This is a genomic window from Hymenobacter sp. FMD4, assembly GCF_058932745.1.
In genome coordinates, this window is record NZ_JBZYWH010000016.1 from 57,672 (window position 1) to 113,498 (window position 55,827).

General features: G+C 59.9%; 53 protein-coding genes and 1 pseudogene (1 of these 54 cut by a window edge). 27 read left to right on the forward strand and 27 right to left on the reverse strand.

Annotation, left to right across the window (positions count from 1 at the left end):
* From AC5FXY_RS14865 to AC5FXY_RS14875, 3 genes are all read left to right on the forward strand, one after another.
* A protein-coding gene (locus AC5FXY_RS14865) for a 2-oxoglutarate dehydrogenase E1 component (RefSeq protein WP_493557484.1) crosses the window boundary here: on the forward strand, positions 1-1,523 show its 3' portion. Its footprint begins 1,330 nt before the window's first position; 1,523 of the gene's 2,853 nt are visible here — the last part of the coding sequence; the start codon falls outside the window, past its left edge; its stop codon occupies positions 1,521-1,523.
* A gap of 93 nt (positions 1,524-1,616) precedes the next feature.
* Positions 1,617-3,302 (forward strand): 2-oxoglutarate dehydrogenase complex dihydrolipoyllysine-residue succinyltransferase, encoded by a 1,686-nt coding sequence (gene odhB / locus AC5FXY_RS14870; protein ID WP_493557485.1) that lies wholly within the window; start codon positions 1,617-1,619, stop codon positions 3,300-3,302.
* A gap of 94 nt (positions 3,303-3,396) precedes the next feature.
* Positions 3,397-3,948, forward strand: a complete 552-nt coding sequence (locus AC5FXY_RS14875; protein ID WP_493557486.1) for a suppressor of fused domain protein — start codon at positions 3,397-3,399, stop codon at positions 3,946-3,948.
* A gap of 85 nt (positions 3,949-4,033) precedes the next feature.
* On the opposite strand, the gene AC5FXY_RS14880 is transcribed toward AC5FXY_RS14875, so the two are convergent.
* The 3 genes from AC5FXY_RS14880 to AC5FXY_RS14890 form a co-directional block, all read right to left on the reverse strand.
* Positions 4,034-4,405 (reverse strand): group III truncated hemoglobin, encoded by a 372-nt coding sequence (locus tag AC5FXY_RS14880; RefSeq protein WP_493557487.1) that lies wholly within the window; start codon positions 4,403-4,405, stop codon positions 4,034-4,036.
* Between the two features lie 175 nt (positions 4,406-4,580).
* On the reverse strand, positions 4,581-4,985 hold the full coding sequence (locus tag AC5FXY_RS14885) for a group III truncated hemoglobin (protein ID WP_493557488.1): 405 nt from the start codon (positions 4,983-4,985) through the stop codon (positions 4,581-4,583).
* Positions 4,986-5,024: 39 nt separating this feature from the next.
* A complete protein-coding gene (locus AC5FXY_RS14890; RefSeq protein WP_493557489.1) occupies positions 5,025-5,516 on the reverse strand; it encodes a hypothetical protein in 492 nt (163 codons plus the stop codon).
* Between the two features lie 296 nt (positions 5,517-5,812).
* Between AC5FXY_RS14890 and AC5FXY_RS14895 the strand changes: the two genes are divergently transcribed.
* The 3 genes and pseudogenes from AC5FXY_RS14895 to AC5FXY_RS14905 form a co-directional block, all read left to right on the forward strand.
* Positions 5,813-8,338: a heavy metal translocating P-type ATPase gene (locus tag AC5FXY_RS14895; RefSeq protein WP_493557490.1), complete on the forward strand. Its 2,526-nt coding sequence runs from the start codon at positions 5,813-5,815 to the stop codon at positions 8,336-8,338.
* Between the two features lie 12 nt (positions 8,339-8,350).
* The gene (gene ccoS / locus AC5FXY_RS14900; protein ID WP_493557491.1) at positions 8,351-8,518 is read left to right on the forward strand and encodes a cbb3-type cytochrome oxidase assembly protein CcoS; all 168 of its coding nucleotides are present in this window, start codon (positions 8,351-8,353) and stop codon (positions 8,516-8,518) included.
* 205 nt (positions 8,519-8,723) lie between these two features.
* Positions 8,724-9,149: pseudogene (locus AC5FXY_RS14905) on the forward strand (catalase); the annotation flags it as partial.
* A gap of 73 nt (positions 9,150-9,222) precedes the next feature.
* On the opposite strand, the gene AC5FXY_RS14910 reads toward AC5FXY_RS14905, so the two are convergent.
* Together AC5FXY_RS14910 and AC5FXY_RS14915 are read right to left on the reverse strand one after the other, a co-directional pair.
* Positions 9,223-9,828, reverse strand: a complete 606-nt coding sequence (locus AC5FXY_RS14910; RefSeq protein ID WP_493557492.1) for an REP-associated tyrosine transposase — start codon at positions 9,826-9,828, stop codon at positions 9,223-9,225.
* 123 nt (positions 9,829-9,951) lie between these two features.
* A complete protein-coding gene (locus AC5FXY_RS14915; protein WP_493557493.1) occupies positions 9,952-12,627 on the reverse strand; it encodes an alpha-L-rhamnosidase-related protein in 2,676 nt (891 codons plus the stop codon).
* A 228-nt stretch (positions 12,628-12,855) separates the two neighbouring features.
* Here AC5FXY_RS14915 and AC5FXY_RS14920 point away from each other — a divergent pair, with 228 nt between their 5' ends.
* From AC5FXY_RS14920 to AC5FXY_RS14955, 8 genes are all read left to right on the forward strand, one after another.
* Positions 12,856-13,350, forward strand: a complete 495-nt coding sequence (locus AC5FXY_RS14920; RefSeq protein ID WP_493557494.1) for a DUF4126 family protein — start codon at positions 12,856-12,858, stop codon at positions 13,348-13,350.
* Between the two features lie 209 nt (positions 13,351-13,559).
* A complete protein-coding gene (ccoN, locus tag AC5FXY_RS14925; protein ID WP_493557495.1) occupies positions 13,560-15,755 on the forward strand; it encodes a cytochrome-c oxidase, cbb3-type subunit I in 2,196 nt (731 codons plus the stop codon).
* Positions 15,756-15,890: 135 nt separating this feature from the next.
* Complete coding sequence (locus tag AC5FXY_RS14930) at positions 15,891-16,091, forward strand: hypothetical protein (protein ID WP_493557496.1); 201 nt, start codon at positions 15,891-15,893, stop codon at positions 16,089-16,091.
* A complete protein-coding gene (locus tag AC5FXY_RS14935) occupies positions 16,085-16,981 on the forward strand; it encodes a cbb3-type cytochrome c oxidase N-terminal domain-containing protein (RefSeq protein WP_493557497.1) in 897 nt (298 codons plus the stop codon). Before AC5FXY_RS14930 ends, AC5FXY_RS14935 begins: the two co-directional genes overlap by 7 nt.
* A gap of 383 nt (positions 16,982-17,364) precedes the next feature.
* On the forward strand, positions 17,365-18,780 hold the full coding sequence (ccoG, locus tag AC5FXY_RS14940) for a cytochrome c oxidase accessory protein CcoG (protein ID WP_493557498.1): 1,416 nt from the start codon (positions 17,365-17,367) through the stop codon (positions 18,778-18,780).
* 151 nt (positions 18,781-18,931) lie between these two features.
* Complete coding sequence (locus AC5FXY_RS14945; RefSeq protein WP_493557499.1) at positions 18,932-19,417, forward strand: FixH family protein; 486 nt, start codon at positions 18,932-18,934, stop codon at positions 19,415-19,417.
* Between the two features lie 100 nt (positions 19,418-19,517).
* On the forward strand, positions 19,518-20,273 hold the full coding sequence (locus tag AC5FXY_RS14950) for a sulfite exporter TauE/SafE family protein (RefSeq protein WP_493557500.1): 756 nt from the start codon (positions 19,518-19,520) through the stop codon (positions 20,271-20,273).
* 30 nt (positions 20,274-20,303) lie between these two features.
* Positions 20,304-21,194 (forward strand): universal stress protein, encoded by an 891-nt coding sequence (locus AC5FXY_RS14955; protein ID WP_493557501.1) that lies wholly within the window; start codon positions 20,304-20,306, stop codon positions 21,192-21,194.
* A 242-nt stretch (positions 21,195-21,436) separates the two neighbouring features.
* Here AC5FXY_RS14955 and AC5FXY_RS14960 read toward each other — a convergent pair whose 3' ends face one another.
* Positions 21,437-22,414: an EamA family transporter gene (locus tag AC5FXY_RS14960; protein WP_493557502.1), complete on the reverse strand. Its 978-nt coding sequence runs from the start codon at positions 22,412-22,414 to the stop codon at positions 21,437-21,439.
* A 229-nt stretch (positions 22,415-22,643) separates the two neighbouring features.
* Between AC5FXY_RS14960 and AC5FXY_RS14965 the strand changes: the two genes are divergently transcribed.
* The 3 genes from AC5FXY_RS14965 to lpdA all read left to right on the forward strand — a co-directional run bounded on the left by AC5FXY_RS14965 (position 22,644) and on the right by lpdA (position 27,027).
* Positions 22,644-23,432: an SDR family oxidoreductase gene (locus AC5FXY_RS14965; protein ID WP_493557503.1), complete on the forward strand. Its 789-nt coding sequence runs from the start codon at positions 22,644-22,646 to the stop codon at positions 23,430-23,432.
* Between the two features lie 200 nt (positions 23,433-23,632).
* Complete coding sequence (locus AC5FXY_RS14970; protein WP_493557504.1) at positions 23,633-25,315, forward strand: M1 family metallopeptidase; 1,683 nt, start codon at positions 23,633-23,635, stop codon at positions 25,313-25,315.
* A gap of 305 nt (positions 25,316-25,620) precedes the next feature.
* Positions 25,621-27,027: a dihydrolipoyl dehydrogenase gene (lpdA, locus tag AC5FXY_RS14975; RefSeq protein WP_493557505.1), complete on the forward strand. Its 1,407-nt coding sequence runs from the start codon at positions 25,621-25,623 to the stop codon at positions 27,025-27,027.
* A gap of 66 nt (positions 27,028-27,093) precedes the next feature.
* On the opposite strand, the gene AC5FXY_RS14980 is transcribed toward lpdA, so the two are convergent.
* Positions 27,094-27,753 carry a TlpA family protein disulfide reductase gene (locus AC5FXY_RS14980; protein ID WP_493557506.1) on the reverse strand — a complete coding sequence of 220 codons (660 nt, stop codon included), beginning with the start codon at positions 27,751-27,753 and terminating at the stop codon, positions 27,094-27,096.
* Positions 27,754-28,207: 454 nt separating this feature from the next.
* On the opposite strand from AC5FXY_RS14980, the gene AC5FXY_RS14985 reads away from it, so the two are divergent.
* A complete protein-coding gene (locus AC5FXY_RS14985; protein WP_493557507.1) occupies positions 28,208-28,639 on the forward strand; it encodes a hypothetical protein in 432 nt (143 codons plus the stop codon).
* A 291-nt stretch (positions 28,640-28,930) separates the two neighbouring features.
* Positions 28,931-30,067 carry a redoxin domain-containing protein gene (locus tag AC5FXY_RS14990; RefSeq protein WP_493557508.1) on the forward strand — a complete coding sequence of 379 codons (1,137 nt, stop codon included), beginning with the start codon at positions 28,931-28,933 and terminating at the stop codon, positions 30,065-30,067.
* Positions 30,068-30,388: 321 nt separating this feature from the next.
* Here AC5FXY_RS14990 and AC5FXY_RS14995 read toward each other — a convergent pair whose 3' ends face one another.
* Positions 30,389-30,859 carry a hypothetical protein gene (locus tag AC5FXY_RS14995; RefSeq protein WP_493557509.1) on the reverse strand — a complete coding sequence of 157 codons (471 nt, stop codon included), beginning with the start codon at positions 30,857-30,859 and terminating at the stop codon, positions 30,389-30,391.
* Between the two features lie 258 nt (positions 30,860-31,117).
* Between AC5FXY_RS14995 and AC5FXY_RS15000 the strand changes: the two genes are divergently transcribed.
* The 5 genes from AC5FXY_RS15000 to AC5FXY_RS15020 all read left to right on the forward strand — a co-directional run bounded on the left by AC5FXY_RS15000 (position 31,118) and on the right by AC5FXY_RS15020 (position 34,912).
* On the forward strand, positions 31,118-31,549 hold the full coding sequence (locus tag AC5FXY_RS15000) for a SpoIIAA family protein (RefSeq protein ID WP_493557510.1): 432 nt from the start codon (positions 31,118-31,120) through the stop codon (positions 31,547-31,549).
* Between the two features lie 267 nt (positions 31,550-31,816).
* Positions 31,817-32,176, forward strand: coding sequence for a hypothetical protein (locus tag AC5FXY_RS15005; protein WP_493557511.1), 360 nt, complete (start codon positions 31,817-31,819; stop codon positions 32,174-32,176).
* A 143-nt stretch (positions 32,177-32,319) separates the two neighbouring features.
* The gene (locus AC5FXY_RS15010) at positions 32,320-33,108 is read left to right on the forward strand and encodes a hypothetical protein (RefSeq protein WP_493557512.1); all 789 of its coding nucleotides are present in this window, start codon (positions 32,320-32,322) and stop codon (positions 33,106-33,108) included.
* A 347-nt stretch (positions 33,109-33,455) separates the two neighbouring features.
* Positions 33,456-33,617 carry a chryseobasin-related MNIO class RiPP peptide gene (locus AC5FXY_RS15015; protein WP_493557513.1) on the forward strand — a complete coding sequence of 54 codons (162 nt, stop codon included), beginning with the start codon at positions 33,456-33,458 and terminating at the stop codon, positions 33,615-33,617.
* A gap of 161 nt (positions 33,618-33,778) precedes the next feature.
* A complete protein-coding gene (locus AC5FXY_RS15020) occupies positions 33,779-34,912 on the forward strand; it encodes a multinuclear nonheme iron-dependent oxidase (RefSeq protein WP_493557514.1) in 1,134 nt (377 codons plus the stop codon).
* 39 nt (positions 34,913-34,951) lie between these two features.
* On the opposite strand, the gene AC5FXY_RS15025 is transcribed toward AC5FXY_RS15020, so the two are convergent.
* From AC5FXY_RS15025 to AC5FXY_RS15040, 4 genes are all read right to left on the reverse strand, one after another.
* Positions 34,952-35,287 carry a hypothetical protein gene (locus AC5FXY_RS15025; protein ID WP_493557515.1) on the reverse strand — a complete coding sequence of 112 codons (336 nt, stop codon included), beginning with the start codon at positions 35,285-35,287 and terminating at the stop codon, positions 34,952-34,954.
* 116 nt (positions 35,288-35,403) lie between these two features.
* Entirely contained in the window at positions 35,404-35,976 is a 573-nt protein-coding gene (locus AC5FXY_RS15030) for a dihydrofolate reductase family protein (protein WP_493557516.1), read from the reverse strand.
* A gap of 391 nt (positions 35,977-36,367) precedes the next feature.
* Positions 36,368-36,742 carry a DUF805 domain-containing protein gene (locus AC5FXY_RS15035; RefSeq protein WP_493557517.1) on the reverse strand — a complete coding sequence of 125 codons (375 nt, stop codon included), beginning with the start codon at positions 36,740-36,742 and terminating at the stop codon, positions 36,368-36,370.
* A gap of 616 nt (positions 36,743-37,358) precedes the next feature.
* Complete coding sequence (locus AC5FXY_RS15040; RefSeq protein WP_493557518.1) at positions 37,359-37,790, reverse strand: VOC family protein; 432 nt, start codon at positions 37,788-37,790, stop codon at positions 37,359-37,361.
* Between the two features lie 151 nt (positions 37,791-37,941).
* Between AC5FXY_RS15040 and AC5FXY_RS15045 the strand changes: the two genes are divergently transcribed.
* Entirely contained in the window at positions 37,942-39,075 is a 1,134-nt protein-coding gene (locus AC5FXY_RS15045; protein ID WP_493557519.1) for a putative sensor domain DACNV-containing protein, read from the forward strand.
* Positions 39,076-39,162: 87 nt separating this feature from the next.
* Here the strand turns inward: AC5FXY_RS15045 and AC5FXY_RS15050 are convergent, their stop codons facing one another.
* Together AC5FXY_RS15050 and rlmF are read right to left on the reverse strand one after the other, a co-directional pair.
* Positions 39,163-39,543 (reverse strand): DUF805 domain-containing protein, encoded by a 381-nt coding sequence (locus AC5FXY_RS15050; protein WP_493557520.1) that lies wholly within the window; start codon positions 39,541-39,543, stop codon positions 39,163-39,165.
* A gap of 869 nt (positions 39,544-40,412) precedes the next feature.
* Positions 40,413-41,387, reverse strand: a complete 975-nt coding sequence (gene rlmF / locus AC5FXY_RS15055; RefSeq protein ID WP_493557521.1) for a 23S rRNA (adenine(1618)-N(6))-methyltransferase RlmF — start codon at positions 41,385-41,387, stop codon at positions 40,413-40,415.
* A 180-nt stretch (positions 41,388-41,567) separates the two neighbouring features.
* On the opposite strand from rlmF, the gene AC5FXY_RS15060 reads away from it, so the two are divergent.
* Positions 41,568-42,233, forward strand: a complete 666-nt coding sequence (locus tag AC5FXY_RS15060; protein WP_493557522.1) for a porin family protein — start codon at positions 41,568-41,570, stop codon at positions 42,231-42,233.
* A gap of 283 nt (positions 42,234-42,516) precedes the next feature.
* Here AC5FXY_RS15060 and AC5FXY_RS15065 read toward each other — a convergent pair whose 3' ends face one another.
* The 13 genes from AC5FXY_RS15065 to AC5FXY_RS15125 form a co-directional block, all read right to left on the reverse strand.
* Entirely contained in the window at positions 42,517-43,971 is a 1,455-nt protein-coding gene (locus tag AC5FXY_RS15065) for an L-lactate permease (protein WP_493557523.1), read from the reverse strand.
* 169 nt (positions 43,972-44,140) lie between these two features.
* Positions 44,141-45,133, reverse strand: a complete 993-nt coding sequence (locus AC5FXY_RS15070; protein WP_493557524.1) for a 2-hydroxyacid dehydrogenase — start codon at positions 45,131-45,133, stop codon at positions 44,141-44,143.
* A 139-nt stretch (positions 45,134-45,272) separates the two neighbouring features.
* Complete coding sequence (locus tag AC5FXY_RS15075; RefSeq protein ID WP_493557525.1) at positions 45,273-48,044, reverse strand: cation-transporting P-type ATPase; 2,772 nt, start codon at positions 48,042-48,044, stop codon at positions 45,273-45,275.
* A gap of 265 nt (positions 48,045-48,309) precedes the next feature.
* Positions 48,310-48,876: a GNAT family N-acetyltransferase gene (locus AC5FXY_RS15080; protein WP_493557526.1), complete on the reverse strand. Its 567-nt coding sequence runs from the start codon at positions 48,874-48,876 to the stop codon at positions 48,310-48,312.
* Positions 48,877-48,893: 17 nt separating this feature from the next.
* A complete protein-coding gene (locus tag AC5FXY_RS15085) occupies positions 48,894-49,424 on the reverse strand; it encodes a hypothetical protein (protein WP_493557527.1) in 531 nt (176 codons plus the stop codon).
* A 207-nt stretch (positions 49,425-49,631) separates the two neighbouring features.
* A complete protein-coding gene (locus tag AC5FXY_RS15090) occupies positions 49,632-49,841 on the reverse strand; it encodes an alkylphosphonate utilization protein (protein ID WP_493557528.1) in 210 nt (69 codons plus the stop codon).
* Between the two features lie 42 nt (positions 49,842-49,883).
* A complete protein-coding gene (locus tag AC5FXY_RS15095) occupies positions 49,884-50,345 on the reverse strand; it encodes a cold-shock protein (RefSeq protein ID WP_493557529.1) in 462 nt (153 codons plus the stop codon).
* Positions 50,346-50,753: 408 nt separating this feature from the next.
* A complete protein-coding gene (locus AC5FXY_RS15100) occupies positions 50,754-51,350 on the reverse strand; it encodes a pseudouridine synthase (RefSeq protein WP_493557530.1) in 597 nt (198 codons plus the stop codon).
* A gap of 119 nt (positions 51,351-51,469) precedes the next feature.
* A complete protein-coding gene (locus AC5FXY_RS15105; protein ID WP_493557531.1) occupies positions 51,470-51,988 on the reverse strand; it encodes a DinB family protein in 519 nt (172 codons plus the stop codon).
* A gap of 109 nt (positions 51,989-52,097) precedes the next feature.
* Positions 52,098-52,625 (reverse strand): DinB family protein, encoded by a 528-nt coding sequence (locus tag AC5FXY_RS15110; protein WP_493557532.1) that lies wholly within the window; start codon positions 52,623-52,625, stop codon positions 52,098-52,100.
* Positions 52,626-52,707: 82 nt separating this feature from the next.
* The gene (locus tag AC5FXY_RS15115) at positions 52,708-53,658 is read right to left on the reverse strand and encodes a helix-turn-helix transcriptional regulator (RefSeq protein WP_493557533.1); all 951 of its coding nucleotides are present in this window, start codon (positions 53,656-53,658) and stop codon (positions 52,708-52,710) included.
* A gap of 129 nt (positions 53,659-53,787) precedes the next feature.
* Positions 53,788-54,465 carry a head GIN domain-containing protein gene (locus AC5FXY_RS15120; protein WP_493557534.1) on the reverse strand — a complete coding sequence of 226 codons (678 nt, stop codon included), beginning with the start codon at positions 54,463-54,465 and terminating at the stop codon, positions 53,788-53,790.
* 144 nt (positions 54,466-54,609) lie between these two features.
* On the reverse strand, positions 54,610-54,768 hold the full coding sequence (locus AC5FXY_RS15125) for a hypothetical protein (RefSeq protein ID WP_493557535.1): 159 nt from the start codon (positions 54,766-54,768) through the stop codon (positions 54,610-54,612).
* 210 nt (positions 54,769-54,978) lie between these two features.
* Between AC5FXY_RS15125 and AC5FXY_RS15130 the strand changes: the two genes are divergently transcribed.
* The gene (locus AC5FXY_RS15130; RefSeq protein ID WP_493557536.1) at positions 54,979-55,647 is read left to right on the forward strand and encodes a T-complex 10 C-terminal domain-containing protein; all 669 of its coding nucleotides are present in this window, start codon (positions 54,979-54,981) and stop codon (positions 55,645-55,647) included.
* The last annotated feature ends 180 nt before the right edge of the window (positions 55,648-55,827 follow it).

Here is a 55,827-nt window from a genome sequence, read left to right on the forward strand (position 1 = left end):
CCGATATCTTCATTGATATGGTGTGCTACCGCCGCCACGGCCACAACGAGTCGGACGAGCCGAAGTTCACGCAGCCCTCGCTCTATAATGTCATCTCGAAGCACAAGAACCCGCGCGAGGTGTACAACGAGTCGCTGGTGCAGCGCGGCGAGGTAGACGCCAAGCTGGCCGAGCAGATGGACCGGGAGTTCCGCGACCTGCTGCAGGCCCGCCTGGACATGGTGAAGCAGAAGCCATTGCCCTATAATTACCAGGCCCTCGAAAACGAGTGGCGCAGCCTGCGCCGCGCCAAGCCCGAAGACTTCGATCAGTCGCCGGAGACGGGTGTGAGCGAAGAAGTGGTGGCCAAAGTCGCCAAAGCGCTGACCACCTTGCCCGAAGGCTTCAAGCCGCTGAAGCAGATCGAGAACTTGCTGAAGGAGCGCCGCAAGATGTTCTACGAGTCGCGGATGCTGAACTGGGCCGCTGGCGAGCAGCTGGCCTACGGCTCGCTGATGCTCGAAAATCACATTGTGCGCGTGAGCGGCCAGGATGTGCAGCGCGGTACCTTCTCGCACCGCCACGCCGTGCTTCACGACTCGGTAACCTCGGCGCCTTACACGCCCCTGAACCACCTGGAAGGTGAACATGAGCAGCTGCGCATCTACAACTCGCTGCTGAGTGAGTACGGCGTGCTGGGCTTCGAATTCGGCTACGCCATGGCTAACCCCACGGCGCTGGTTATCTGGGAAGCTCAGTTCGGCGACTTCGCCAACGGCGCCCAAACGATGATCGACCAGTTCATCTCGTCGTCGGAAAGCAAGTGGCAGCGCATGAACGGCGTGGTGCTGCAGTTGCCCCACGGCTACGAAGGCCAGGGCCCCGAGCACTCCAACGCCCGTCCGGAGCGCTTCCTGCAGCTCTCGGCCGAGCTGAACATGGTGGTGGCCAACATCACGACGCCCGCCAACTTCTTCCACCTGCTGCGTCGTCAGCTGGTGTGGCAGTTCCGCAAGCCCTGCGTGGTGATGTCGCCGAAGTCCCTGCTGCGTCACCCGCTGTGCGTGTCGCCGGTAGAGGAGTTCACCTCCGGCTCCTTCCGCGAAGTGCTCGGCGATACCTACGTTGAGGCCAAGAAAGTGAAGCGCGTGCTGCTCTGCTCGGGCAAGGTGTACTTCGATTTGATCGAGGAGCAAACCAAGGGCGAGCATAAGGACGTGGCTATTATCCGTCTGGAGCAGCTGCACCCCTTCCCGCAGCAGCAATTGCAGGCCGAGCTGAAGAAGTATCCGAAAGCCGAGCTGATCTGGGTTCAGGAAGAGCCTGAGAACATGGGCTACTGGAACTACATGCTCCGCTTCATGCGCCGCGAACTGGCCGATGTAATTGCCCGCAAGCCTTCGGCTTCGCCCGCTACCGGCTACAACAAGGTGCACGTAAAGGAGCAAAAGCAAATCGTGGCCCGCGCCTTCGGCGTCGCTCAAAGCGAGGTGGAAGACCAAAACATCAAGACCACGGCTGCCACGGCTAAGCGCGTAGACTAAGGCTAGCCGCGCCCGGCCCTTGCCGGGTGGGCGCGGTATTCCGCCGAAGCCTCTTAATTTCCCCCCTCGAACCTTCCTCCAATCAGCTAGTACATGGCTCTGGAAATCAAAATACCCGCCGTTGGCGAATCCATCACGGAAGTGACCATCGCCAAGTGGCTTAAGAAAGACGGCGAAGCCGTGAAGCGCGACGAAATTCTGGCCGAGCTGGAATCGGACAAAGCCACCTTTGAACTGCCTGCCGAAGGCGACGGCACCCTGAAAATTCGTGTGGCCGAAGGCGAAACCATCGGCATCGGGACGGTAATCGCCGAAATCGGTGGCGATGGCGCGGCGGCTTCGGCCCCGGCCACTGCTCCGGCTGCTTCCACTACTACCTCGGCCCCGGCCGGCGACCCGGTAACGGCTGGCGAAGAAAACCCGCAGGCCAGCAACCAGAGCGGCTACGGCGGCTCGCAGGCTGGCTCGGCCGACACGCCGACCAACGCTGCTCCGGCCGCAACTGCCGCATCGGGCAGCACCGGCAGTGGCGAAACCAAGGAAATGACCATTCCGGCCGTTGGTGAGTCTATCACGGAAGTTACCGTGGCCAAGTGGCTGAAGCCCGACGGCGCGCAGGTAAGCCGCGACGAGGTAATTGCTGAATTGGAATCGGACAAGGCGACGTTTGAGCTGCCCTCAGAGGCCAGCGGAACGCTGCGCCACGTGGCCAAAGAAGGCGAAACCATCGGCATCGGTGCCGTTATTGCCCGCATCGAAGGCGCTGGCGCAGGTGCTCCGGCTGCTTCTGCACCGGCTGCTGCGCCGCAGGCTGCGGCTGCTCCGGCCGCTCAGGCTTCGGCCGGTGGTAGCTCCACTTACGCTGCTGGTGTGCCCTCGCCGGCTGCTGGTAAAATTCTCGACGAGAAAGGCATCAATGCGGCCGGTGTACAAGGCACGGGCCGCGACGGACGCATCACAAAAGAAGACGCTCTGAAGGCACAGCCGCAGGCTGCGGCTCCTGCCGCTATTCCGGCTCCGGCCGCTGCTAAGCCGGCCGCTCAGCCCCAGGCACAAGCTGCCCCGGCTGCCACTGGCAACCGCAACCAGCGCCGCGAGCGGATGTCCAACCTGCGCAAGACGGTGGCCCGCCGCCTTGTGGCGGTGAAAAACGAGACGGCCATGCTCACCACTTTCAACGAGGTGAACATGCAGCCCATCATGGACCTGCGCAACAAGTTCAAGGACAAGTTCAAGGAGAAGCACTCGGTGGGCCTCGGCTTCATGTCGTTCTTCACCAAGGCTGTGTGCGTAGCGCTGCAGGAGTGGCCCGCCGTGAATGCCCAGATCGACGGTACTGACATCGTGTACAACGATTTCTGCGACATCAGCATCGCCGTATCGGCTCCGAAAGGCCTGGTAGTGCCGGTAATCCGCAACGCCGAGCAGCTGTCGTTCGACGGTATTGAGAAGGAAATCGTGCGCCTGGCTACGCTGGCCCGCGACAACAAGCTCACCATCGAGCAGATGACCGGTGGCACGTTCACCATCACCAACGGCGGCGTGTTCGGCTCCATGATGAGCACCCCGATCATCAACGCCCCGCAGTCGGCCATCCTGGGTATGCACAACATCGTGCAGCGCCCCGTGGCTGAAAACGGTCAAGTGGTGATTCGCCCGATGATGTACCTAGCCCTGAGCTACGACCACCGCATCATCGACGGCCGCGAGTCGGTGTCGTTCCTGGTGCGCGTGAAGGAGCTGCTCGAAGACCCGACGCGCTTGCTGCTGGGCGTGTAAGCTGCGGTCGAACAACCCAAAGCGCGGAATGCTACTCTATGGTAAGCCGATTGGCTAGCCAGGAGCGCATTCCGCGCTTTCTATTTTGCCATCTGTGTATAAGCTTGAAGAACTGCAGCACCATCTAGAGCAGCACTGGCAGGCGCCCGGTCGTCAGCTTTTATTAGAGCGCGGCCCCATGGAAAAGCTTCACCCGGACTTTCGCGTGCTTGAGTTTGCACCCGGTAAGCAGCATGATTTCTGGGTTTATACCACGCTGGGGATGTCGTTGGGCAGAGATGAAGACCTCATTGAGCTGCACGTATTCTCAGCTAAGCAGGATGAGGGTTTGGTCGAGTTGCTGACTGTGGCAGCGTCTTTTCACCGTAACGTGGCTCCTCTTGGTTTGCACCATACCGTAAACATTGGCCAACCTTGGCAAGATGATTCCCCGTGTGACCATGCCTTCCTCTCAGTGCCTTACCTTGATGGCGACGCACTGGAGTACTTTTACTTTGGTGACCAGCACCTGCAAAATCTGTGGTTGATTCCGATTACTAAAAGTGAGAGAGAATACAAAATCGAGCACGGTTGGGAAGCTTTGGAGGATGCATTTGAAGCCCAAGCATTGAACTACCTCGATACACACCGAAGTTCTTGTTGCTGAATACACGAAAAAGCCCGGCTGCGCGCAGCCGGGCTTTTTGTTTTAGGCGTTACTGGAAGCGTCGAAGGCTACAGGCAGCCGTCAATTATCGGCCTAACTGCGAGGCAATACTCAGGGCTTTGGTTTTGGCTTCTTCCGCTTTCGGACCGGCAAAGTTTTCGCGCACGGCCGCGTCGAACAGGTTGATCCAACGACGGCAGTTGGGGCCGGCAATGGGGAGGCCCATGTCTTCGGGAGCGGGCTGCGCTTTTTCGGCAGACTGCGGCCCGAGCAGCGTCGAGCTCCAGAAGTTGTACATCGAAAGCAGGTGATTGGGCCAGTACAGGCGGGCCACCGCATCGAATACAGGGCTCAGCACTTCGTCATGATTGACCTTTTCGCAAAAGCAGTCTACGAGCGTTTTCACGTCGGCTTCGCGGGTGATGTCGGTCAGGGAGGGAGACAGGGCGGTTTTCATAGGACGAAGGTTGCTGAGGCTCGAAATACGGCTGACCTTAAGGCCAGGTTAAGACAAATTAACGCAAACGTTTGCACAGAGCAATAACGGAGCGTCGGTTAGCCTGGTTATCAGGTTCATACAACAATAATAGCTAAGGGCTATTCTTCGTGCCGAAATGAGCTGAACGGCCTGGTTATAGCAACGATAGCGGCGACTTGGCCACCTTCATTTTGTATTCAAACATCGAGGCAATGTTCAAGGCTTTGGCCTTGGCTTCCTCGGCTTTGGGACCAGCAAAGTTTTCCTGCACGGTGGCATAAAAGAGCTGCAGCCAGCGCTGAAAATGCTCGGCTTCAATGGGCAGGGCCAGGTGCTTGGGAAAGGGGCGACCTTTGTAGCGCATCGTGCCGAACAGCACCGAGCTCCAGAAATCGTACATGGCGGGCAAGTGCTTGGGCCAGTGGACTTGCGCTATAGCATTGAAGATGGGGCCCAGCAGCTCGTCCTGGTTCACCTTGTCGTAGAAGGTGTCGACGAGGTGCCGGATATCGTCTTCGGTGGTGATGTCGGGCAACAAGGGAATGGCAGGAGAGGACATAAAGCGGGAAAGCTAGGCCGGGGCGCGGCCGCGGTGAGGCTAGGCAAGCTGAGTGGCGCGGTGATGGTCTTCGCGCCGGCGTGCCATGCGCATGGACCAGCTAAAAGCCAGGCAGCCGCTGGTAATGAGCGTGACGAGCTTCATGGCTTCTAGTACTACGTAGGTCAGGTGCTGCGAATTTGGCGGGTTGGGCGCGCCGGCCAGCAGCGCGGCGGCGCGCACGTCCAGCGCTGGCAGCAACCACAGCGTTTGGGCCAGCAGAATCACGATGGCCGAGAGCAGCGTCAGCCAGATGCGTGAGGGCACGCCCAGCAGCCCGGCACTCAATAGCGCCGTGACGCTTAGCAGCAGTTCTGCCTTGTTGAGTGCGTGAAACACAATGCGGCCGATGCCTACGCCCAGCACCACGGTGATATTGGGGGCGGTAAACTTCAGCGGAGCCTCCATAAACGATATAGCGGCCACCATGCCCGTCCAGATAAATAAGGACAGCACAAGCAGCAGCGAAAGGGTGTGATGTGAAGGACGCATGACGAAAGGTAGTAAGCGTAAAGCAGCGCACCTGTAGCGCGGACCTCAGTCCGCGTTTGCCGGAACGACAGTCTTCTGGGCAAAATCGTTCTGCATATTCCGCTTGAGCAAACGCCGACCGAACCGAAGGAAGGCGTAGCCAAGTCCGCACTTTGCAGTGGCCGATTAACAGGTCAAAAGTCCTGCGTGCAGCGCGAACCGGCGCTGACTAGTATCAGGCCTACAGCTGACATTCGTCATCTTTTGTCGGGTAGGGCCGCGGGAAATTTGTGCAGCCACCAGAGCTGACCAACCGCGTGACCCTCACCGCCGAACATACCCACATCCACCTGGCTTGCACCCATTGCGGCGACGACTGCCCCGAGCAGCCGGTCATGTTGCAGGAGAAGCCTTTCTGCTGCCAGGGCTGCAAGGCCGTGTACGAGCTGCTCGACGCCAACAACCTCTGCAACTATTACGCGCTGGACGAGCACCCTGGCCAAAAGGTGAAGGAAGTAGAACTGCCCGGCCGCTTCGATTACCTGAACGAAGAATCGGTGCAGGCACAACTGTTAAGCTTCCGCTCCGACAAGCTGGCTCGCCTCACGCTCACCTTGCCGCAGATGCACTGCGCCTCGTGCATTTACCTGCTCGAAAACCTCTACAAGCTCAATGCGGGCGTGTCGGAGTCACGGGTGAACTTTCTGCGCAAGGAAATCAGCGTGAGCTACCTGCCTTCGGAAACTTCGCTGAAGGATGTGGTGAAGCTGCTGGCCTCGCTCGGCTATGAGCCGCAGATTACGCTGGCTGAGCTGGGTGCGCAGCCCAACCACGGCAGCCGCGCCATCTACTACAAGCTGGGCGTGGCGGGCTTTGCCTTCGGCAACGTGATGCTGTTGGCTTTTCCCGATTACCTGTCTTTCACCGATCAGCTGGCGCACGAGTTTGGGCGCTTCTTCGGCTACATCAGCTTGCTGCTCTCCTTGCCAGTGCTGCTATTCAGCGCACAAGACTTTTACCGCTCGGCCTGGGCCGGCCTGCGGCAGCGCTACATCAACCTGGACTTTCCGATCAGCTTCGGCCTGACGGCGCTGTTCGGCGTCAGCTCTTACGAAATCTTGACCGGCACCGGGCCCGGCTACCTCGACTCGTTTACGGGGCTGGTGTTCTTCATGCTGATCGGCAAGTGGGTGCAGCAGCACACCTACGACGCCCTGCGCTTCGACCGCGACTTCACCTCTTACTTCCCCGTAGCCGTGACGCTGCTCACGCCGCAAGGGGAGAAGTCAGTGTCGGTGAAGGACCTGAAAGTCAGCGCCCGCATCCTCGTGCGTAATCAAGAAGTCATTCCTGCCGATGCGATGCTCATGCGCGGCACCGGGCAGATCGATTACTCCTTCGTGTCGGGCGAGAGCGTGCCAGTGGCCAAGGTGCCGGGCGAGGTGGTGTACGCCGGTGGCCGGCAGGTAGGGGAGGCTGTGGAGCTGGAAGTGGTGCGCGAGGTGTCGCAGGGCTACCTCACCCAGCTCTGGAACAACCCCGCTTTTCAGAAGGCCGAAAAGCAAACCCTCGAAACCTACGCCAACAAAGTGGGCCGCTACTTCGTGGCGGCCACGCTGCTTATCGCGGCCGGCGCCATCTGGTACTGGTACCCGCGCGACCAGCAGATGATGTGGCGGGCCTTTACCTCAGTGCTCGTCATTGCCTGCCCCTGCGCCCTGTCACTGGCTACGCCATTTGCGCTAGGCAGCGCCCTCACGGCCTTCGGGCGCTGGAAGTTTTTCCTTAAAAACTCCGGCGTGGCCGAAGTGCTGGGCCGCGCCACCACCATCGTGTTCGACAAAACCGGCACGCTTACCGACGTGAAACGCTCCGCGGTGGAGTACGCCGGGCCGGTGCTCACCTTGCGCGAGCAGCAGGCTCTGGCGGCCGTGGTGCGGCAGTCAACGCACCCCTTGAGCTTGCGCCTGGCCGAGGAATTGCCGCACAGCCCGTTTGCAGTGGCTGATTTCGTGGAAGTGCCCGGCCAGGGCCTGCGCGGCAGCGTAGATGGCATGCTCGTGAAAGTCGGCTCGGCAGCTTTCGTGGGCTTGGCAGAGCTGAGAAGTACGCAATCAGGAGCGTGGGGCGAGAAACCCGGTGAGAGCGTGGCAGCGCCCGTCCAGGCCTCACTAGGCAAGCCTTTATTTAACCAGTCGACAGATACGAGCACACCTGCCGAAACCTCCGACAACATGCAGTCCCGCGTGTACGTGAGCCTGGCCGGCGACGTGGGCGGCTGCTTTGTGTTTCGCAACGTGTACCGCCAGAACCTGCAGGAGGTGCTAGCCGACCTTGGGCAACGCTACCGCCTGGCAGTGCTTTCCGGCGACAACGACACCGAACAGGCCCGCCTGCGCCAGCTGTTCGGCCCGAAAGCCGAGCTGCGCTTTCGCCAGACGCCGCAGCAAAAGCTCGATTACATTGCCGAGCTGAAGCGTAAGGGCGAAACCGTCATCATGGTGGGCGATGGGCTAAACGACGCCGGCGCCCTGCAGCAGGCCGACGCCGGCATTGCCCTTACCGATACGCTTTCAAACTTCTCACCCGCCTGCGACGCCATTCTGGACGCCGGCAGTTTCGCGAAGCTCAATACCTTCCTGAAGTTCACCCAGGACTGCCTGCAGGTAGTGCTGGCCACTTTCGTGTTGTCGTTCATCTACAACGGCATCGGCCTGGGGCTGGCAGTACAAGGCAAGTTTACGCCCATTGTATCGGCCATTCTGATGCCCATCAGTTCCCTGAGCGTGATGCTATTTGCCACGCTGCTCGTGCGCCTGGCTGCTTACCAACGCAAACTCTAACTCTTCCCGGTCATGGAAATCATCTTCGGTCTTATCACCATTTCGCTTTGCGTGGCTGTGCTGTTTTTGCTCGCCTTCGTGTGGGCCGTGCGCAGCAGCCAGTACGACGATACCTACACGCCCGCAGTGCGGATGCTGTTTGAAGAAAGCAGCGAAAAAACGGTTGCGAAAGAGCAGTAAAACGGCCTGATGTCGGGCATTGAAATATCGCGTCAGCAGAGCGCTGAATCCGTATTTTTTTGTCCGTTTGCTCGGTATTTTAATGCCTTTTTAAGGTAATAGAAGCGGTTTTTTGCGAAAAATACGGAACCTCATGGGGGAGAAGGCATAACCCTAGGAAGCTCATCTTTGGGTACTCCAGGACGTGCAACCAGCCCCCCATGCTATGATAGACGAAGAAGCACAGAAGGAACTCCACGTAGACAACGCCGGGACTTTTCTGACGACCAATGATGGCGTGAAGGTCGCTGACACTGACAATTCGCTCAAGGCCGGCGAGCGGGGCCTGACCCTGATGGAGGATTTCCACTTTCGGGAGAAGATGACCCACTTCGACCACGAGCGGATTCCGGAGCGGGTGGTGCACGCGCGGGGCTCGGGGGCGCACGGGTACTTCTAGGTGTACGAAGACCTGAGCCTGTATACCAAAGCCGGTTTCTTGTGCGACCCGAGCCGCAAAACGCCGGTGTTCGTGCGCTTTTCTACCGTGGCTGGTTTCCGCGGCTCGGCCGATACCGTGCGCGACGCGCGCGGCTTCGCCACCAAGTTCTACACCGACGAGGGCAACTACGACCTAGTGGGCAACAACATTCGATTCGCTGATAAACGCAAAACGCCCTGCCGCTTTACATGCGGCAGGGCGTTTTGCTGTTGAGGGGGCAGGGCTACAGGTCGCGCCAGTAGCTGTGGGGCCATTTCTGCCAGTCGGCTACCAAGCCGGCTTTCACCGGGTTTTCCAGGATGTAGGCGACCATGCGCTGGGTTTCCTCGGCGTTGCGGATGACGTGGTCATAGCTTTCGGGCTGCCAGAAGGCGCCTTCGCGGTCGAGCAGTAAGTTGGCTTCGCGGGCGCTGTAACTTTTCAGGCGTTGCAACGTGCGGATCAGCGCAGGTGCATCCTCTGGTAGTCTTACCAGCATGTGCACATGGTTGGGCATGAGACAGTAGCAGATAAGCTCGTACTCTTTGTTATCGAAGTGGTGGAGGCTGAATTTTACCGCCGCTGCTACGTCATGCCTAGCCAGCCAGGTGGGGCCGGTACTGGCTTGATCGAGGAGTTGATCAAAGTGCCGGAAGTAACGTTTGCGGCGGGGAGATAAATCTTCGGAAGCAGCGCGTTGTTCGCTGCTTTGGAGCTGCTGTAGTTGGGCGCGCAATTGCTCAACCACTGTGCGCGGCAGTGAACTAGCCAGGCGAAACGTGATAAAAATGGCCTCGCCAGGCGGTAAGCGGTGCGGCAAGTTTCGCTGATAGTAAGTCAGATCGGTCACGGCCAAATGTAGCGCGGACTTTGTAGTCCGCGTCCCCGGATAGTAATCTTCTAGCGTTGTTCGACGATTAGAGAATACCATCTGCGGACGCGGACTCGCCAAGTCCGCGCTACTTCGTGCTGGTTATTGCAGCCGCGTGAGTCGTAGCTGGTCCAGCATGGCTTGGTTTACCTCGCCGTTCATGTTCTCGTTGGCTGGCTCGAAGGTGAGCGTGAGCGTGTGCGTGCCTTTGCTAAGCCGCGCCACTACGGCGTTGGAGTAGCCCCAATCCGACCACTCATCCACGCCGCGCTGGGGCAGCACCACCGTTCCCAATTGCTTCACGCCGTTGCGTAGGGTGCGAATTGCGGCCTTGTTGCTGGTGTTGATGGGGCCGTTGCCGTTGGCGTAGCGGAAGTCGATGGCGTACACTCCATCGGTGGGCACCTGCACCTTCACGGCCACGCGGCGGTTTTGCGTTCGGCTGATTTCGACGAAGCCTTTGCCGGCGTAGCCTTTATAGGGCCGCTTTGCGGCAGGCGCAAAGGCCTCGACCTCGTACGAGCGGCGGAATTTGTCGGCCTCGATGGGCAGCGGTTCGCTGGCGAAGCTTTCGTGACCGGCGGCGTCTACAGCCAGCACTTGGTACTCAGTGTAAGCGGTGGGAGCGGGTACCGTGAAGTTTGGCTCGGCGGTGCGGCCGGCAAATTGCCCGTTGCGTAGCACTTGGTAGGCTTTGGCACCTTCCACGGCGGGCCAGGAGAGGCGGCCGCTGGCGTAGCTCACGGCGGGCGTCATCGGCGAGACGTGGTGGGGCACTTTGTTTTGCGGCGTGGCAGCCGGAGCCTCGTTTGTCAGCTCGATGTGGATGCTGTGCGTGCCCGTGAGCGAGGCCGGCACGGCGGCCTGAGGCAGCGGCTGGTCATCCAGAGTGATACTGCGGATGTCGCGGCCGTAGCCCGTCATTTCGATGTTCAGCACCGCGCCGCGGTACCGGAAGCCGGTGAGGCGGCGGGTGCCTTGCAGCGCCTGTGGCACGAAGGGGCGGAACACGAGGTGGTCGGCCTGAAAACCTATGCCGAACAAGCCCTTGTACACCAGGCCCAGCGAGCCAGACAGGCTCCAGAGCATCACGCTGCTATTCACCTGCGTACCGGCGAAGTCCCCGTTGGAGGCCACAAAGTTTTCCTTGTTGGTCAGGAACAACGCTGCCGGGCGCGCCACGGCCGCAATGCTTTCCATGAAAGCCGTTTCGTTGCCTACCTTGGCGGCAGCCAGGCCCCAATAGCTCTGCACGAAGGGCCACACGGCGTTGTTGTGGTAAGGCGGAATACCCGGAATCTGCGGATAGATGTTCGGAATACCGTAATCCATGACGGGCGTGCGCTGTACCAGCATGGTTTGCCGCGCAGCCGGTGCTACGTCGAACAGCACGCTCAGGGCTTCGCCCAATGCTTCGGCGCGTGGCGAAAGCAGCTTGAAGGTGCGGCCGTAGAGGTACTGCCCGTAGTAGCCCTTTTGCTCCTGCCAGAGGTGATGATTCACGCCGGTACCAATGCGTTGCGCCAGTCGCTGGTGCTTCTCGGCTACCGCCGGCTCGCCCAGCTGCTGGGCCATGCGGGCCAGCACCACGTTGGCCTGAAAATGCGCGGCATTGGTGCCCAGATTCTCCGATTCGTAAATATCCACCGGCTGCATCCACTTCGGGTAAGTCTGCTCGCGCCAGTCCAAGAAGGATGACTCGCCGCGCACCAACCCGGTTTGCGGGTCGTAGGCATTCGGTACGTCATCCTCGATGGACTTCCTGATGATGGGATACACTTGGCGCAACCACGCTTCGTCGCCGGTAGCCAGGTAGATTTCCCAGGCGGCCACGGCCCAGATCATGCGGTCGGTGGAGACGGGGTAGGCGCCGCCCGTGCCGGTGTCCTGAACGATGCGGCCGTCTGGGGTGACTTTGCGCAGCAAGCTGGTTTTGGCCACTTCGGGCTGCAGCAGCGCCTGCGAAAGGATGATGCTGTAGCTGATGTCGCGCGTCCAGACGCCCGCCCATTCCTGGCCGGTGCGGAAGGTGCCGTCGGGCTCCACGGCGCGCTTGGCTTCCTCAATGGCGAGGTTGTAGAGCGCGTCGAAGAGCGGGTAATCCGACTGGTACTGCGGGAAGGCCGATACATCCAGACTGGCGCGCCACTCCTGAGCCGTTTTGCGGGCGTCGGAGTGGGCGTTCAGCACCACCGTGGTTTCGTAAATACCGTCCTGGTCCGTGTCCTTCAGCTCCAGCTGGGGCTTGTTGATGAGGTTGTCGAAGTCCCAGCTCAGCGGCGCGGTATTGCCGGCCACGTGCACGTGCTTCAGGTCTTGCTGGTAGATGCGCTGGCCGTTCCAGGTGGTGAAGTAGCCCTGCTTTTTAAACGCACTGAGTACGGGGCGCAGGTCTAGCCGAATCTTAAGCGGCGTGTTTGGGGCGAGGTAGGTGTTGGCTGGCACCGGCGTGCGGTCCACGTACTGCTGCCCAAACACGATAACCGGCGTCTCGAGCGCCGCGCCCGTGGCTTGGGGCAAGGCGATAAACACGTGGTCCTGCCCGGGCTGCATCTCGTTATCCTTGCCGTTGAGGCTGAACTTAAAGCTGACCTGCGGACTCTGAAACGCGTTGGCCGGGCTTTGGTAGTTCGAGGTCAGGTGCGTGCGCGACAGGGCCCGCGCCACATGTGGGCCTTGCACCACCGAGTCGCGGTAGAGGGCGTAGGCTTCGGACTGCCAGATGGGTGCGGCCGCGGCGGGCAGCGGCGTGGCAGCAGGCGCAGTAGGCTTCGACATCTGACAGGATGCTACGACAAGAGGCGCCAACAGTACGCAGAGCGCGGAAGAACGGTACTTCATAAGCAGCGGGCATCAGCCACAAAATAGTGCCGTGAAGCTACGCGAAAGCCCGCACTGCCGCCGAGCAGCCCACCGCTCACCCACAAGCTGAAGCTTATCCGTAATACGGTTGGGCTCGTTTAAGAGAACCTACCGACCTCGAACCAACAACCAAAACCCAACCCTATGGCTACTCGCTCATCCGTCTTTTGGCAAACCCTCGGCATGGGGGCTATATCCGGTCTGCGCAGCATGTCGGCGCCGGCCATGCTGAGCCACGTGCTGCACAATAATCCTTCGGGCCGCCTGGCTGGCACACCGCTGAGCTGGTTTCAATCGGGCAAAGCCGCGGGTATTTTGAAGGTGCTGGCCAGCGGCGAAATGCTGGGCGATAAGATGCCCGGTATGCCCGACCGCACCAGCCCGCCCATTCTCGGTGGCCGCATTTTGTCGGGCGCCTTGGTAGGCGGCGTGCTGTACAAGCTCAACCGCAACAAACTCCTGACCGGCGCGCTGATAGGAGCCGCCGCCGCCGTGGCCAGCAGCTACGCCGCGCTGGCCCTGCGCAAAGCTGCTTCGGAAAAAACCTCCCTGAAAGAGCCGTGGCCGGGCGTGGTGGAAGACGGCCTTACGCTGGCTGCCGGTTCGGCACTGCTGAAGGGCCACACGCCGGGGCACTAGTGCCGGTCGGCTCCGCGCATTTGCACGCCCCGTTAGGCCCAGCCTGACGGGGCGTTGCTGTTGTGAGCCATCAATCAGCCAGCACGCAGCCAAGCGGGTTTCGGCGGGCGGCGCTGACATCAATCAGCCCGCCCATCTGACTTTCGTCATCTTTTCCCGGCCGGGCTTGGGGGAGTTTTGTGATACTCAAAACCAACCCGTTTCGCGCTATGGCTGTGCTGGTCCAAGCGAAACCGCCCCGGGAGCAGGGTAGCTCCTCCAAGGCCGTTCTCGCATCGTTTTACGACAACAAAATCGTCCGAGACTTCGGCATTGCTACCGTGTTCTGGGGCATTGCCGGCATGCTCATCGGGGTCATTGCGGCCTTTCAGCTGGCCCGGCCTGAGTTGAACATGGGCACGCCCTACACCACGTTCGGCCGCATTCGCCCCCTGCACACCAACGCCGTGATTTTTGCCTTCGTCGGCAACGGCATCTTCACTGGGGTGTACTACTCCCTGCAGCGCCTATGCAAGACGCGGATGTTCTCCGACCTGCTGAGCAAAATCCACTTCTGGGGCTGGCAGCTCATCATTGTCTCGGCCGTGGCTACGCTGCCGCTGGGCTTCACCACTTCCAAGGAATACGCCGAGCTGGAGTGGCCCATCGACATTGCCATCACGCTGATCTGGGTGGTGTTTGGCTGGAACATGTTCGGCACCATTGCCCGCCGCAAGGAAAAGCACCTCTACGTTGGCATCTGGTTTTACATCGCCACGTTCCTGACGGTGGCCGTGCTGCACATCGTCAACTCGGCGGCCCTGCCGGTATCGTTTCTGAAAAGCTACTCGGCTTACGCCGGGGTGCAGGATGCGCTGGTGCAGTGGTGGTACGGCCACAACGCGGTGGCCTTCTTCCTGACCACGCCCTACCTGGGCCTGATGTACTACTTCCTGCCCAAGGCGGCGGAGCGCCCGGTGTACTCGTACCGCCTCTCCATCATTCACTTCTGGTCGCTGATCTTCATCTACATCTGGGCCGGCCCGCACCACTTGCTGTACACCGCCCTGCCCGACTGGGCCCAAAGCCTCGGCGTAGTTTTCTCGGTGATGCTGATTGCTCCGAGCTGGGGCGGCATGATCAACGGCCTGCTCACGCTGCGCGGCGCTTGGGATAAAGTGCGCGAAGAGCCCATCCTGAAGTTCATGGTGGTGGCCATCACCGCCTACGGCATGGCCACCTTCGAAGGCCCGATGCTCTCGCTGAAGAACGTCAACGCCATTGCCCACTTCACCGACTGGATTGTAGCGCACGTGCACGTTGGCGCCCTGGGCTGGAACGGCTTCCTGACCTTCGCCGTGCTCTACTGGCTGTGGCCGCGGCTGTATCAGACCCCGATTTTCTCGCGGAAGCTGATGAACACGCACTTCTGGCTTGGTACCCTCGGCATCCTGTTTTACGCCATCCCGATGTATTGGGCCGGCTTCACGCAGGGCCTGATGTGGAAGCAGTTCAACGACGAGGGCATGCTGCAGTACGCCAACTTCCTCGAGACCGTGATGCAGATCGTGCCGATGTACTACCTGCGCGGCATCGGCGGGGTGCTCTACCTGAGCGGCGTGTTCCTGATGGTGTACAACCTTTACCAGACCGCCAAAGCCGGTTCGCTGCTGGCCAACGAGAAGTTCCACGCTCCTGCCGTTATCGACAACGAGCACAGCCACGAAGGCGGCCACTGGCACCGCTGGATTGAGCGCCGCCCCGTGCAGCTCAGCATCTGGGCCACGGTAGCCATCCTGATCGGCGGTGCGGTAGAAATGGTACCCACCTTCCTCATCAAGAGCAACGTGCCCACCATTGCTTCGGTGAAGCCCTACACCTCGCTGGAGCTCGAAGGCCGCGACCTGTACATCAAGGAGGGCTGCTCCAACTGCCACACCCAGATGGTACGCCCCTTCCGCTCCGAAACCGAGCGCTACGGCGAATACTCCAAGGCCGGCGAGTTTGTGTACGACCGTCCCTTCCTGTGGGGCTCCAAGCGCACCGGGCCCGACCTGCACCGCCTGGGCCAGAAGTACCCGCACTCCTGGCACTACAATCACATGATGGACCCCACCAGCATGTCGCCAGGCTCCATCATGCCGGCTTACCCCTGGATGTTCGAAAACGACATCGACTACTCGCACACCGCCGACAAGATCAGCACCCTGCGCAAGCTCGGTACGCCGTACCCCGCCGGTTATGAGCAGCAAGCCGTGCAGGACGCCCGCAAGCAGGCCGATGGCATCGTAGCCGAGCTGGCCAAGGAAGACATCAAGGTGAAGTCGGACAAGGAAATCGTGGCTTTGATTGCCTACCTGCAGCGCCTCGGTACCGACATCAAAGTGAAAGACGAACAGGCTGCTGCCGTGGCCGCCGCTGAATAACCCGAACGCAGTAGCGCGGACTTTGTAGTCCGCGTCCCCAGATACAAATCTTAATCGCCCGCACCTCCTAACGATTGACAATACTATCTGTGGACGCGGACTACAAAGTCCGCGCTACTTCCAACGACAACCGCCATGTACAAGAACGTCCTCCAGGCAATCAGCGGCATCGAAATCTACCCGCTCATTTCCTTCGCCATTTTCTTTGTCTTCTTCCTGTGCCTGCTGGTGTATGTGTGCGTGGTCAGCCGCGAGCATATCCAGGCCATGAAACAAATGCCGCTGCTGGCCGACGCCGCCCAGGAGCCCCAAGCAGAAGGAGGTGCGCTATGCTAACCCGTAAATACACCCTCGGCGCGCTGCTCGCCTTCAGCGGTCTGCTCAGCAGCTTCGCCGCTCTGGCCGAAGACGCCGCTGCCCCGGCCACGAAAGCCGCCGCCGACACGGCCACCAGCCTCTCGGCCATGCTCTGGCTGATGGGCGGCCTTACGGCCCTGATCATCTTCGTGCTGCTGATGCTGTTTGCGCTGCTCTGGCAGATGCGGCCGCTGCTGCGCGAGGTCTACGCCATCGAAACCATCCGCGAATCCTGGTACGGTCGGGCGCTGGGCCTCTTCCTCGGCGACACCGTCGGCCTGACCGGCAAGTACAAGGAAGACGTGATGGCCGGCCACGACTACGACGGCATCACGGAGTACGACAACGACCTGCCGCCGTGGTGGAAGTATGGCTTCTACGTAACCGTCGTGTTCGGTGTGGCCTACTTCGTTCACTACCACGTGACGGAAAGCGGCCAGCTCAGCGACGCCGAGTACCAGCACGAAATGGCCGAGTCCGCCATGCTAGCCGCCAAGCTCGGAGCCAACGACGACCCCAACAAGCCCACCGACTACAAAGCCCTAACGGCCGCCGCCGACATCGAAGCCGGTAAGTCCATCTACGCGCAGAACTGCGCTGCCTGCCACGGCCAGGAGGGCGAAGGCAAAGTAGGCCCCAACCTCACCGACGAGTACTGGCTGCACGGCGGCGAAGTAAACAAGGTGTACAAGACGGTGAAGTTTGGCGTGCAGGGCAAAGGCATGGTGGCCTGGAAAGGCAAGCTGTCCTCCAAGCAGATGCTGCAGGTGTCGTCGTACATCCTGAGCATTCAGGGCACGAACCCGGCTAATGCCAAGGCCCCGCAGGGCGAAAAAGAAGCCGCTGCCAAGCCGGTAGCCAAGCTATAAGCCGACGCACGGCTGTAGCGCGGACTTTGCAAGTCCGCGTCCCCGGATAGTAATCTTTCTCGTCAGGGCGTTCAACGATTGACAATGCCATCTGTGGACGCGGACTTGCAAAGTCCGCGCTACTACCGCGCTACAATCATCAAACCCACGGCGGGTACCCTTCTCCCCGCCGGTTGCTCGAACTCCGCCTTCAGCACAGCCTGATTCGGGTAAGCCGCCAGCGCCACCGCTGGCGGTGGGTTCTTTTCGGGCCGAGATTAACCGGTGTTGGCAAAGCGCCAGCGCCACGCCTGGCCTCCCTAGCAGGCCGACGGAAGTGTAGTAGACAAACGCTCAAAACCTTCGGGAGGCTTCGTCCAGGAAGCGCAGGAGGTGAGACCCTGATGAATACCGTCGCCCCAAAACCCGCCACCACCGAATCCTTCCGCGACACTATCTCCACGATAGACAGCGAAGGCAAGCGCGTGTGGCTCTACCCCAAGAAACCCAGTGGCAAGCTCTACGACGCCCGCAAGTGGGTCAGCTACGGCCTGCTCACGCTGCTCTTCGCCGGCCCCTGGTTGCGCCTGAACGAGCTGCCGCTGCTGATGCTAAACATCGTAGAGCGGAAGTTCATCATTATGGGGCAGATATTCTGGCCGCAGGATTTCTTCATACTGCTGCTGGGCTTCATGGCCTTCATCCTGTTCATCATCCTGTTCACGGTGGTGTACGGGCGGCTGTTCTGCGGCTGGGTGTGCCCCCAGACCATCTTCCTGGAAATGGTGTTTCGCCGCATCGAGTACTGGCTTGAAGGCGATGCGCCGCAGCAGAAAGCCCTCGACAAAGCCGACTGGACCTGGAACAAGATCTGGCGCAAGAGCACGAAGCACGCCTTGTTTCTGCTCATCTCGTTTCTGATTGCCAACACCTTCCTGGCCTACATCATCGGTTCCGATGCCTTGGTGCAGATCGTGACCGATTCGCCGCTGGCCCACCTAGGCGGGCTGACCTCCATGGTGCTGTTCACGGGCGTGTTTTACGCCGTGTTTGCCCGCTTCCGCGAGCAGGTGTGCACCATCGCCTGCCCTTACGGTCGCCTGCAAAGCGTGATGATGGACAAGAACACCATCGTGGTGGGCTACGACTACCGCCGGGGCGAGCCGCGCGAGAAGCTGCGCAAAAACCAGGAGCGCAAAGCCGGCGACTGCATCGACTGCAAGCAGTGCGTGCAGGTATGCCCCACCGGCATCGACATCCGCAACGGCGCGCAGCAGATGGAATGCATCAACTGCACCGCCTGCATCGACGTGTGCAACTCCATCATGGACCTGATCAACAAGCCCCACGGCCTGATCCGCTACGATTCGGAAGCACACATCGAAGCTGGTACCAAGTTCAAGGTGACCGGCCGCATCAAAGCCTATACCGCCGTGCTCGTGGTACTGCTCGGCGCGATGGTAGCCCTGCTGGTGACGCGCTCCAACGTGGAGGCCACCGTGCTACGCACCCCCGGGCAGCTGTACCAAAAGACAGACCGCGGTACCGTCACCAACCTGTACAACATCTCCGTCATCAACAAAACCAACCGCGCCATGCCCATTGAGTTGCGGGTGCTGGAGCCCGCCGACGGCTCGGTGAAGCTGGTGGGCCAGCAGGGCCTGAAGCTGCCCGCCCAAGGCAAGGCTGATGGCGTGTTTTTCGCTGAGCTGCCTGCTGCGGCTCTCAACAAAACCAGCAGCCAAATCCGCATCGGCGTGTACAGCGGCGGCGAGCTGATAACGGAAGAGAAAACGAAGTTTTTAGCTCCCGCGCAGTAGCGAATGCTCCCTTAACCCAGAACGTCATGTCGAGCTTGTCGAGACATCTCGCTCGATAGTAATTTCTATACCAGAGCATTAGTCCTCGAACGTCAGCATGCGAGATGTCTCGACAAGCTCGATATGACGGTCGCACAAAAAGACCAACCCCATGACCACCCTCACCGTGAATAAGCTCGCTCCTCAAACCAGCCGCTGGCCCTACGCCATCGTTGCGGTTTTTGTCCTCTTCGCAATGTTCATCGGCTACATGGTGAAGCAGGCCATGAGCACCAGTGTAGACCTCGTCAGCAAAGACTATTACCAGCAGGAACTGGCCCACCAGCAGCGCATGGAGGCAGTGGCTCGAACCGCTGCTCTGCCCGTGCAGGTAGCCATTAGCTATGATGCCGACGTGCGGGAGCTGAGCCTGCAACTGCCCGCCGAGCTGGTGGGCCAGGCAGCTACCGGCAAGGTGCAGTTTTTCCGCCCTTCCGATCAGACGCTCGACTTCAGTGTGCCCCTGCACGTGAATGCGGCCGGCGCTCAGCAGCTTAGCACTGCCAAGCTCAAGCCTGGCTACTGGCGTATTCGCCTCGATTTTGAGGCCGCTGGCCGAGCCTACTTCGTTGAGAAAAATATCACCGTCGCCGACTGATTTTTGTCATAGGGGCCCGTGGAGGCGCTAGCGAACTTGCCTTCGCTAGCGCCTCCGTGCTTTTAGCGGGGTTAGCCCTTACTTCTTCATTGCCTTACCGATGCTCTGGGCCGGTTTTGTTTTTGGACTTCTTGGCAGCTTCCACTGCGTGGGCATGTGCGGTGCCATTGCGCTGGCGCTGCCCGGCGCGGGGCAGCGCAGCAGTCGCTACGTGGCCGGCCGGGTGCTCTACAACCTGGGCCGCGTGAGCACCTATGCCACGCTGGGCGCCGGCGCTGGGCTGCTGGGGCAGTCGCTGCGCGTAGCCGGTTTGCAGCAGGGGTTGTCCATTGCCTCGGGCCTGCTGATTCTGCTGCTGGTAGCCCTGCCGGAGCGCTACAGCGCCCGGGCTGCCGCAGCCGTGGGCCTCGACCGCGTGCTGGCTCGCCTGAAAAATACACTGGCTTATTTCTTTCAGCGGCACTCCTACGGCGCCTTGTACATGACGGGAGTGCTGAACGGGTTACTGCCCTGTGGGCTGGTGTACTTGGCATTGGCGGGCGCTCTGAGTGTGCCGGGCGTAGGTGGTGCTGCGGCCTACATGAGCTTGTTTGGGATGGGCACCCTCCCGCTAATGCTGGCACTTTCGCTCACGGGGCAGCTTGTGCCGTTGCACTGGCGCGCGCGCTTGCGGCAGGCGGTGCCCGTGGTGGCCACGGCCATGGCACTGCTGTTCATTGTGCGCGGTCTTGGGTTGGGCATCCCGTACCTAAGCCCGCAGATTGCCCAACCGGCGAAGGCGGGCCAGTCGGTAAGCTGCCATCAGCCCGCTGCCAATCAACCTATCACGGTGTGCCACCCGGCTTCGGCCCGATAACCACTGCTTTCCCTCAGCCTTGCTTTTTCCATGAAGACCATCCTCGTTCCCATCGACCTGACCGCAGCGGCGGAGCACACGCTGGTGTATGCCAACAAGCTAGCCGTGCGCATGTCGGCTGAAGTGGTGCTGGTGTATTGCCACCACAATGGCCCGCTCCCGGCCGCCGATGAGGCCGATTATCAGAAGCGCCTCGAAACCCTGGCCGAGCGCCTACGCTACGTGCAACTCGTGCGCCAGGACGGCCGGCGCATCCGCTACCAGTATGCCCTGCGCTCCGGCTGCCTGCACGACCACATCCAGCCCCTCATCGAGCAGTACCAAGCCGACTTGCTGGTGATGAACCTGGAGCACGTGGACTGCGGCGAGCAGGCCATCAGCGGCAACCATGCCGTGCGCATCGCCGAGCTGGCCAGCTGCCCGGTGCTGGTGGTGCCGCCCGGCTCGCGCCCGTTGCCCACGCGGGTAGCCTTCCTGGCTGATTTTGCTCACCTCGACAAAGCTACTCTGCCGCGTCTGGCCGGTTTTGTAGGCGGTCTGCGGGCGCACGTGCAGCTCGTACACTTCTATCAGCGCCTTGATATGCCGGAGCTTATCGGCATCAAAAAAGGCATGCAGGCCATTCGCGAGCAACTCGCTGATGTCTCCATCGACAGCAAGCTGGTGCTTGACGACGACCCGCTGGAAGGCATTGGTGACTTCTGCGCCCAGATGCAAACTCAACTGCTGATTTTCGCGCCCTCTGACGTGAGCCTGCTCAGCCGCTTTTTCGATGTGTGCTACACCAAGACGCGCGCTTTCCACACCCGCATTCCGGTGCTAGTGCTGCGCCAGCCGCACGCCGACGCGGCCTTCTGCTGCCAGCACTGCACTGAGCGTTTGGCCGCCCATGCGCTGAGCAAAGTGGCAGTAATGGAGTAGGGGCCTTGCCCTACGGTCCCTGACTCGCTCCATGCGTGCGGGTGTTGAGGGGCAAGTCAGCCATTGGCTACGATTCCGCATAACGACAGCGGGGCCGCCGAACTGAGTTCGACGGCCCCGCTTGTGTTTTTTGAGGTTCGAAACGTGTCGCTTGATGCGGTGTGGTGCTAGCCGCGGCAATGAACACCAAGGCATCCTTTAACTGGCTCCTCAGCTCTGCGGACAAGGAAGCCGTGAGGCTATCAATCCTGCACATCTGCCAACTGCCGGTCGCCCGCCGGCGCCGGCTGCGGCGCCTTAGTGGGGCGCCCGCCCAGCACCACCAGCATTACCGACAACACGATAAGCGCTGCGCCACCTGCCATTTGCGTGTTCAGGGCCTCACCCGCAAAGGCCCAGCCCAGCAGCACGGCCACCACCGGATTGACGAAGGCGTAGGTGCCTGCCAAGGTCGGATCGGCCACGCGCAGCAGCCAGATGTAAGACGAAAAAGCCACGAACGAGCCAAACGTCAGCAGGAAGGCAAAGGCCAGCCAGGCTTGCGTGCTGATGCCCGTCAGGTGAAAGCGCGGCGCCTCGCCGTGCAGCAGCCCAGCCAGCAGCAGAAAGCCGCCGCCGCAAATCATCTGCATGCCCACGCCCAGAAAAGGCGAGCCACCTATGGGGTTTTTCTTGGAATACAACGAGCCCACCGACCACATAAAGGCCGCCAGCAGCACCGAGGCAATGCCGATGGCCGGCTGCCCCGGAATAAGCACCGGCGCCGAGGTGCGGGTGCTGGCCAGCAGGTACATGCCCACTAGGCCCAAAGCCAGTCCCAGCATCACTTTCAGCGTGGGTCGGGGCGTGAGGCCACCCCACCAGCCCAGCAGCGCCAGAAACATGGGTACCGTGGCCACCATCAGCGCCGCCAGCCCCGAGGGAATGTACTGCTGCGCGAAGGTGGTGCCGCCGTTGCCGAACAGCGGCAGGCATAGCCCCACCACGGCCGCCCGAAGCCAGTCTTGCCGGCTGGGGGCCGCCGCGCCGCTGAAGCGCACCACGGAGTATTGGATGCCCCCCGCCAGCAAATAGCGCATGGCCGATAGCAGAAACGGCGGCCAGGCCTGCAGGGCCGTTTTGGTGGCGAGGTAAGTAGAGCCCCAAATCAGGTAAAGTGCCAGCAGCGCCGCCCCAATAAGCCAAGGCGAGGGACGAGTGGCAGGAGAAGCAACAGACATAATCAACAGCGCGAAACGACAGCAAAAGGCAACGCGGCCTTGTACGAGGGCGCAAACGTAACGGCCACCACTTCGGCATCCAACCGAAATCTTCCCGCGCCAGCCTTGGACTTTCCTTGCTGGTTGCTGGGCCGGCTGCCCCACCTGGCGCCACACCTTGCCACTCCAACAGTACTGGCATCAAAGTCAGCTCCTTGGCAGAAGTCAGCCGGCCCTTATCTTCCCCGATATGAACTTCCACCAGCAAGTCGTTTGGGTGACAGGCGCTTCCTCCGGCATTGGCGAAGCTTTGGCCAAAGCCTTTGCCCGCGCCGGCGCCCGGCTCGTCCTCTCCGCCCGCAACGAAGCCGAGCTGCGCCGCGTGGCCGCGGCCTGCGCGCCCGCCGAAACTCTCATAGTGCCGCTGGACCTGGCCGATAGCGCCAGCCTGCCCGCCAAAGCCGCGCAAGTGCTGGCGCACTACGGCCGTCTGGATGTGCTGGTGAACAATGGCGGCGTGAGCCAACGCTCATTGGCTGTGGATACCACCCTCGACGTCGACCGCCGCTTGATGGAAGTGAATTACTTCGGCACTGTGGCCCTTACCAAGGCCGTGCTGCCGCAGTTGCTAAAGCAGCGCAGTGGCCGCGTAGTAACCATTAGTAGCTTGGTGGGCAAGTTCGGTACGCCCTACCGTTCGGCTTACGCAGCCAGCAAGCACGCGCTGCACGGCTTTTTCGACTCGCTGCGCGCCGAACTGCACGGCTCCGGCGTCGGCATCGCCATCATATGTCCGGGCTTTATTCGCACGGGCGTCTCCGTCAACGCGTTGACGGGCGACGGTAGCCCGCTCGGCACCATGGACGAGGCTACTGACAAAGGCCTGGCGCCCGATGAATTTGCGCGCCAGGCCGTGGGCGTTATTGCACGCGGCCAATCCGAAGCCTACCTTGGCGGCCGGGAAACCCTCGGGGTGTACCTGAAGCGCTTTGCGCCGGGCATTTTTGCGCGCCTCCTGACGCGGGCCAAGGTGCGGTAGGATAGAATCAGCTAAGTAGTAGTATGGTTTACAATTATGATTGTAAGCTAGTTTACTAGTATTGAGTCTGCTGTTAATTGGATAACCAAAGGTTATATCGAGAGCAGTAGCGCGCTTTCGATTGTGACGATAACTGTGCTGAACTTGCCCATGCCGTTAAGCAATGCATCCCCGCCAAACGGCTGGTGTTATTCGTCTCCATGCTCCATTCCACCGTTTTCCCTTGGCTCCGGGCTGCGCTTTGCCTGTGCTGCCTTCTGCTGAGTTTGCCGCGCACGGGCACGGCCCAGCTGCTGAAATCCAGGTCCGAATTCACCCGCGCCGATTCCTTGCGCGGCACGCTCACGCCGTTGCGCACGTGCTACGACGTCAGCTATTACCACCTCGACGTCAAGCTCGACATCGGCAAGCGCTACCTCAGCGGCTCCAACCTGTTCCGCTTCGTAGCGACCGAAAATTTCACGCGGTTGCAGTTTGACTTGTTTGCCAATCTGGTCGTGCAAAAGGTGGTGTACAAGGGAAAGGAGCTGCCTTTCACCCGCGAGCATAATGCCGTGTTTGTAACCTTCCCGCAGCCCATCCGGCAGGGCACCTGCGACGAATTCACGGTGTACTACGCCGGCCACCCCACCGTGGCCCAGCACGCGCCCTGGGACGGCGGCTTCGTGTTTGCGGAGCACGGCGAGGGCCAGCCTTGGGTGGCCACGGCCTGCCAGGGCGTGGGTGCCAGCATCTGGTGGCCCACCAAAGACCATCAGTCCGACGAGCCCGACAGTATGCTCATCAGCGTGACGGTGCCCAAAGGCCTGAAGAACATTTCGAACGGCCGCCTGCGCAAAACCACCAAGCTGAAAGGCGGCGCCACGCGCTTCGATTGGTTTGTGTCGAACCCCATCAATAATTATGACGTGGCCCTGAATGTGGCCAACTACACGCATTTCAGCGACACATACCAGGGCGAGAAGGGCCGGCTAACGCTGGATTATTGGGTGCTGCCCGAACACTTAGCCGATGCCAAAAAGCAATTCGGGACCAACGTGAAGCCCATGCTTAAGTCGTTTGAGCACTGGTTCGGGCCGTATCCGTTTTATCAGGATGGCTACAAGCTCATCGAGACGCCGCACCTGGGCATGGAGCACCAAAGCGCCGTGGCCTACGGCAATAAATACCAGAACGGCTACCTCGGCAAAGACCGCTCGGCCACCGGCTGGGGCGACAAGTGGGACTTTATCATCATCCACGAAAGCGGCCACGAGTGGTTCGGCAACAACATCTCCGCCAAGGACATTGCTGATATGTGGATTCACGAGTCATTCACCTGCTATTCCGAAGGCTTGTTTACGGAAAGCTTGTTTGGCAAGCAGGCCGGCCAGGAATACGTGCACGGGCAGCGCCGCCACATCCAAAACGACCGGCCCCTCATCGGTCCCTACGGCGTAAACCGCGAAGGCTCCGGCGACATGTACGACAAGGGCGCCAACTTGCTGAACATGGTGCGCACGGTGATAAACGACGACGCGAAGTGGCGCCAGATCCTGCGCGGCCTCAACCAGCAGTTCTACCACCAGACTGTGACTACCGAGCAAATCGTGGCCTATATCAACGAGCAAAGCGGCCGCGACCTTACTAAGATGTTTGATCAGTACCTGCGCCACCGCAACGTCCCGACGCTGGAGCTGCGCGTGGAAAACGGCCAGACCCTGGCCCGCTGGATTGCCGACGTACCCGGCTTCGACATGCCCGTGCGCGTGCGGCTGAAAGGCGGCGAATACCGCTTCATTCAACTCACCACCCGCTTCGAGCCCATCGACCTACCCGGCGCCACCCGCGAGAATACCGAAGTCGACACGTTCAACTACTACATCGGCGTGCTGGTGGAGTAGGGCAGAGGGCTGGCTAGAGCTAAAGCTAAGTCTAGTCCCCCTCCTCAGATGAGGAGGGGCTAGGGGTGGTTGACTTCTAACAGAACAGCTAGAAAAAGCACGTCCTGCTGAGCCATAAGTAGCTCCCCCCATTCAACCACCCCCAACCCCTCCTCATCTGAGGAGGGGAGCGAGCTTTAGCTTTTGCTATAGCCTGCTTAGCTATAACGCTAGCCCCAACTTCCATCCCCTCCGCAGGTTTATCCCCGGCGCTTTGCATTCTGCCTTACCTTTGCCCGCAAGCGCTTATCAACCCGATCTTCAGCATGAACCAATACGACGTTACCGTCATCGGCTCCGGCCCCGGCGGCTACGTGGCGGCCATCCGCTGCGCCCAACTCGGCTTCAAAACGGCCCTCATCGAGAAATACCCCACCCTCGGCGGCACCTGCCTGAACGTGGGCTGCATTCCCTCTAAGGCCCTGCTCGACTCGACGGAGCACTTCCACAATGCCCACACCACCTTCAAGGAGCACGGCATTGAGCTCAGCGACCTGCAGGTGAACATGAACCAGATGATCGACCGCAAAAACGGGGTCGTGAAGGCCAACACCGACGGCATCCAGTTCCTCATGAAGAAGAACAAGATCGAGGTGCTGCGCGGCGTGGGCTCGTTCGTCGATAAAAATCACATCAGCATCACGCCCACCGAGGGCGGCGAGGCCCAGCAAATCGAGACCAAAAACGTCATCATCGCCACCGGCTCCAAGCCCACGGTGCTGCCGTTTATTCAGCAGGACAAGCAGCGCATCATCACCAGCACCGAGGCCCTGAACATCCGCGAAGTGCCCAAGCACATGATCGTGATTGGTGGTGGCGTTATCGGCCTGGAAATGGCTTCGGTGTACGCCCGCCTCGGCGCCAAGGTATCGGTGGTGGAATACACCGACAGCATCATCCCCACCATGGACGGCGCGCTGGGCAAGGAGCTCAAGCGCGTGCTCGGCAAAATCGGCATTCAGTTCTTCCTCTCGCACAAGGTAACCGGCGCCACCCGTGAGGGCGACACCGTGACCGTCACTGCTACCAGCCCTAAAGGCGAGGAAGTGAAGTTTGAGGGCGACTACTGCCTCGTGGCCGTGGGCCGCTCGCCCTACACCGAGGGCCTGAACCTGGAAGCCGCCGGCGTGCAGATGGAAGAGCGCGGCCGCATCAAGGTCGATGAGCACCTGCAGACTTCGGTGCCCGGCATCTACGCCATCGGCGACGTGATTCGGGGCGCCATGCTGGCCCACAAGGCTGAGGAAGAAGGCGTGTACGTGGCCGAGCGCATTGCGGGCCAGAAGCCGCACATCAACTACCTGCTCATCCCCGGCGTGGTGTACACCTGGCCCGAAGTGGCCGCCGTGGGTTACACCGAAGAGCAGCTTAAGGAAATGGGCAAGGCCTACAAAACCGGCTCGTTCCCCTTCCGCGCCTCGGGCCGCGCCCGCGCCTCCATGGACCTCGACGGCTTCGTGAAAGTGCTGGCCGACAAGGAAACCGACGAAATCCTGGGCGTGCACATGATCGGCCCGCGCATCGCCGACCTCATTGCCGAGGCCGTGACGGCCATGGAGTTCCGCGCCTCCGCCGAGGACGTAGCCCGCATGAGCCACGCCCACCCCACCTACGCCGAAGCCATGAAGGAAGCCTGCCTCGCCGCCACCGAGAACCGGGCGATACACATGTAATTCCGAAGCCGAAAGGCGGAAACAAAAAGCGGCTGGAGCTACGAGAGCTTCAGCCGCTTTTGCGTCTTAGTTGTTGTAAGGTTTGTCTTCTATGCATGCTTGAATTATCGGTGCAAAATCATCTATAATCAACTTCTTTCGTGTGAGGCTTCCAGATTTAATTTTGACAACTTTTCCTTGGGTGTTAATGAATAGGGTGTAAAGGCCATGATTTCGTGTTATTACTTCATGCATCTCATACATGCGTTTGTCGTTAACCTGTGGGAAATCCAAAGGATTTTCTTGCAAATACTTTTCTGTTGTAAGTGAATCGTTGAACGGAAATCCTAAGAAATCAACATTGATACTATAATTATGGTAGAGCTCGTTCATTGCCGCAAATAAGGCGGAATCAGATTTTTTGAATTCGACTGGTGCGTGAGGGTCAATGAACCAAAAAAACAAAATTATGGCCTTGCCCTGCGTCGGCACTGTGCTGATGCTGTCGCCACGATATGTTCTTACTACGTAGGCCGGGCCTGTAGAACCCTTCATACACTCACGAATTCCTTCTTCAAATTGAAGATCCGCGTTTGCTCTTTCAAGGTTGGTAGCACCAACTTCTTTCGGATAGTACTCTAGTCTTTTTATACACGTATTAAGGCTTTCTTCATAAGTGTTTTCTCTTTTAACAGAGCATGAACAGAGCGTGTAAAAAATCACTAGAAAGAAAATCTTGAATCTCATTCCCTTTGGTGGAATATACGATAAACCAACTGGTTTCGAATGTAATAAACGCAAAATGGCTGTAACTTTTCAATCTTCAGCTGCTTTGGCGTTTATGTCGGATTTGTTAATGGTGTCTCCCTGTGCATTTACCCATGCTGGAGTACGACGGAGCGGATACCGTACGGGTTACAACGCACTTGGCAACCACCATGTCCGAACGCTAGAGACTAGGAAGTATCCGCAGCGGCGAAACCCAAGCCAGAGCACTAGGGTTTTAAGAATCGTCCGTGTGGTTACGGCCATTGATTGAGGCCCCGCTGGTGGTCGTAATGCACAACCACGAAGCCACCAGCCCCCGCATGGTCCCCGAGGTAGATGTTCCTCGAAAAAATTGCTGGTCGTTAGCCTCGTCCCCAATTAAGCATGCGGTACAGCAGATATTGATTGGATGATAGGGAGTTATCTTTGGGCCATGATCGACACCATTGTGCTTGCCTCCCGCACTCTTTTTATTCGACCCGATTTGCGCGTGCTGGTTGTGCGCTGGCACACGGAGGCCGACATAGAGGTGGTGCAAGCGGAGTACTGGCAGATGCTGGAGGTGGCGGCCACGCGGGGCTTGAACGATTGGCTGCTGGATGTGCGTCGGCGGGCAAAAGCGCCAGTGGAGCTGAGTGCCTGGGTGAATCGCGTATTCTACCCAAAAGCAGTGGCGCAGCTGGCTCCCCATCGCCTGCGCATGGCCGTGCTGAGTTCGCCGTACATGACGCAACAGTACACCAGCGACCCGGAGCATCAACGGGAAGTGGCCTATGCGCTGGACCCAGCTCGCCCGTTTGACATTGCTATGTTTGAGGACGAGGGCCAAGCCATGAACTGGCTGCGTCCGGTAGCCGAACGGTAACCCATACTGGCACTAGCTTGCAGCTCGTGCTTTGCTTGATGTGGAGGTTGTACCTCCGCTGCCGTCATGGCGGCAATAGGGCTCTGTTTGTTTTCAAATAAACAGAAACGCCAAAGCAACTAAAGACACTCCAGGCTTCGGTCATTTTGTTTGTTAGTTTAGACCCAACGACGGACGCTCTCCAATAGCGGAATGGGCTGTGAGGCTGCTCGGCTAAGCTGGGCGGCCGCCTATGCTTGAAGTGGGTTCTGTCCGGCCCCAGCAGTATACATCTTGTAATATCAACTCTGTATGAAACGAGCCTTACTGACTTTACTGCTGGCTGCTCCCAGCTTGGTTTACGCCCAATCCGCAGTGCCTTACACTATCAAAGGCAAAATCGGCCAGCTAAATGCACCCGCCAAAATCTACCTGTTGCAAATGTCCGGGGTGCAGGATTCGGCTACGTTAAAGAACGGAGCTTTTGAGTTCAAGGGAACGACTGATTATCCCAAAGAAGTAGGCTTGGTGCTGCAGCGCAACGGCCGGGTAAAAGAAGCCCTTGCAGATTGGAAAGGCCGCCTTTGGGTGTTCCTGGAGCCGGGGCCAGTGGTAATCACCAGCGCCGGTTCGCTGGCGGAGGCCACTATCAAGGGCGGGCAAACGACGATGGAGCAGCAGAAGCTGGAGGCAGCCCTAAAACCGGTAACAGATAAGATGAAGGCCCAGGAGGCCGTTTACCAAAAGGCCACGGATGCAGAACGAGATACACCGGCTTTCAAGGAACGCATGCGGGTGCAAGAAGCCGCAACTCAACAGGAGTATGTACAAGCAGTCAAGGCTTTTATCAAAGCCAATCCCAACTCCTGGGTGAGCCTGCAGAGCCTGAGCCAACTGCAGATGGTGGAGCCACCTACGTATGCTTCCATGGCCCCGCTCTACGAGCCCATGAGCGCTGCCTTAAAGAACAGCCCACCCGGTCGTTTGTTGGGTGAAAAGCTGCACGGGCTTCGGAACGTAGCAATCGGAGCGCAAGCGCTCAACTTCACGCAGCAAACGCCTGAGGGCAAGGCTGTGTCGCTGGCCGACTACCGGGGCAAGTACGTGCTGGTGGATTTCTGGGCTTCCTGGTGTGGGCCCTGCCGCAAAGAAAATCCAGCGCTGATTAAGTTATACAACGCCTACAAGGGTCGAAATTTCGACATCTTGGGCGTGTCACTCGATGATGAGAAAAGCCGTGAGAAATGGCTCAAGGCCATCAAAGACGACCAGCTGGTCTGGACGCAGATTTCGGACCTGAAAGGTTGGAAGAACGAAGCCGCCCGCAACTATGGCGTGCAGAGTATCCCGCAAAACTTCCTCATCGACCCCAGCGGTAAGATTGTGGCCGTCAACCTACGCGGCGAAGAGTTGGAAATGGCGTTGGCGCGCTACGTTAAGAAGGACTAGCATGGGCAACGGAGCACATAGATCTAGCTTGGTTAGCGCCCCCAGTTCATCGGAAGGTGAGAAAGCCGCCCAAAGCGGCTGAAGCTTCTTTGGGCTTCGGCCGCTTTTTTATGCATTCCAAGCGGCTTTCTCCACACTGGCGCGAGCTTGTAGCTCGCGCCATGCATGAAGTGGAGGTTGTACCTCCACTGCCGCTACAGTGGCAATCTGGTTCTGCTTATCGCCGAATTAGCAAAACGCCAAAGCGGCTGTGCTGCTCCTGATGCTTGTTCTAAAGGCATATAAAGCTCAACACTTCCGTCACAGCGCCTATAAACAAAGTCAGTAGCAATTCACGCACTGGCCTTGCCCAAGATTATCGGTCAGGTACATGTGAGCAAACACCAAAACCAGGAACACGATTTTGGCTATCCTTCTAGCCTTTGGTGAAGATGTCTTGCCTTGATCAATGGCTGCAACCAAGGTGAGGAATGCTGGCAGCAATGCCACGAGCAGAAAGAGCGTAACAAAGCCCTTACCTTCCAGATCATGCATGCCGCCTCCGTAGAGTTTGATGCTGCTGTCGTGCAGTGAAATCAAGGCAGCGGCTAATACCGCTTTCAAGACTGGCCGAGGACCCCGGGCAAAGGCAACAAGAAAGACGGCCACCGGCACCACTACTGGCGTCAGCAGTATACCGGACGGTGCGCAGTAATGGTCGGCCAGAGCGTTGGCCGCAAGCAGCACGAGGGCTAGTGGAAACGCAAAAACAAGGGGCAGGGCGCGGGCAGAAGGCCAGGAGAAAGCCGACATATGTCAACGGGAAGTGTACCCTTCAAAGGTGGCGGGTGGCTTCGGAGGCTTTCTTGACTAATATCAAGTTATTGCCCGATGACTCAGCTAAAGAGGGGGACAGAAGCTGACTTCCTCGTACTCACGTGGGCTGGCGTATCGGGGAGGTGCAAGCTTCACTGTCGAGCCACCGGCAACTTAACCCTGGCCAAAGGCTAAAGACGTACATTGGTGGTTCCAAAGCCCGGCTAGCTAGCCAACCGTTGTTTTCTCCGTCGTATGCACGCTCCTGACTTGCTTCACTTTGCCAACGCCGTTGCCGAGGTGCGGGCAGATCCGGAGGGCTTCGCAGTGATGCACTGGCAGCCGGCGCCGCGCCTTCTGGCCGACTATCAGGAAGCCATGAACGCGCTGCTGCGGGTAATTCGCAGGTTGGGAACGGGCAAGGCTTTGGTGGACCACAGAGACATAGCACCCATTACCGCTGAGGAACAGCACTGGGTGACAACCAACTGGCTGCCACGCGCCGTGGTGCAGGGCAACTACCGCTACGCAGCATTGCTGAGTCCACCCGAAACTATGGCCTGGCTGAAAAAGGTGGACCCCCACCTACTCGACTGGCCCCAGGCTCCCACCTTCAAGCATTTCGAAGACGAGACCGAGGCGCGGGCGTGGCTGCGGACGCGCATAGTAGTTGGCTCACACCTGTAATGGGAAATGGGAAGCGTCGGGTCAATCAATTTGGAGGAAGTGCGGCCGCTTGAATAGCCGCGCTGTTAGAGCCATTCAGGCAGTGCTGCACATAGTGGCGGTGTTGCTCCGGGAAGGGTTTCATGCAGGCGGCTTTTTCAGAAAGCTGCGCTTGAGCAGGCCGTATTAAGGGCAGGTGCGGATGCCAAAGCTCTGTTACTGCTGCCTCCACCGACCCGGCGTCCCGGTCTTGACGTATCAATAAGGGCTTAGACCAAGCAATCAATAATGACACGCAAGCCCACTCTGGCCGAGCGGCAGCTAGCAGCCGCTCAAGCCGCCACGCATCCGACGGCTAGCCTGCTGGTGCCACCCTATGCCCCTGGCTTTGCCGAGGCACTGGCCTACCAGTTTGCCGCTTTGCCGCCCGAGCAGATACCAGCGGTACTGGCAGCCTATTTCCCGCAGCCGGATCCAATAGATTGCGCTTACCTGGCAGCGGTGCTAGCCGAAATCGATAGCACACGCAGCTGCGAGCGGGCAGTGGGCTGCGGAACGGAGTTTGTGTTCTGGGCCATTGAGTACTCGGCTCGCAACATGAGCCGCGCCCGGCAGTGGCTGGCCGCCACCGAGGCCGCACTGAGCTAAGTCTCGGTTGCTCGTTTCTTCGCCCTAAGCACACGGCTCAACCGCACGGAGGAAACCGGAGCGTTTATTGCTCCGTGGCTACGATGGCTATATTCAACGCTACAACATTTGCCTACACCTGTCTGTGGGGAAGTCACGTTACCATGGCGTCAGTAACCAAAACCACTCAAGGGATAGTCGCAGGGGTGTGCTTTTTATGGGCAAATCTGGCTACGGCACAGGATACTTACTATCCGCAGCATTTTGTGGATGGCGCGGTGCTGCTAACCACCGGCGACACGTTGCGCGGGGCGTTGGAGATTAGACGCACCGATGAAACCGTGGTGCTGCGCTTGGCCAATAAACAAGTCAGGGCGCTACCTGCTTCGTCCATACGCATGTTTTCGGCTTTCCGTGAGGTATACCAGCCCGAAAGGCTGCCCCGGCTTTATGAGCTGGGGGATTATGGGCAGTTGCAGGCGGTAAACGACGTGGTGAAGGAGCAGCAAGTGCGCCAATTTGGTCTGGACACCACCACGGTGAGGTTGTTTCGGGTAATGCCACTCAAGCCCGATAAAAATGGGGGGCCTGCCGGACTGGGCTTTTACGAGCAGCTTACCAACGGATCTTACCTGCTGTTGCGGCGCCAAACCCAACGGTTACTGCTGGCGCCTGTTCAACTGGGCGGTCAAAATCACAGAAATATAGTCTTGGGGAAATCACGGAGTGCACACCGACACCGGGTTTCCTACAGTGGGTGGGAGGATAGCTACTATGTGGCTAAGCCCAATAAACAGATAGTGCCCTTGCGCAATCTGCAGGAGGATTTGATATCAATTTTTGGGTCGAAGGCTAATAGAGTAAAAGCCTATGCACAGAAGCACCGCCTCGACGTGCGCTATCCGCTGGATATGCTTTCGTTGGTCGAGTACGCCAATCAGCTAGCTGATTGAGCGCCATTCGCCAAGGCTGCTTTTTATGGCCAATAAAGTTGTTTAAGGTCCATGGCCGTTAAGCTAAAAAGCCGTACCGCTTAATTTGTCGTCTGCTTGGCGAAGCAGCATAGATGCGGGGCTGCGGCATAGGCAACAGTAAGCGCGTGGGCTAAAGCAGCGTTTGCATACTCCATTAGAGTAGCATCTGCGGTTTTCCCGACTGTGCATTGGGCCTGGTGCTCATGAAGGGCCGGTATCCGTTGTACAGCGCTTGGTTACGGTCGTCTATGCAACCTTTCGGCCGCTTTGCGGCTCGCTTACTTGACCCAAATCCTGTTCAGGCTCTCACCATTATTTATTCGGTTATGAAACTTCCCAAAGCAGTCCTCGGCGCTGTTCTGATCGGGCTGACCGTGCAGACTACCACTAGCTGCGTGAAAAAAGACGACCCCAAGCCCAAGGAAGAAGGCACGAAAGGCGGCACCAAATCGCCCGCCGCCAACTGCCCGGCTTGCGGCATGGGCTAGTCGTCGGTTCTGCCGGGCATCAGCCCGACGGTCGAGCCGAGCGCAACGAGCCATCCAGGTGTTGCCTGCTGATTCATTTTTAGCACCCGCGCCCCAGATGTCTCGTTGCGCTCGGCGTGGCACGTTCCGCAGGCCTTAATCATTCTCCTTTTGCCGCCCCAATGGACGCCGCCCCCGCCGTTTACGCCTCGGTAGCCTGTAATCTGGATGCCGACATCCTGGCCGCCGCTTTTCCCTTGCTGGAAGCAGGCCGGGTAGAGGCCCTGGAGTGGTCCTTTGATGCGCTTTACTGGGCTGAGCAGGTGCCGGAATGGTTTGATGGCCTACTGCACACCTACGCCGAGGCCGGACGGCTAGTAGGTCACGGCGTGTTTTTTTCGTTGCTCTCGGGCCGCTGGACCCCCGAGCAGCAGCAGTGGCTGCGGCACCTCGCGCAGCTATCCGCCCGGTTCCGCTTCGATCACATCACCGAGCACTTCGGCTTTTTCACGGGGCAGAACTTTCACCACGGCGCGCCGCTGCCCATTCCGTATTCGGCCGCGGCCCTGCGCATTGGGCAAGACCGGCTGGCGCGCATCCACGAGGCCTGCCGCTGCCCCGTGGGGCTGGAAAACCTGGCTTTTGCGTACACGCTGGATGAGGTGAAGCGCCACGGCGCCTTTTTGGAAGAGCTGCTGTTGCCCACCAACGGCTTCCTGATTCTGGACTTGCACAACTTGTACTGCCAGCTCCACAATTTCGCTGTGCCTTACGAGGAACTCATCCGGCTGTATCCGCTGGAGCGGGTGCGCGAAATCCACATTTCGGGCGGTAGCTGGGACGCGGCGGCGCAGGCGCCCGGCCAGCGCGTACGCCGCGACACCCACGACGACAGCGTGCCCGACGAGGTGTTTCAGCTGCTTGAATGGACCTTGCCGCGCTGCCCCAACCTGAAATACGTAGTGCTGGAACAGCTCGGCCACGCCCTGCACACTGACGACCGCCGTGCCCAGTTTCGCCAGGACTTTGCGCGCATGGAGGCGCTCGTGGCCCAGCACCGCACCGGTCCGCTCAGCCGCCCTACCAATGATTTTCTGCCCCGTCAGCCGCTGCCCACCGGCCCCGTAGCCCAAGACGAGCGCCTGCACCAGCAGCAGCGGCGGTTGGCCGAAATACTGGAAAGCGCACCTTCCGAAACCGAAGCACGACGCTTACTCCAGGCCTCCAGTCTAGCGCACACCGATTGGCAGATTGAGCAATGGCAACCATACATGCTGGAAACGGCCCTGAACATCGCGCAGAAGTGGAAGTCCTAGGCTAGGCCGGCGGAGCCTACGCCGCGTAGGCGCTGACTCTTACTTCACGGGCAGCGGGCGCACTTCGCCAGTTAGCTTATCAATGCGAAAGGCTGCTCGGTTGGGCATGCGGTCGGCCCAGTCGGTGCGCGGTACCAGCGCCTGCCATTCGGCATTCACCTCCACCAAGGCCGCGGAATCCACCACGTACAGCTCGGACTGCGGCTGCGCTTGCAGGTAGCTACGCAGGGCAGCCCGCGCATCGCCCTCAGTCTCGGCGCTGCGGTTGGTGGGGGCGGGGCCCGAGCGTACCACAGGCGTCTCGGCAGTGGTAGTGACTTGCTGACAGTTGCTCAACAGCGCCAAAGGCAGAACGACGACAAGGAGTTTCTTCATAACGCAGGGCAGGAGCCCTTGTGGGTGGCAATGCTTATACGGCATCGGCCCGCTACCGAACTGCAAGAAGCACGGCCAGGGTTTCTTCCCGGCTGACCAGATCGGTAAGGATAAAATTAGTCGCGGTTGCGTTCGTAATGCAGCACCACGATGCCGCAATCGAAAGCGGTGGTCTTAACCAGCGTTAGGGCTTGCTTGCTGCCGAGCTCGTGGAAAATGGGCAGGCCGCGTCCGATGGCCACCGGGTTGATGAACAGGTGAAACTCGTCGATCAGGCCATGCTTGATCAGCGACGCTACAAACGTCGCGCCGCCGTAGGCGATGATGTCGTTGCCGGGTTGTTGCTTCAGGCGGGTGATTTCGGCGGTTAAGTCGCCTTTGGCCAGCGCCGTGTTGGGCCATTCTGATTGCTCAAGCGTGCGGCTAAACACAAGTTTGGGAGTATTGGTAAACTTCTGGCCCGCGGCAAATTCCGGGTTGTGTGGGTCGGCGGCCACTGCGCCCCAGTGCGGGATAAATCCTTGGGCCAGCTTGCGGCCCAGCACGATGCAGTCCACGGGTGCAGTTATTGCCTCCACGTAGCTTTTCAGCGCATCGTCCCAGTCGAAGGTCATCCAGTCCATTTCGCCGTTCGGCCCCGCGATGTATCCATCAAGGGTCATCTGTACCTGAAGCTTCACCTTTCTCATTGTCGTTGCTTTTGCTGGTTGAGGCACTTGTCGGCGGTCGGCTGGGGCCGTTTTTCGGTTCGAAACGGGGGCGTGCCGCGGACAAGTGTATTGATTGAAGAGGACAGCACAAAAGTATTTGGGCCATAAAGCAAGCAGGATGGGCCATTGCGGCAACCTGCCGGGCTGTTTGCGACAAATAAGGAAAGGGGCACACGTGACCCAGCACCTCCGCCTTGTAAGCGCTGCTGAGGAAGTGCTGTCTGGTCAAGATTATTGCTTGGGCTGCAGGCCGGGCATGGGCGGCCACTCCAGAGCGATACACCCCGAGCCAAAAGGAATCAAAGAAAAGCAGCTGCAACACTTGGAGTTGCAGCTGCTTTTCTTTGCTGTTACGCTGATTGGCGAAGCCTTAGTAAGCGAATACTTTCTGGTAAGGGTGTCCGTACGGATTGGTGCCGATGGTGCCCTCAGACGCAAGCAGATACAGCAGCCAGCCCCAGCCTACCACCGGCACCAGTCCGGCGAGCAGGTGCAAGCCGCTTTTGTTTACATCGTGCAGGCGCCGCACGGCTGCCGAGATGTTCGGCACCAGCAGAGCGGCCGCAAACATCAGGTACGTGTACCCATAGCTGGCGCCATCCACCGTAATGCCCAGCAGGTTATCGAGCACGAGGGCCACTATGGCAAACATGGCCTGGTACAAGACAAACATCCAGTATTCCTTACGCCGGCTCCGGCCGTTGAAAACGGCGTATTTGTCAAAGGCTCGCAAAAAGTAACGCATTCTACTATGGGGTTGATCGAACTTACTTAGTGGTAGAGCAAGGGCCTAAGCTCGTGCTGATGGTGGGCGTATCAAGCGCCATTCCGATGCCTTAAACGAACAGTCGGGCTCTGGGTACATGCCGCCTTGTCGATATCGGCCCAGGCCCGGGTAAAAGGCAGCGGATTCTCGCCTCCGCAAAACTCAGGCCGGCCTCGCCGTCAATTGCTCTGGCTAACCCCATTCGCGCAGCGGCCATGGGAGCCTGGGGTTAGATTTTCGTAGTCAGATGAATCCCACACTTGAGCAGCGTAAGTCAGTCGGTAAGTAGCTGTTGTACGATTACTGTAAAATGTGAAGCTGAATACAATTGAACGGAAGATGCCCAGCCAAGCATCCTTACCCCTTCATCGGACGTCATCCCTCGAGCTTCACTCCAAAAGAGAAGCGGGGGTGTAGGTTGTCTGCTTGGGGCGGTTAGCTAGCTTAACTACGTCGATTTCGGTTCGACTAGTAGCTGCCTGATCAGGCGGAGGCACTGTAATGATTACATCCTGGTCAAAAGCCAAACAGCCACAACGGGGCTTATGCCCGCTGCGGCTGTTCAAGCTGTAATTTGTGAGTACGGCGTGCCGAACTAAGCACCTACCTCGGCAGCGGGCTGCTCCTGCGGCACGGCACTCATGTCCATATACATCACCTCCCAGAGGTGGCCGTCGAGGTCCTGAAAGTTGCGGGCGTACATGAAGTCTTGGTCTTGCAGCGGCTTGGCTTGGCGGGCACCGGCGGCCATGGCCTTGTCTGCCAGTTGGTCTACTTCTTCCCGGCTATCGGCCGAGAGGGCGATGATTACCTCCGTGGCTTTGGTCGCGTCGGCAATGGGTTTGGTGGTGAAGCTCTGGAAGAAGGGCTCCACCAGCAGCATCACGTAGATGTCGTCGCTTATCACCATGCAGGTGGCATTTTCATCCGTGCATTGCTGGTTGAAGCTGAAGCCGAGCTTGGTGAAGAACTCAATAGAGTCGCTTAGGTTCTTGACGGGCAGGTTGACAAAGATTTTGGTAGCCATGGGTGCGGGTTTTGAGTTGATATTTCAAAGGTAAAAGGGCGCTAAGGCGGGGCAGGTGGGGTAATGCGGCAATCAACGGGGGCAATTGCGACGGGGTATTTTTGGGCGGGCCCGCTAGCCCGATTCGTCCCGAAGCCCGTACTTGCCTCTTATGCTCTCGGAACCCTCGTACCTGGCGGCGCGCGTGGTGGCGCCCATGATTGAAAAGCACTTCGCGCAGCACCGCGCCGCAGCTAGTGCACTGGAAGTGACGCAGCTTGGGCCGCACCCGTCCACCGACTTGGTGGAAGTGATGATCGACGCTGCTTTTTGGGCCAGCCTGCGCCGGGAGGAGGGGCATCCGCCCCGCATTTCGCTGGCCTTGCTGCAGCCCGGGCAGGCTATGCAGCCGGTAGTATTTAGCAAGCGCCGTCTGATTCCTTACAACCTGCTCAAGCTGGCGCCTGCGGTGGAGCAGCCCGGCATTCATCTGGGCGTGTGGTACGATGAAGAGGGCCTCTACGTGTGGGGCACGGCCACCGGCATTCCACCGCTGTGCTTTGTGCTGGAAGTGGTGGAGCCCGGCCTGCTGGTGGCCAAGCACCGGCCGGCCGATGGCTTCGGCAAATTCGTGAACGTGGCCATCCTGCGCGGCGACCAGCTGCAGCTCGTCGATGCCAACAACGCGGCCGTGGACGACTGCCCGGCGCTGCAACGCTTCCTGCCGGGCCGGGGCCTGCCGGGTGCCAGCGGCGAAACCGCCGATAGCGTGCTGGTAGAGCTGGCTGCGGCCATGCGCGGGCACGGCCGCGGCGGCCTAGTGCTGGTGGTGCCTTCCGGCTCCACGCAGTGGCAGACTTCCATCGTGCAGCCCATCACCTACGCCGTGCAGCCCGCCTACAGCGGCATCGCCGAAGGCCGCCAGCAGGCTCAGGCCAAGTGGCAATGGCAAGCGGATATTCAGCGGGCCATCGGCATTGTGGGCGGCTTCACCGCCGTCGACGGGGCCACCATCATCACCCGCGACTACCACCTGCTGGCCTTCGGAGCCAAGGTTGCTCGTGCCGCTGATAGCGTGCCCGTGGACCAAATGGTGCTCACCGAGCCCGTGCTGGACAGCGAACCGCGCTACCTGCATCCGGCCCAGAATGGTGGCACGCGCCATCTGGCCGCAGCCCAGTTTGTGTACGATCAGCGCGATGCCGTGGCGCTCGTGGCTTCGCAGGACGGCTACTTCACGGTATTTGCTTGGTCAGCGACACTGCAAATGGTGCACGCCCACCGCATCGATGTGCTATTGCTCTAAGACCGATATGGACTGATCTGCTAGAAAAAACGGCGGCAGCTTCCCGAGAGAAGCTGCCGCCGTTGCAGGGGTGGACGCGTTGCGTGCCTAGTAAGCAAATACCTTGGTGCGTCGGGCGGCGTAGCCGTAATGATTGGCGCCCTCGGTGCCCTCGGTGGCGAGCATGATCAGCAACCAGATAGCGCCGGCTACGGGAATGAAAACGAGCAGCAAGTGCCAGCCGCTTTTGTTGATATCGTGCAGCCGCCGCACCGAAGCAGAAATGCTGGGAATCAGCAGGGTAAGCGAAAAAATAGGGTAAAAATACCCGTAGCCGCTGTCCCCGATGGCAGTGCCGAGCACGTTATCCAGCACGATGGCTGCCGAGGCGAAAAGGACATGAAACAGGATAAACATCCAGTATTCCTCTCTTCTGGCCCGGCCGCTAAATACCGCATAGTTCTTCAAGGCTCTCAGAAAGTAACGCATGTTTCCTTAGTGGTTAAAAGGTTCTTTTCGTCAGGCTCTTCGCTAGCGCCCCGTTTTTTAGGGTGGGTTCTGGTCTCCACCTAAGCAGCAGTAATGGATGGCAGATCATTGGTAAAACGCCGTTAGCTAGGGATAATTAAATGTTGGCCTAAAGATATATAAATATGTAAGATTCCAAGTATTGTGCATGCTTACTGGTCGAGTTTAAGTTAAATAGTGCTATTGGGAGGCAACGGAACCGCCACTAGACAGCCGTATGGGGCCATGAAGCCTAGCTTATAGGGACAGGTTCTAATCGGTTTGAGGTAGGCAGCCGGTGATGGTCTGCCGAGCCAATCCATCGGTAGGAAATGGAGTGAGTATCTCATTGGCTTGGCCTGAAATAGTCTGGCCGATGGTACGCGCCAGTCCTGGCCACCCGCTGACGGACGCAACGAGACTCTTTGCTAGCCCATGTCGCGGATGCGGGAGCAAGTGCCGGCAAACCAAGATTGTTGGCTAAGCCAGTGGTGAGGGCGGCACTCGATTCAGGGATGTGGCAGAGGCGGCTTGGGTAGCCATTGCAGGCACCTCTTGTTTCGGGCCGGGGACATGCCCAACCAGCACAACGGCGAGTAGTCGCACGGCGGCATCTGCAATCCAATGCCTGAAAGTAAGACCCAGCGCCGCCAGCCCCGCAACCCGTACGCGGTTCAGCTACAGCTGCGTTGCAGGCAGCTGTAGCTGAACCGCGTAATGTTATTGGATATCGGTTTCTCCTAGAATGCAGTGGCTAACCCACGTGGTGTCCGCCGCCAAACGCTTAAACGGGCAAGCCAACAGGAGCTGGTATCGTAAGTTCTTCCTTGTTGAGCAAAATGATACCTGCCCTAGCTCTTCGCCGCCCAACGCTTTTGGCGCCACTCCTGCTGCTGTGCTTCGTCCAGAAACGTCCAGGCCACGAAGCGGCTTACCTTTTGGCCTTGCGTCATGCCGATGGTGCGTACCTCGGTGGCCTTAAGCTTTTGCAGGGACTTGTGGAGGCCCGGAAGCGTGTCCTTCTTCGAAACCAGCGTGGTAAACCAGAAGCAATTTTGCCGCAGATGGGCGCTTTCTTCGGCCATACGCCAGAGGAAAGTGGCCTCGCCGCCGGGCGTCCACAGCTCATTGGGCTGGCCGCCGAAATTGAGCACGGGCTTGGGGCTGGGGCTTTGGCCAAGATTAGATGTCTTACGCCGGCTGCTGGCCTCGGCTTCGGCAGCTGAGGCGTGGAAAGGCGGGTTGCACATCGTCAGATCGAAGAACTCCGAGGGCTTAATGACGCCACTGAAGATGTCAGCCGTGCTTGGTTGCAGCCGTATGTCCACGGCGCCGTTGAGCGCACGGTTGCTGGCCACTATTTGCTTGGCCATGCGCACCGCCACGGGGTCAGAATCAGTGCCTACGAAGCGCCAGCCGTACTCGCGCTGGCCGATGATGGGGTAAATGCAGTTGGCGCCTACGCCCACATCGAGCACCCGGATGCCTTTGCCGCGCGGAACCACATCGGCGTTGCTGTCGGCCAGCAGGTCGGCGAGGTAGTGCAGGTAATCGGCGCGGCCGGGGATGGGCGGGCTGAGGTAGCCAGCGGGCACGTCCCAGTTGTCGATGCCGTAGAAGTGCTTTAGCAGGGCGCGGTTCAGGGCTTTCACAGCGGCCGGATCGGCAAAGTCGATGCTGTTGTCGCCGTAGGCATTGGCGGCCACAAAAGGCTTGAGCTCCGGCGAGCTGCTGATCAGCTGCTCAAACTCGTAGCGGCCGCGGTGGCGGTTGCGCGGGTGCAGGCCTTCTTTGTCGGCAGCGAAATCCTTCGGCGGTTGATTCATGAGGCAGGCTAGGGGTGGGGCGACAGTCGGCGCCTTATAGCGGCCGGTGTTACTTCAAAGCTAGTGAGAGTTTGGCCAACGTTGTCTGATTGCTGAGTTGGCGACAGCAACGGCTGGTCCGTGCAACCTTCGGCCACCCAGCTTGGCTCTACCAAGCAACTGCTTTACCATCTTATCGTCATGAAACGTCATTGCCTGGTCTTATCTGGTTTTCTGTGCTTGGCGCTTAGTGCCCATGCCCAGTTTGGGGTACGCGTGGGGCTCAATGCCGCCTCGATGAAGCCGCAGCCCGCCAACCGCGAGCGGGAAGCTACGTCCTCGGTCGGTTCGGGCTATCAGCTGGCGGCCTTCTATCAGCACCGCCTGACCAAGCACCTTTCCTTAGTGCCCGAGCTGCAGCTCAGCCGGCAGCACTCCGACCTCACGGTGGAGGATTACAGTGTGGCCGATGGCGGCTACAAAGGGCGCTACCAGCTCCGCCTGACTTACCTCTCCGTACCCGTGCTACTGCGCGCCAATTTCGGTAAGGCCTTTGTGCAGGCCGGCCCGCAAGTCGGTTGGCTGCTGAACGCCAACGAGAAAGGCACGGCTACCATCAGCACCATTGCCGGCCCGGTGGAAACGCAATTTGACCGTCCCGAAACCGAGCATTACCGCCGGCTAGCCCTCGGCCTGAGCCTAGGGGCTGGCGTGCAGCTGCCGGCTGGCTTTGGGCTGGAAGTGCGGGCCTCCACCGATTTATCGTCCATCAGCCCCCGCGACCGGACGCGCATTGGCTACCACGGTGAGCTGCGCAGCCAGATGCTACAAGCTTCGATCAGCTACCAGCTGCCGTCGCGAATGTAGAGCCGGTGTTCTGGATTGGCGGGCGCTAAAGGCGGCTGTTCATTTGCCAGAATAATGGAAAAAGAACGTCATGTCGAGTGCAGTCGGAACATCTCGCGTGCTGACGTCTAAGCGTAGCATTAATCGGCAGAATACTATCCGGCGAGATGTCTCTATTCCTTGCTTCAAGCGCCTCATGCCCGGCAGGACAGTCCTAGCAACCAATGGCTATTAGCTCCCAGTCCCCTCCCCTGGTGATGGGAGCTGTCTTTTTTCCAAAACCCGGGCCCCGTATAAAGTAGGCTCAGCCCGCCGTCAGCAGCCAGGCCATGGCCAGCAGACCTGCCAGCAGGGTAGCCAGCAGTGTTGGGAGCATGTTGTGGGCCAGCACGGTTTTGTAGTCTTTGATGTTGGCTACCGAAGCCGCCGCGATGATGTTGAACAGGCAAATGGCGTTGCCGAGCGAAGCGCCCACCAGCTGCAAGGCCAGAATAAGCGGCGTGCTGATGCCCAACGACTCGGCCGTTTGCTGCTGCGAGGCTCCGAACACCAGCGCCGAAATGGTGGTGCTGCCGGTGATAAATGTGCCCGTCACGCCCACAAACGGGGCCAGCACCGGATATCCGCTGCCCAGACCGCTGAGCAGCTCGGCAATGTAGCTCACCATCGACGGCTGCTCCACGCCCGAATAAATCATCAACTGCGCAATGGCCACCGATGGAAACAGCACCGCAAATACGCTGGCCATTTTGCTGAATGCGGCCTTCAGGTGCAACGACGGACTTTTGCGCAGGTAGGCCACGCCCAACCCCACCACCACGAAGGGCACAAACGGCGACTGCAGCGGTTTAATCCCGCCCCGAATGCCCGAGCCGAATAAGTCCTCGAACACCAGCTCCTGCCCAAGAAACGTGCGCAGCGGCGGCAGCAGCTTGGGCAGCAGCAACAGCAGCGCCAATATTGCGTAGGGCAGCCACGGCCGCAGATTCAGCCGGGCGCCCGGCTGTCGTAGGTAGAGCACTGAGAGGCCCAGCATGATCAGCGAACCGAGCACCGTGGCCAGTTCGGGCACCAGCCAAGCCAAAACACCGAACGGCACCATCAGGAAGGCATACAGCAGCAGCACCCGCGGGCGGTGCTCCAGCGGCCCCTGCTCGCGCCGCATTAGCCGAAACACCAGCCCCAACACCGCCAGTCCCGCCACCGCCACCAGCGCCGCTGCCAGAATGCCGATGGTCTTGACCTCGGCGGCCGGGAGGCCTAGCGGCACCTGCAGCCCCACGAGCAGCGGCGTGCCCACCGCCCCGAACAAAGCCACCAAGCCGTTGAACAACAGCACCACCGACACGCACAGCACCGCCTCGAAGCCCATCGAAATGAGCAGCAGCGGTACGAGGGCACCCGGCGTGCCGAAGCCGGCCACGCCCTCAAAAAATGCGGTCAGCCCCAAGGCTACCACAAAAAAGCGCAGCTCCCGCGAAGGGTGCAGCGTGTCCAGCGACGCGGTAATCTCCCCGATGAGCCCGGTGTGCTGCATCAGGTTGTAGAGAAATACGGCCCCGAGCACAATCATCAGGATGTTCACTGTGGTGAGCAGCGTCACGGCCAGGGCGCCGAAGTAGTGGCTCACACCCGCACCCCAATAGAAAAACAGCGTACTCGTGGCCACCCAGCCCACCAGCACCGCCGGCTTCACGCCCTTGGTGAGCGACACCACGACGAGGAGCAGAATGGGCAGCAGCGCGAGCAGGTAGATCATAGCGGCAAATAATGGGCGACGGCTGGCTTCGGTAGATAACTGCGTGGAGTACCGCGCTGTATGGAATCAGTGCCCGAAAGCCTAGCCCCAAATTGGCGCCGGCAGCGCCACGCGGAGTATCCCTTGGCCTCGCCTTCCTCCCGTTCGCGCCACTCGGTCTGGACTGCTTTTAGGCTGGCACTTCGTTGGTCAGCTCCTGCGCGTGCTCAAACTCGCGGATGTTCTGCAAAGTCACGCGGGCTATCTGGTGCATGGCATCGGCGGTCAGGAAAGCCTGGTGGCCGGTGATGAGCACGTTGTTGAAGGAGAGCAGGCGCATGAACACGTCGTCCTTGATGACCTTGTTCGATAAATCCTCGAAGAACAGGTCGCCTTCTTCCTCGTACACGTCCAGCCCCAGGTACTTGATTTTCTCGGATTTCAGGCCCCGAATCACGGCTTTGGTATCGATGATGGCTCCGCGGCTGGTGTTGATCAGCATCACGCCTTCCTTCATCTGCTCGATGGCCTTCCCGTCGATGAGGTGGTGCGTTTGGGGTGTGAGCGGGCAGTGCAACGAAACGATGTCAGACTGCGCGTAAAGCGTGGGCAGGTCGACGAGTTCCACGCCTAACTGCTCGGCTTCGGGGCTGGGCTGCACGTCGTAAGCCAGCACCCGGCAGCCGAAGCCTTTCAGAATCCGGGCCGTGACCAAGCCGATTTTGCCCAGCCCGATGAGGCCCGCCGTGCGACCGTTCAGGTCGAAGCCCATGAGGCCGGTGAGGGCGAAGTTGCCTTCGCGCACGCGGTTGTAGGCGCGGTGGGTTTTGCGGTTCAGTGTCAGGATGAGCGCCACCGTATGTTCAGCCACGGCATGGGGCGAGTAAGCCGGCACGCGCACCACTTTCAGGCCCAGTTCGGTGGCGGCCTTCAGATCCACGTTATTGAAGCCCGCGCAACGCAGTGCTATCAGCCGCACACCCGCCTCGGCCAGCTGCCCGAGCACTTGGGCATCCACGCAGTCGTTCACGAAGGCGCACACGGCCTCGGCGCCCTGGGCAAGCACGGTGGTTTGGGCATTCAGCGGCACTTCCAGAAACGTGAGCTGATGCCCAAATTCTTCGTTAGCGGCGGTGAAAAACTGCTGGTCGTAGGGCTTGGTATTGAAGCAGAAGACGTTCATGAGCTTAAGAATTTTACTTGGTCGAAGGGAAAGGGCAGCCTTGACGATTGCTCATGCAAGTCGCGGAGCGCGGCAGCAGGGTTGAGGCTGGTGGTAACTCCCGCCTCAGATGAGGCAGGGAATTTATTTTTTTGATTCTTTAGCCTTCCGCACTTGCGGCGGCTTGTGCGGCTTTGCGGTCATTGCTGCGGAAGCGCAGGGTTTTTTCGATGGTCACGATGATCAACAGCCCCAGGCCCGCGCCGAAAATGCGTAGCAGTTGCGCCGCACTGATCGGGGCGGAGCTGAACAGCGTGTTCATAAACGGCACGTAGATAAACAGGGCCTGGAAGAAGAACATGGCCGCGATGCCATAGTACACCCACGGGTTCGAGAAAAAGCCGATGTCCCTTACCGGGCGCACCAGCGAGCGGCAGCTCAGCAGGTAGAATGATTCCAGCACGATCAGCACCGTCGTGGCCACCGTTTGGGCCTCGGCTTGCGACGCGCCCTGACTTATTTCATACTGATACAGGCCGTATGTGGACACCAGCATCAGGGTGCCCACCAGCAGCGTGCGCATCACCAAGTCGCGGGTCAGAATGGGCTCGTTGGCGGGGCGCGGGGCGCGGTCCATGATGCCGGGCTCCTTGGGCTCGAAGGCCAGCGTAAGGCCCAGCAGCACGGCCGAGGTCATGTTGATCCACAGCAGCTGCACGGGCTGCACCGGCAACTGGCTGCCCAGAATCACGGCCGCCAGGATGGTGAGGCCCTCGCCCAGGTTGGTGGGCAGCGTCCAGACGATAAACTTGGTCAGGTTGTCGAACACGCTGCGGCCTTCCTCTACGGCACCTTCGATGGAGGAAAAGTTGTCGTCGGTGAGCACCATGTCGGCCGCGTCTTTGGCCACGTCGGTACCGGTGATGCCCATCGCAATGCCGATGTTGGCCTGCTTTAGCGCCGGACCGTCGTTTACCCCATCGCCGGTCATGGCCACCACCCGGTCGCGGGCCTGCAGGGCCTTTACCAAGCGCAGCTTCTGATCGGGCGCTACCCGCGCAAACACCGACACGTCTTCGGCCACTTGTTCCAGCGCTTGGCCGTCGAACTGTTGCAACTCCCGGCCGGTAATGGCCTGCAGCTTGCCGTCGTCGGTGCGGCGGCCCTCCAGCCCGATCTGGCTGGCAATGGCAGCCGCTGTGGCGGCGTGGTCACCGGTAATCATTTTGACATCGATGCCGGCCTGCTGACACAGCTTCACCGCTTCCACGGCCTCCTTGCGTGGCGGATCGATCATGCCCTGTAAGCCCAAAAACACGAGTTCGGAAGCCGTGTCGTCGTGGCCGATGCCGGTGCGGCCGGCAGCGTCGCCGCAGGCAAAAGCCAGCACGCGCAGCCCCTCGCCAGCCATGCGGGCCACGTGCGCGTGCACGGCGTCAGCATCGAGCGGGCCCAGCTCGCCGTCGGCTTGCAGGGCGTGGGCGCAGCGTTCCAGTACCGCTTCCACCGAGCCTTTCAGGTAAATGACCGGATGAGCACCGCCGTGTAGCGTGGCCATGTACTGGTACTCCGATTCGAAAGGAATCGTGTCTTGACGCGGCAGCTCCTGCTCCAGCTGTTTGCGGTCGAAGCCGGCTTTGCAGGCCGACACTTCCAGAGCGCCCTCTGTCGGGTCGCCTTCGATGGTCCAGGCACCCTCTTTTTCCACGATGGCGCTGTCGTTGCAGAGCAGGCCGGCCTGCAGGCACTGCCGCAGGGCGTGGTTGGCAGCGAGGTCGGCGGGCTGGCCACCGGCCTCGATGCTGCCCTCGGGGCGGTAGCCCAAGCCGCTTACCTGGTAGCAGGCGCCGCCCGCCACGATTTGCTGCACGGTCATCTGGTTTTCGGTGAGCGTGCCGGTTTTGTCCGAGCAGATGACGTTGGTGCTGCCCAAGGTTTCCACGGCCACCAGCTTGCGAATGATGGCCCGGCGCTGCGCCATTTTGGATACGCCCAGAGCCAGCATAATGGTCACAGCCACAGGCAGACCCTCGGGAATGGCGCCCACGGCCAGGGCCACGGCCACCATAAACGTGTCGCCGATGCCCTCCCCGCGGATCAGTCCCACCACGAACACCACCGCCGACAGCGCCAGAATCACCCACAGCAGCAGGTGGCTGAAATCCTTGATCTTGCGGGTGAGCGGCGTTTCGAGCTCCTGCGCGCTGGAAATCGACTGCTGAATTTTGCCCACTTCGGTAGCGTCGCCGGTGGCTACCACCACGCCGCGGGCCTGACCATAGGTGACCACCGTGGAGGAAAAGCCCATGCACAGCCGGTCGCCCAGCACGTCATCGGGGTCCACGGGTTTGGTGTTTTTTTCCACCGCCACCGACTCGCCCGTCAGCGCTGATTCGTCCACCTTCAGGTCGCGCTCCTGCACCAGGCGCAGATCGGCCGGAAACTTATCGCCGGACTGCATCAGCACGATGTCGCCCGGTACCAGCTCCTGCGCATCAATGTGCTGCCGCTGGCTGTTGCGTAGCACCTGGGCCCGCGCCGTCATGCTTTTGGCGAGGGCATCGATGGCGGCCAGCGCCTTGGATTCCTGCACGTAGCCTATAATGGCATTGACGAACACCACGGCGAAGATGACGATGGCGTCGGTATACTCTTTCAAGAAGATAGTAACCACCGTGGCCGCCAGCAGGATGTAAATCAGCGGCTGATGAAACTGCAGCAGAAACCGCAAAAGCGGGCTTTGCTGCTGCTTGGGCGTCATACTGTTGGGGCCGTACTGCTCCCGCCGCTGCGTCACCTCCTCTTCGCTCAGGCCTTTTTCCGTCGATACCTGCAAGGCCTCCAGAACTTCATTGGCCGCCAGGCTGTGCCACTGCTGCTGCTCCAACTGCAGGGCGGGCCGAGTGGTTTTTTGTACTTCTGTTACGCTCATGATCTGCTCGTTTAGCTCGTCGCTCCCGGCCTCAATCGGTGACCGGAATCTTGGGTATACTGCCCTCTGCGGCAGGAGTTGTGGTACAGCCAAGTGCGTGGTGGACAAAGCGTAGTGAAAAAAGCAGGCCCCCGACGCAAGTTTGGCGCCTCTGACCGAGCCAGCACTCCGAGCACAAATGTTGGCATAGGCCAGCCGCCGGCCCATGATTTGCGTCAGGCCGCCAAGTGACTAATGACAGGAAAGAGGAGGGCCCTGGTGGCCGCTACTGAGCGGTATTCAGGGTTCCAAGCTGCTGAGCGGCGTATTGCTCGCGCGTCAGGACCCAGAGCTTCACGGGCTGCTCGAAGTTGATCCAGCCGGGTGTGGTTACGTACTCGCGTAGGAAGGCAAAGCCCAGGCGGGCCAGCGTTTGGTTGGGGGCCGAATTTAGGGCGTACGGCTCGCAGTAGAGGCGCTGCAGCTGATAGTTTTCGAAGAAATACGGCAGCGTGAGCAGCACCAAAGCGCGGCCGTAGCCCTGGCGGCGCACCTCCGCCTCCCAAATGTGCAGGTGCATGTAGGCCTCCGCCCCGAATTGGATTTTGTTGATGTTCGAGTGGCCCACAGCTCGGCCATCCACTTCCCAGATGATGCAGTAAGATTTCTTATCCCGCAGCGGCGTGCTGAGCTGCTCGGTCAGCATCTGCGTCCACTCTACGCGGGTGGGCAGCTTGCTCAGGTCCACGCCCAGACTTTGCAGGTAGGTGGCATCAGCCTCCAGCCAGTAGCGGGCCAGCGCATCGATGTCGGTAGCTTGCAGCTCGCGGACGGATAAGGTGGGTTGGCTCATGGTGGGGACAGGTGGCGTTAGAACAGCAGCGCGTCGAGAGAAAGGGCGGGCATCACCATGAGCTTGCGTCGCACAATGCGCATGTCGCCTGACAGGTAATTGGTTTCGAAACCGTTCACCACCAAGCCACTCAGGCCGGCCCGAAAGCGGTTGCTGAAGCGGACGTTGGCCCCTACACCGGCGCCAATGCTCAGGTCGTTCACCACGCCGGCATCATAGCCCGTGTTCCAATGGTAGGAGGAGTACACGGCGCCCAGGCCTGCGCCTACTTCCAGAAACTGGTTGTGCGTGGGTAGGTAATATGTCAGCAGGCCGAGGCCGCCGTAGCCTCGTTCGCTACTACGCTCGTAGCCGAACACCCGCAGGCCCGCGGCCCGAATGCCGAAGTGTTTCAACACCCGCAGCTCGGCTTGCAGGCCCAGCATTTTGGGGTTGCCCACGGCGCCCATCGCCAGCTTGTAGTCCCGGAAAGTCTGGTGACGCTCGGGCTCCTGCGCATATACCTGGCCCGAGAAAAGCAGCAAGGTGAGCAGTAGCAGTGGTTTCATAAGGTGCTGAGTGAAGGCCTGGGCGTAGCTAGCGGTAAGCTCGGTAGAAAAAAGCTGCCTGTCACCGGGCAGCTGCATTTTTTGCCCGGAGCAAATAAAGGCACGGGGCGGGTTCAGCAAAGCTCCGCGGCCCGACAGCGTTCAACAAAAAAGACCGAAGCCCCGTCGGGGCTTCGGTCTTATCAGAACCTGTGAATAGCAGAGCGGCTAAGCTTTCTTCAAAAACTCCGTGCGGAGCACCATCACAGTACCGCCGGCGCGGCCCTCGATTTCGGCGGGGCTGTTGGTCAGGCGAATATTCTTGACCACCGTACCGCGCTTCAGCGTCTGCGAAGAGCCTTTCACCTTCAGATCTTTGATCAGCGTAACCGTGTCGCCCTCGTTGAGGAGGTTGCCGTTGCTGTCCTTGGTTTCCATTAAAAAATCAAAAGCCGGAATGCTGCTCTGTAACCTGGTGGGTTACGCGGCCGGAGCCGTGCGTACCGATACCGCCTGCGGACCCTTATGGCCCATTTCCACCTCAAAAGTTACCGTGTCGCCCTCTTTGATCTGGTTAACCAGGCCGTTGGCGTGCACGAAAATGCTTTCCTGCGTGCGCTTGTCCTTGATGAAGCCGTAGCCCTTCGATTCGTTGAAGAACGCTACCACACCCTGGCGGATGGCTTCGCTCGGATCTTCTTCCTCTACCGGCGCAGCGCCGAGACGGATGTTGGCCGGGTCAATTTCCTTTCGCTTCTGGGGGTCTGGGGGCGTGGCCACGATGTTGCCATCCTCGTCCACATAGGCAAGCATATCTTCTAGGTTCTGGCCTTTCTTGGCATTGGCTTGGCGCTCCTCCTTACGCTCTTCCTTCTGCTTGCGCTTGCTCAGTCGCTTTTTTTCATTTTCCCTCTTGCCGAAAGTGCCTTGGCCTCTGCTCATATATTATCTGCTGTTAAATCCAACCGGCTCTGCGAAACCGAAAGCCCAAACCGATGGGCGAATTCTTGTAAAGATACGCAAAACGGTATGCTTCTGGTTCCTTCGGAGTGCTCTAGTAGCAGGTTTATCCGGTAGGGCTTCATGTGTGCGTAGCGGCAGCCCTAGCCAATGCACCGGTAGTAATTAAACCGCCGATAAAAAGCCCTGAGCCGGTAGGCCTAGCTGGAAGCAGAGTGGAAAGGCCAGCTGAAGTTTGAGCGAACTTGAGACCATTGGACTCGGTCAGACGCTGGATTTGGCTTGCCAGCGGGTTAAGCAATGCACGTCGCCTGGCCGAATCTGTTTGGTCTGTCGGCCGGGTAATGGTGTACATGCACGGCAGTCCAGCCCTGCTATATGGTTTCGGTGCTACAACGAGCTAACCTCCAAGCTGGGCTTTGGTGCCGCAAAGCCGCTGACCTCCAGTACTGTACCGGGTGCCATGTCGCCCAACCACAGGTCGCCGATGCGCACGCGCACTAGCCGCAGCGTAGGGAAGCCCACGGCCGCTGTCATCTTTCGAATCTGCCGGAACTTGCCTTCGGTGAGCGTGATGCTGACCCAGCTGGTGGGCCCGTGGCGGTCGTCGCGGATGCGCTTGGCGCGGGGCGCAAAGCTGGGCGCGGTGTGTAGCCGGCGGGCTGTGCAGGTATTGGTTTGGTACTTCACGTCGCGGATGCCGATTTCCACGCCCTGTTGCATTTGCTCGATGGCTTCCTCGGTGATGAGACCATCTACCTGCGCGTAGTATTCCTTTTCCACGCCGCCGTTGCGGATTTGCTCGCTCACGCGGCCATCGGTTGTGAGCAGCAGCAGGCCTTCGCTTTCCTCATCGAGCCGGCCAATGGCCATGGTGCCTGCGGGGAAGTCGTACAGTTCGCCCAGCAGCCGCTTTTTCCTGGCATCGGTGACGAACTGGCTCAGGTAGCCGAAGGGCTTGTGCAGGATGAAATGCTGGTGATGCATCGAGGATGAAAAACAGGCAACTGCACCGCAAACACCACGGCTGGTAATTGGTGCCTAAAAAAACGGCCGAAGCTACAAAAGCTTCGGCCGGCGTGGGTAAGTCTGGTAAGCAGTTCTGCCTAGGCCACCGCCAGCTGCGGCCGGGCCATGAGCAGGTAGAACATGTAATCGGTCATGGGAGCATCGGTTATGCCGAGGTGGTGCCCCATTGTCACGAGCTGGCCGCGGTGATAGGCGCTGTGGTGCACGCAGTGCTGAATGATTTCCACGCGGGGCCGGGTGGCTTCAATGATACCGGGAATGTGGAAATAGCATTCCTGCGTGAGCTCCGCCGCGGAAAGCGAGGCCGCATAAGCCCGTAGTGACTCCGACTCGCGGAGTAGCCCTTCGTTGATATCAGCAAGTGTACCTGGGAAGCCGTAGCGAAACGACTCCGACGCTGGGGTCTGCTGTAAGTGCTCCAGCCAGCCGCGCTCCACATCCCAAATGTGCAGCAGCGTAAGCTTCAGGCTAGGGAAACTGGAAAGAACTTCCTGCTCCAGCAACTCAGCGGGTTTCGTCAGGAGCCAGGCAACCAGCTGCTGATTGGCCCACAGGTTGTAGGCGGTGTAATCCTGGGTTTGCGAGGCCAGCGTCATGGAAATAAGGAATAGGGGTAGAAAAACAGCAAACACGAACAGCCGAAGGCAAAGGGCAGCGGTACCTGCCGCAAGCCCAGTCAGGCTTGCAGCAGGACGCCAGCACAGCTTACCAGCCGGCCTGCTCATCGGCCGTGGGGCCGTACACCATGGGCACGGGCACTTCTAGCAGACGCAGATACACCGTAAGCTGGGCGCGGTGGTGGATGAGGTGGCTGAGGAAATGCTCCCGCACCACTTCGGCCCGCGTTTGGGTCAGGATTACTTTCGCGCCGTGGCGCAACGTCCAGCTTTCGGCAAAGGCTTCGTCGTCGGCAGCAGCTAGAGCGGCGCGGGCAGCGGTGGCGTTGGCCGTTAGGCGGGCCAGGATTTCGGCCGTGGTGGTGGCCGGCTGGGGCTCTTCGGCGGCTTCGTTGGCCAGGTCGTATTCGAGCGAGGCGAAAGTGGGCGCCACCCAGCTCAGCAGGTTGGCCGTGTGCGAGCCGAGCTGGGCCAGCGTCATGGACTTGGGGTGGGGTCGCCAGTCGAGCTGGGCTTCGGGCAGGCGCTCCAGCACGCGGCGCGTTACTTGCACTTCGCGGTCGAGCTCGGGCAGCAGCTGTTGGGCCAGGATGGAGGGGGCCAGGGTTGTTTCCATGGGGCTTTGGGGTTTGGGTTGATTGATACCTCAAAGCTCGCGGCACCCTATGACAGCCTTATGTCAGCAGCAAAAGCGGTGGTCAAGAAAAATGTTGGTACGCCTCACGGGCCAGCTCCCGCACCCGCTCCTGCAGCTCCGGCGGCGACACAATGCGCACCTGCGCGCCGAAGAGCAGCAGCCAGCGCGCCAGTCCTTCCAGGCTCATGGAGTGCAGCGTCATTTCCACGGCGCCGTCGGGCAATGTGTGCTCGTCGGCCCAGCCGAAGTAGTACTTGTTTTCGTTGGCGTGCCCCATGGCCTCGGGCCGAAACTGCAGCACCACCGCATGGCTCTCGCGCAGCCAGTCGCGCGCGGCCCAATACGACTGCAGCGTTTCGGGGCGCGGGGCAAACTCTTCGTCGCGCAGCTGCAGGCTGATGATGCGGTCGAGGCGAAAATCCCGAAACTCCTGCCGCAGTCGGCAGTAGCCCACCATGTGCCAAAAATGCCCGAAGTACAGTCCGATGGGCTCCACATCGCGCTGGGTAGGAGCGCCTTGGTAACCGGCGCGGTACTCCAGCGTCACCAGCCGGTGCGAGCTGATGCTGGTGAGCAGCAGCTGGTGGGTATTGTCGGTGGGGGGCGGGGCGTGGCGGAGCAGCCAGGGTTTCAGTACCGTCACGTGCTGGCTCAGCTCGACGAGGTAGTCGCGGTCGGCGCGGCCGAGTACGGCCCGCAGCTTGTCCATGGCGGCTTGGCTAAGGCGGGCCATGTGCGGGTTGGTAAGCTGAGCGGCCAGCTTTTCGGCCGTGAGCAGGGCCGTGGCCTCTTCGCGCGTAAACATCACCGGCGGCAAGCGGTAGCCCTCTGCCAGCGAGTAGCCCACGCCAGCCTCGCCAAATAGCGGCACGCCAGCTTCCTCCAGGGTGCGCAGGTCGCGGTATACGGTACGCAGGCTCACGCCGAACCGCTCGGCTAGCTCCTGGCCCTTTACTACCCGTTTGGCTTGCAGCTGGATCAGGATAGCCGTGATGCGGTCGAAGCGGTTCATAGCGGCAAAATAGGCAACTAGAGTTGTTGAGCGCCGCTAAATGATACGCGCCGCCCAAGCAGGGTAGCTTGGGCGGCGCGTAGTAGGGCAATTATAAGTAGGCAAAATATAGAGGCCTCAGCCAGGGCACTAGCGCGCGGCTACCCGGCCCTTGCCCTTGTTGTGCACGTCGCTGGCACCGGAGGTGTGGGTCGTGAGCCGGCCCGATACGTTCACGAACGCGTCGCTGGCGCCGGAAACTTCCACATCGGCTTGCTGGCACTGCAGTTCTGAGGCGCGCAGGTCGCTGCTGCCGCTCAGGTGTACCTCTTGGCGCTCCACGTTGCCCGACAGCCGGATGTCGCTGGCGCCGCTGGCAGTGGCTTTGAGCGTGCGGGCCGTGAGCTGCAACACCACGTCGCTGGCACCGCTGGCCCGGATGGTGAGGTTCTCGGTCTTGATGGGCGTCAGGCCTTTCACGTCGCTGGCGCCCGTTACTTCAATGCCCGAAAGCTGCGGCGTGGTGATGTAGACTGTCACGCGCTCGGCTTTCCAGTTGCTGACCGACAAGCCTTTTTGCTTTTGCCGATAGATTTTGAGTGTACCGTTTTCTACTTCGGTGCGCACCTGAGCCAGCGTGTTGGGCTCGGCTTCCACCCGCACTTCGGCCGTCGGTCCTTGCTTTAGTTCCACTCGCACTGCGCCGCTGGCGTGAAGGCGTTCAAACGTGGGCACGGTGCGTAGCTCGCCCTGAGCCAGAGCAGCCAAATGGGCGAGGCAGAAACCGGCGGTGGCGGCCAGGGTACGAAGTAGGGTCGGGGTTATCATAGCGCAGAAAGGTTGAGAGTGTCTGATAAGCGGCAGATGACTGGGCTCGCGTTAGCGTTGCCTGGGCCATGAATATTTTGTCTGCTAGCCAGAAAGCTGCCCACTCGGAACCACTTGAAAAGTCACCGCGCCCCGGAGCGTGGGCTAGCTGGCCAGCTGATTGCGCGAAGCGTTCAAAGTCTGCCGCGCATGCAGTAGGCCGATTTCTGCTGGCAATGCGTTGGGCTGGTTCTGGCGGGCTACCAACCCGCGCCGCTCCGGCAACTGGCCGACGGCGTGCGCCGTGGGCGCAGCGGCTTCCATTATGAAGCAGTGAACACGCGGTTCGGCGCTACCTCACCGCAGCGGCAACGCTGACAGATATAGCTTAGGCAGACCACCCGCTGGTCCCGCAGCGAAACGCTCCGTCACCGGCCCAGCTGTCGGGGCCGATAACTGCGTCTGCACCTCATCCGTACAGCGGGGTAAGACGCCTTTAGCGCGGACTACTTCCCCACTTAGTTTTTGTCAATCATGAAATATAATCTGCTCTTTCTCGGCTTGACTGCCGCTGCGCTGAGTGCCTGCAATCAGGACAAAGCCGCCGCTGTGGACGCGGCCACTACGCCCACTTCTGATACCGCCGTAGTCGTTGACAACGACGCCGATATGACCATTTACCAGGATCAGGGCAACCGCGTGGCTGATCAGGTAACCCGCGACCTGAATATCAACGATACGGCCCAGGTCCGCCGCCTGCGCACCACGTACTACACCCGCGCCCGCCGCCTCGGCGACACCGACGAGCAGTACGCTACCGACACTGCCGGCCGCTACACCGCCGTGCGCCAGATCGATACCGACACCGATAACGAAGTGCGCACCATCATTAACGACGACGCGCGCTACCGTACCTACACCACCAACCGCACCCGCTATTATGGGGGCGAGTACTACCAGGCAGAAGCCACGACCCAAGCCAACGCTGCTACCGGCACCAGCGGCACCAACGCTAGCGCCGCTCGGCGCCGTGGGCCGGCCATTGTGAAGTACAAGAAGGATGGCGACGGCGACGTGAAAGTGGAGTACGCCAACGGCAAAAAGGTCAAAATTGACGCCGACGGCGACCGGAAAGTAGAATACCCCAGCGGCCGCAAAGTGAAACGCGACGCCGACGACGGCACGGTGAAAGTGAAAGACTAACGCTTCGCCGCGCTTGCGCAAGTAAAAAGCTGGCCCTACACCGCAACAGGTGTAGGGCCAGCTTTTTGTATGAGGGTGATTTAGCTGTTGATAAAGGGGGGGCTAAGGTTAGAGCCGTCATGCTTGGCTCGCGCCTGTCTTCGGTTCGACTGCGCTCAGCATGACATACTTAATGCTTAC

Excerpts from the sequence above, each read along its gene's own strand:
- odhB (WP_493557485.1), top strand. The coding sequence starts at position 1,617 with ATGGCTCTGGAAATCAAAATACCCGCCGTTGGCGAATCCATCACGGAA.
- AC5FXY_RS14880 (WP_493557487.1), bottom strand. The coding sequence starts at position 4,405 with ATGAAAACCGCCCTGTCTCCCTCCCTGACCGACATCACCCGCGAAGCC.
- AC5FXY_RS14885 (WP_493557488.1), bottom strand. The coding sequence starts at position 4,985 with ATGTCCTCTCCTGCCATTCCCTTGTTGCCCGACATCACCACCGAAGAC.
- AC5FXY_RS14890 (WP_493557489.1), bottom strand. The coding sequence starts at position 5,516 with ATGCGTCCTTCACATCACACCCTTTCGCTGCTGCTTGTGCTGTCCTTA.
- ccoS (WP_493557491.1), top strand. The coding sequence starts at position 8,351 with ATGGAAATCATCTTCGGTCTTATCACCATTTCGCTTTGCGTGGCTGTG.
- AC5FXY_RS14915 (WP_493557493.1), bottom strand. The coding sequence starts at position 12,627 with ATGTCGAAGCCTACTGCGCCTGCTGCCACGCCGCTGCCCGCCGCGGCC.
- AC5FXY_RS14920 (WP_493557494.1), top strand. The coding sequence starts at position 12,856 with ATGGCTACTCGCTCATCCGTCTTTTGGCAAACCCTCGGCATGGGGGCT.
- ccoN (WP_493557495.1), top strand. The coding sequence starts at position 13,560 with ATGGCTGTGCTGGTCCAAGCGAAACCGCCCCGGGAGCAGGGTAGCTCC.
- AC5FXY_RS14930 (WP_493557496.1), top strand. The coding sequence starts at position 15,891 with ATGTACAAGAACGTCCTCCAGGCAATCAGCGGCATCGAAATCTACCCG.
- AC5FXY_RS14935 (WP_493557497.1), top strand. The coding sequence starts at position 16,085 with ATGCTAACCCGTAAATACACCCTCGGCGCGCTGCTCGCCTTCAGCGGT.
- ccoG (WP_493557498.1), top strand. The coding sequence starts at position 17,365 with ATGAATACCGTCGCCCCAAAACCCGCCACCACCGAATCCTTCCGCGAC.
- AC5FXY_RS14945 (WP_493557499.1), top strand. The coding sequence starts at position 18,932 with ATGACCACCCTCACCGTGAATAAGCTCGCTCCTCAAACCAGCCGCTGG.
- AC5FXY_RS14950 (WP_493557500.1), top strand. The coding sequence starts at position 19,518 with ATGCTCTGGGCCGGTTTTGTTTTTGGACTTCTTGGCAGCTTCCACTGC.
- AC5FXY_RS14955 (WP_493557501.1), top strand. The coding sequence starts at position 20,304 with ATGAAGACCATCCTCGTTCCCATCGACCTGACCGCAGCGGCGGAGCAC.
- AC5FXY_RS14960 (WP_493557502.1), bottom strand. The coding sequence starts at position 22,414 with ATGTCTGTTGCTTCTCCTGCCACTCGTCCCTCGCCTTGGCTTATTGGG.
- AC5FXY_RS14965 (WP_493557503.1), top strand. The coding sequence starts at position 22,644 with ATGAACTTCCACCAGCAAGTCGTTTGGGTGACAGGCGCTTCCTCCGGC.
- AC5FXY_RS14970 (WP_493557504.1), top strand. The coding sequence starts at position 23,633 with ATGCTCCATTCCACCGTTTTCCCTTGGCTCCGGGCTGCGCTTTGCCTG.
- lpdA (WP_493557505.1), top strand. The coding sequence starts at position 25,621 with ATGAACCAATACGACGTTACCGTCATCGGCTCCGGCCCCGGCGGCTAC.
- AC5FXY_RS14980 (WP_493557506.1), bottom strand. The coding sequence starts at position 27,753 with ATGAGATTCAAGATTTTCTTTCTAGTGATTTTTTACACGCTCTGTTCA.
- AC5FXY_RS14985 (WP_493557507.1), top strand. The coding sequence starts at position 28,208 with ATGATCGACACCATTGTGCTTGCCTCCCGCACTCTTTTTATTCGACCC.
- AC5FXY_RS14990 (WP_493557508.1), top strand. The coding sequence starts at position 28,931 with ATGAAACGAGCCTTACTGACTTTACTGCTGGCTGCTCCCAGCTTGGTT.
- AC5FXY_RS14995 (WP_493557509.1), bottom strand. The coding sequence starts at position 30,859 with ATGTCGGCTTTCTCCTGGCCTTCTGCCCGCGCCCTGCCCCTTGTTTTT.
- AC5FXY_RS15000 (WP_493557510.1), top strand. The coding sequence starts at position 31,118 with ATGCACGCTCCTGACTTGCTTCACTTTGCCAACGCCGTTGCCGAGGTG.
- AC5FXY_RS15005 (WP_493557511.1), top strand. The coding sequence starts at position 31,817 with ATGACACGCAAGCCCACTCTGGCCGAGCGGCAGCTAGCAGCCGCTCAA.
- AC5FXY_RS15010 (WP_493557512.1), top strand. The coding sequence starts at position 32,320 with ATGGCGTCAGTAACCAAAACCACTCAAGGGATAGTCGCAGGGGTGTGC.
- AC5FXY_RS15015 (WP_493557513.1), top strand. The coding sequence starts at position 33,456 with ATGAAACTTCCCAAAGCAGTCCTCGGCGCTGTTCTGATCGGGCTGACC.
- AC5FXY_RS15020 (WP_493557514.1), top strand. The coding sequence starts at position 33,779 with ATGGACGCCGCCCCCGCCGTTTACGCCTCGGTAGCCTGTAATCTGGAT.
- AC5FXY_RS15025 (WP_493557515.1), bottom strand. The coding sequence starts at position 35,287 with ATGAAGAAACTCCTTGTCGTCGTTCTGCCTTTGGCGCTGTTGAGCAAC.
- AC5FXY_RS15030 (WP_493557516.1), bottom strand. The coding sequence starts at position 35,976 with ATGAGAAAGGTGAAGCTTCAGGTACAGATGACCCTTGATGGATACATC.
- AC5FXY_RS15035 (WP_493557517.1), bottom strand. The coding sequence starts at position 36,742 with ATGCGTTACTTTTTGCGAGCCTTTGACAAATACGCCGTTTTCAACGGC.
- AC5FXY_RS15040 (WP_493557518.1), bottom strand. The coding sequence starts at position 37,790 with ATGGCTACCAAAATCTTTGTCAACCTGCCCGTCAAGAACCTAAGCGAC.
- AC5FXY_RS15045 (WP_493557519.1), top strand. The coding sequence starts at position 37,942 with ATGCTCTCGGAACCCTCGTACCTGGCGGCGCGCGTGGTGGCGCCCATG.
- AC5FXY_RS15050 (WP_493557520.1), bottom strand. The coding sequence starts at position 39,543 with ATGCGTTACTTTCTGAGAGCCTTGAAGAACTATGCGGTATTTAGCGGC.
- rlmF (WP_493557521.1), bottom strand. The coding sequence starts at position 41,387 with ATGAATCAACCGCCGAAGGATTTCGCTGCCGACAAAGAAGGCCTGCAC.
- AC5FXY_RS15060 (WP_493557522.1), top strand. The coding sequence starts at position 41,568 with ATGAAACGTCATTGCCTGGTCTTATCTGGTTTTCTGTGCTTGGCGCTT.
- AC5FXY_RS15065 (WP_493557523.1), bottom strand. The coding sequence starts at position 43,971 with ATGATCTACCTGCTCGCGCTGCTGCCCATTCTGCTCCTCGTCGTGGTG.
- AC5FXY_RS15070 (WP_493557524.1), bottom strand. The coding sequence starts at position 45,133 with ATGAACGTCTTCTGCTTCAATACCAAGCCCTACGACCAGCAGTTTTTC.
- AC5FXY_RS15075 (WP_493557525.1), bottom strand. The coding sequence starts at position 48,044 with ATGAGCGTAACAGAAGTACAAAAAACCACTCGGCCCGCCCTGCAGTTG.
- AC5FXY_RS15080 (WP_493557526.1), bottom strand. The coding sequence starts at position 48,876 with ATGAGCCAACCCACCTTATCCGTCCGCGAGCTGCAAGCTACCGACATC.
- AC5FXY_RS15085 (WP_493557527.1), bottom strand. The coding sequence starts at position 49,424 with ATGAAACCACTGCTACTGCTCACCTTGCTGCTTTTCTCGGGCCAGGTA.
- AC5FXY_RS15090 (WP_493557528.1), bottom strand. The coding sequence starts at position 49,841 with ATGGAAACCAAGGACAGCAACGGCAACCTCCTCAACGAGGGCGACACG.
- AC5FXY_RS15095 (WP_493557529.1), bottom strand. The coding sequence starts at position 50,345 with ATGAGCAGAGGCCAAGGCACTTTCGGCAAGAGGGAAAATGAAAAAAAG.
- AC5FXY_RS15100 (WP_493557530.1), bottom strand. The coding sequence starts at position 51,350 with ATGCATCACCAGCATTTCATCCTGCACAAGCCCTTCGGCTACCTGAGC.
- AC5FXY_RS15105 (WP_493557531.1), bottom strand. The coding sequence starts at position 51,988 with ATGACGCTGGCCTCGCAAACCCAGGATTACACCGCCTACAACCTGTGG.
- AC5FXY_RS15110 (WP_493557532.1), bottom strand. The coding sequence starts at position 52,625 with ATGGAAACAACCCTGGCCCCCTCCATCCTGGCCCAACAGCTGCTGCCC.
- AC5FXY_RS15115 (WP_493557533.1), bottom strand. The coding sequence starts at position 53,658 with ATGAACCGCTTCGACCGCATCACGGCTATCCTGATCCAGCTGCAAGCC.
- AC5FXY_RS15120 (WP_493557534.1), bottom strand. The coding sequence starts at position 54,465 with ATGATAACCCCGACCCTACTTCGTACCCTGGCCGCCACCGCCGGTTTC.
- AC5FXY_RS15125 (WP_493557535.1), bottom strand. The coding sequence starts at position 54,768 with ATGGAAGCCGCTGCGCCCACGGCGCACGCCGTCGGCCAGTTGCCGGAG.
- AC5FXY_RS15130 (WP_493557536.1), top strand. The coding sequence starts at position 54,979 with ATGAAATATAATCTGCTCTTTCTCGGCTTGACTGCCGCTGCGCTGAGT.